Here is a 56,209-nt window from a genome sequence, read left to right as displayed (position 1 = left end):
TTGCCGGGGTATCACCGTCCGGAATATTGGGCGATGATGGCCGCGTGCATCCTCACCGGAAAGCGCCGCGCCGTGTTCTGCGATTCAACTGCACGTGACAATCCGCGCCGCATGTTGACCTCCATTCCGAAGCGCGTGTTCTTCGCGCTGTGCGATGGTTACTTCGCTTTCGGTACGCGCAGCCGTGAGTATCTGATGTCCCTCGGTGCGAAGCAGGAGAACATTTTCATCCCTTGTCAGGCTGCCGCGCTGCCGCGTTCGTTTTCACCGAAGACGGTGGGTGATGACCGGCTTCTACATCGGCAAGGCAACAAGCCGGTGTTCCTCTATGTCGGACGTCTGTCCGCCGAGAAGGGCATCGATACGCTGGTCGAAGCGTTCAGTACGCTCAAGAAGAGCGTGCCGGATGCCCAACTGCGTATCGTGGGTACGGGCCCGCTCGGCGACGCGTTGAAGCAGCAAGTGAAAGAGGCTGGTCTCGAGGAATCCGTGCAGTTTCTCGGCAGCCTGCAAGACGCGCCTCTGTCGCGCGAGTATTTCAGCGCGACGTGCATGGTGTTGCCGAGCCGGCGTGAACCGTGGGGTCTCGTCACGAACGAAGCATTGAGTCATGGTTGTCCGGTCATCGTCAGCGAAAGCTGCGGCTGCGTGCCGGAACTCGTGGTGGAAGGGGTATCGGGTTACTCCTTCCCTGCGGGCGATGTGGCGGCCTTGCATCGCACGATGCTCAAGTCGCTGGAAGCGTTCGCCGATACGGCGGGCACGGCGAGCCGTTGCACCGACGTGATTCAGCGCTTCGATCCGCCCACGGCGGCTGCCAATATCGCGCGAGGCTGCGCGCTCTTGCTGACCAACTAAGCGGGTGGCAAAAGCGGGACGGTAGATGGAGGAAGACGCACACAGGTAGTGAAGAGACGCTGCCAGACGCGCGGTCCTGCGCGCCTGGTAGCTGGCGCCTTGCCGGACGCGAAAGCCGTTCGGAGCGAAAGGCGCGTTAGTCGGGCGAGGGACCAAATGAGAATACTGATCTACGGGCTGAATTACGCGCCCGAGCTGACGGGAACCGGCAAGTACACGGCAGAGATGGCAGAAGCACTGGCCGCGGGCGGCCACGAAGTGCGCGTCGTCTGCGCGCCGCCATACTACCCGGAGTGGAAGGTCGGCGAGGGGTATCGAAGCTGGCTTCATCGTATCGAGTCGCGCAAGGGCGTGCGTGTATGGCGCGCGCCGCTATGGGTGCCCAAGAAGCCTAGCGGCGCAAAGCGCATGTTGCATCTTGCGTCGTTCGCGCTGGCGTCCATGCCCGCGCTCGCGGCGCATGTGGCGTGGCGTCCGCATATCGTGATGAGCATTGCACCGAGCCTCGCCAACGCGCCTGGCGCACTTGCGTTGGCACGTCTGACCGGCGCGCGTTCATGGCTGCATATTCAGGATTTCGAGGTTGATGCCGCCTTCGATCTCGGCCTGCTCAAGAACGCGCGCGCCAGCCGCATGGCGCTCGGCTTCGAACGCTGGCTGATGAAGCACTTCGACGTGGTCTCGTCGATTTCCGACAAGATGGTCGATCGCGCGGTGAAGAAGGGCGTGGAGCTGACGCGCGTGTTCCATCTGCCCAACTGGGTCGATACCGGCGCGATCTTTCCGCTCGATCGTCCGAGCGAGTTTCGTCGTGAACTCGGGATCGGAGAACATACGGGCGTGGTGCTCTATTCGGGCAACATGGGCGCGAAGCAAGGCCTCGAAGTATTGGCCGATGCCGCCGCCGCACTCGCATTGCGCGATGACATCGTCTTCGTGTTTTGCGGTAACGGCGCGACCAAGGCGGAATTGCAGAAGCGTTGCGCAGGTCTCAAGAACACGCGCTTCATGTGCCTTCAGCCGGTTGAGCGTCTGAACGAACTGCTCAATCTCGCCGATGTCCACGTGCTTCCGCAACGCGGCGATGTCGCCGATCTCGTGATGCCTTCGAAGCTCACCGGCATGTTCGCCAGTTCACGCGCCGTGATTGCCATGGCGCATGGCGGCACGGAACTCTACGAAGCCGTCAATGGACGTGGCGTCGTGATCAAGCCGGAGAGCGCGAAGGACCTGACCGATGCGATAGAAATGCTGATCGGCGACCCGGAGTTGCGGGCTTCGCATGGCGAGCAAGGACGGCTCTTCGCACAAGAACGTCTGTCGCCGGCTTCCGTGTTTGCACGCCTCGAAGACCGCTTGATATCGCTCATCGGCAAGCCGGTTCCGCATGCGGCGCCGGTGCGGATCAAGGAAGCGGCTGCGCGGCCGGCGGATACGGATATGTTTATCGAGCGTGCGCCTGTCGTCGAGAAGATCGAATAGCAGAGCATCGCGCCGGCTGTTTCACGTGACTTGCAAGGGTTCGTCTTTCATCGAAGACGAACCCTTGTGTTTTTAGTAGGGCGACTTGTAGATGTCTCTGGCGCGCGCGGCATTGGCCGGAGGCTTGAGTCCCGCCGGCGTGGGATAGAGCGTGGCCGCCGCGCCTTGCGGCATCAACATGGCCTTGGCGGTGGCTGCATCGTTTCTTCGACCCGTTGCCCGCAACTGCGCACCCGCACCGGGATTGCCGACATAGCCGTTCTGCTGGGCCAGCAACTTGTCGGTGGGCGAGATGCCCTCAGTGGTCTGCCCGTTCGTGATGGGTCCGCGCTTACCACCTTTGCCGTTGGTCGGCGCGCCATACGGGTCCGAATACGTCGATGGACTTCCGAGCAAGTCCATCTCACCCGCGCCGCCCGCGGCCTGACCGTTGCTCATGGCGGCATCGGCGAAATTGCCTGCATGTGCAAAGGGCGCCGCGGCGAACGCGGTCGCGGCGATGAGCGGGTATAGCACTACACGTAGCGCGTTTTTCATCGAAATCTCCAAAACGGTAGTGCGAAGTTTCCGCAAGTCGGCAGGTGATTGTCTGGTCGCAAGACCTCATTCGGTGCGCTTCGTGCATCGATTCGGTGAACCCGGATACAACGCATGCAACGAATAAATCGGACATGAAAACAGGATATGGCGCGGAACCGATCACTACCGCCAAAAGCCCTGCAGATGCGGCCATTCGTGTATTAGCGCACGCGGGCTCGTGCACCCTTCGCCGATAATCAACCTACCGTATGCGCCTGAGCCGCGCTGCATAGGCATGCTTTCCCTGGCAACGGGCGGGCGGCATGCAAGGCATCTCAAGCGATCATGCGTATCAGAAAAGGTAAGACGAGTACGCCTTGAAGCGTACCTAAGGACAAGGCCAAACACGAGTCGCCAGAAAACAAAAGCGCGCTCGATGACAGGCACCGTGCGACAAGCGCTGCATAGCAATGAATCGGCAGTATGCGGGCAGCTGGGCGAGTAGTGAAGCGGAGTGACTGGGGCGGGGGTTCCTAATGGACAGAGCGATCGAAGAGCGTGGCATCGGCGCGGCCAGAAATGGCAACGCTGGCGAGACTGCCACACGGCGCGCGGCGGCGTCGGGCAAGGTCATCGACCTGTCGCTCGCGGGTCCCGGCAACTTCGTTGCGAAGCGCGGCTTTCTGACCGAGCTCGTGTGGTTCTTCATCGAAGCATGCTTCATCAATAACAAGCTCATTCCGGTCTCGTTTGTGCGCGTGGCGCTTCTACGCGCATTCGGCGCGCGTATCGGCAGCAACTGCCGCATGCCGCATCCCATTCGCGTGAAGGCGCCGTGGAATCTCGAGGTCGGCGACAACTGCTGGTTCGGCGTCGATGCCTGGATCTACAACCAGACCACGATTCGCATCGGCTCCAACGTCTGCATCTCGCAGGGCGCGTTTCTCACTACCGGCTCGCACGACGTGGGCGGCAACATGGACTTGCAGGTCGCACCGATCGTGATCGAAGACGGCGTCTGGATCACTTCGAAATGCGTGGTGCAGATGGGCGTGACCATCGGGCGCTCGGCAGTCGTCACACCGCTTTCCGTCGTACATCGTTCGCTCGATGCGGAAGGCGTGTATGGCGGCAACCCAGTGCGCTTCATCAAAAAACGCTTCCCTGCATGAGTTTTATCGCGGTCGCGCGCTTCGTGATCGACGCGGCCCGGTCGTTTTTGAAAGCACAAGACATCTGAGGCACGGAGACAAAGCGCGCGCGGCGTGATGCGGGCATGTGATGCCGCGTATCACGGCGGGCTTTCGTGAACCGACAGCGAAGGAGACTTGCAAGCTCATGCGGAGCCCTGCGGCAGCACACGCGAACAAGCGCGAATAGCGCGTATATGGCGTACAGGGCGCCGTCGGGATCGTTCGAATCCGGCAAGAAGATGCGTCGCCAAGACGAGCGACGCCTCGCAACCGGATGCGGCGTTTGGACAACGGGTCAGGGGCGCGGTGCATTGCCGGCAACATGGCACACCGCTTAAGCACGAGTAAGAAGGAGCACGGGGCATGTTCATTGACAGCCGAAGCGTAGAGCAAGGCGCGGTAATCGATACCACGGTCTGCATCGTCGGGGCGGGGGTGGCCGGCATCACGCTGGCGCTCGAACTCGAAAGGCAGGGCATCGACGCGTGCCTCCTGGAAAGCGGCGGGTACAAAGCGGACGACGAAACGCGCGATCTGTATCGCGGCGAGAACGTCGGCGTGCCGTACGAGTTCGCCGATGGTTGCCGCAGCCGCTTTCTCGGCGGCAGCAGCAATTGCTGGGGCGGCTGGTGCCGTCCGCTCGATCCGTGGGATTTCGAAAAGCGCGACTGGGTGAAAGACAGCGGCTGGCCTTTCAGCCTGGACGAGTTGCGCCCTTACTATGCGCGCACGCATCAACTGCTGCAGCTCGGCGAGAATAATTTCGATCCGGCCTACTGGGAAGCGGCGATTCATCGTTCGGATGTCAAGCGTCATCCATTCCCGACGGGCAAGGTGCGCGACACGATCTCGCAGTTCAGCCCGCCGGTGCGCTTCGGCAAGGTGTATCGCAAGCATCTGCTCGATGCGAAGAACGTGCGCGTGATGCTGTACGCGAACGCGATGAACATCGACACCGACACCGACGCACGCACCGTCACGAAGATCGATATCGGCACCATCAGCGGCCGGCGCTTTGCGATTCGCGCGAAGGTCTTCGTGCTCGCGACAGGCGGTATCGAGAACGCGCGTCTGTTGTTGTCGTCGAACAAGGTGCAAAAGGCGGGTCTCGGCAACGGCAACGATCTGGTGGGCCGTTACTTCATGGACCATCCGCGCATCATGTCGGCGAAGGTGAACTTCAAGAAGGAATGGGCGCGCAACAAGCTCTACGACATCAAGTATCACTATCAGAACAAGGCGGTCTCGGCACACGGTACGTTCATCTCTTCGCAATTCGCGCTCACGCAGTCCGTGCTGGAACGCGAGAAGCTCCTGAACGCGCGCTCGTGGTTCTATTCGGTGTTCCGTGGTGAGAACACCGAGGGTTCCGAAGCGTTGATCCGCGCGAAACAGGCCATGCTCAAGAAGGATCAGCCGGGCTACAGCATGGCGGGCGACCTCATGACCATGATGGCGCATCCCGTCGATACCGCGTGCTTCGGTCTTGCGCGTCTGTTGCAACCGCGTTCGCTCATCACCGAAGTGAAGATTCAGACGATCGTGGAAGCGGAGCCGAATCGCGACAGCCGCGTGACGCTCTCGGCGCAGAAAGACGCGCTCGGAATGAATCGCGTGTCGGTGGACTGGCAAGTGACCGAGCTCGTGAAGCGCACCTTCGATCGCACGGTGACGCTTCTTGCCGAGGAACTGAAGCGCGGCGGCGTGGCCGACGTGGAGCTCGACGAGCCGCTCGAAGGCAAGCCGTGGCCCGCGCAGCTCGAAGGCACGTGGCATCACATGGGCACGACGCGCATGCACGATTCGGAGAAGGAAGGCGTGGTCGATCGCAATCTGAAGATTCACGGCATGAGCAACCTGTATGTGGCGGGCAGCTCGGTGTTCCCGACGGTCGGCGCAAACTTCCCGACGATCACGATCGCCGCGATGACCCTGCGTCTCGGTAGCCATCTTGGCCGCATGCTGAAGAACGATGAAAGCACGCCGGCAGCGACGCTCGTCTCTTCGTCCGGCACGCCGCTCAAGGGTATCGTCACCGAGGAAATGCCGATGGCCGCATCGGCCATGCATATGCCGGGTGATCTTAGCAAGGCGTGAGGCAGGGCAGCAGCACCTGAAGCGCAAAACGCCGCCGGTCGTCGAGGACCGGCGGCGTTTCGTTTTGATGCGTGCGAGCGGGCATCGCTATAATCGCCGTCCACACCCGGCTTTTTTAGGTATATCGCTCGTGAAACTGCTTATCGCCCTGACACTTGCCCAGCTCTTGCTCGTAGCCTGCTCGTTCTCCGAAACCGAGGCGCAGAAGGCTGGCCGCTTCACACGCACCGAGCAATCGCTCGAAGAGGCGCAGCGCAACGCGACCGTCGAATGCAACGACGCCGCGCAATGCGACGCGGCCTGGAAGCTGACGAAGACGTATGTGGAAAAAAGTTCGAAGGAACGTCTGTTGCGCGCGGACGATGTCGCGATCGACACCGACATGCCTTCAGGCTCAGGCAAGCCGGTCTATTCGGCGACGCGCACGGCGAAGGGCAGTGGCGCAACCATCGTGCTATATGCGCAATGCCGCGACATGTACGGCGAAGAGCGCACCGTGGGCTCGGACTACAACGGCTGCGCGGAAAAGATCATCGCCACGCAGAACGGCTTCGTCGATTACCTGAAGGCCAATCTGGTCGCGAAATAAGCACGCATCAACCGGCTTGCCGCTTCAAACGCAAGGCATCGGTCCTGCCGCCGCGCGGTCCCGCCGTTTCGCGCAGCACGCGGACGAGATCCTTCGACATGGCGTCGACATGAAAGCGTTGCATGAAGGTCTTGAGCGCTTGCTCGCGCATGGCTTCGACCTTGGCGGTATCCATGCGCAGCCAGGTCGATAACGCATCGGCGGCGCCCTCGACGGTATCGGTCGTCACGATTCCCGCGCCGTCTTCTTTCACTTCGCGCCAGATGTTGACCTTGTCGGAGATCAGCACCGGCAAGCGCGAACCCAGCGCTTCCGCAACCGCAATGCCGAAGTTCTCCTGATGCGAAGGCAGCGCGAAGACATCGCTCGTGCGAAACGCGCCCCACTTCAAGTCACCACTTAGCATGCCGGTCCACGTCATGCGAGTCTCGATGCCGAGTTCCTTGGCGAGCGTACGCAGATTCGCGGCGAACTCGCCGTCGTCGGGACCGGCCATCACGAGATGCGCGTTCGTGTCGATATCGCGCACGTTGGCGAACGCCTTCAGCAGCAAGTCGCAGCCTTTTTTCTCGTGAATACGGCCGAGAAACAGAATGGTGCGCTTGCCCGCGAGTTGCGGAAACTTCGCCAGGAACGCTTCGCGCAACGCGGTGGAATCGGCGGGCGGCGGACGCGTGCCGAACGCGACCACTTCCTCATTCGCGCGATACAGTTTGAACGACTCGCGTGCAAGCAGTCGCTCTTCCTGCGTCGTGAACAGCACGCGGCGCGCATCGCGCAGGACGCGATATTCGGCCCACGGCCAATAGAGGCTTTTCTTCAGATGCTTGAGCGGATACGTGCGCTTGAACCACGGATCGAGCATGCCGTGCGGAAACACGTAATAGGGCACGCTGCTGTCGCGCAGAGCCTTCCACGTGCCGTAGCCGTGATACTGCCAGAGACCGTTGACGATCACGGCATCGAAGCGCGTTGCGTGTTCCTTGAGCCACGGCACGAGCTTCGGCGTGAGTCCGTAGAAGCCGCGCGCCGGCCCCAACGCATGAAGACGCAGGGGAAAACTCGCGAGCCACGGTGCATCGGGTGCGTCGAGTGAGACCACTTCGATCTCATGGCCCATCGTCTGCATGCTGATGCCGCTTTGCAGCACGCCTTCGATGGGACCGCCCGCGCGTGGATCTACAGTGGAAAGCAGATGCAGAATCTTCATGGCGTATGAACTGGCTCGTGTCAGGCGGACGGCGCGAAGGTGCTCGCGCCCGGCGGCGAATCGCGCCGGCCGTCGTCATGATGACCATGCGTGAGGCCCGGTGCGTGCGATGCGTGCGTCGGCAAGGCATCGGGCGTGGGCTCGAAAAACGGCTGCATGTCGGGATGCACGGGACCGAAGGGACTTCTGAACGATGGCCGCGGCGCCGCCGTCTCAGCCGCACGCGTGCGCAATGCATGAGCGATGCGCGCATAGGCGGCGACCAGCAGACCGAGCGCGACGCCGAACACGATGCCCGAGAAACGGTTGCCGAGTGGATTGCCGCCCACCGACGTCGCGGGCAGCGAGGCGACCACGAGCAACGCGCGTCCGAGCACCGGCAGATACATCACATCCGGCGCGCGATGCTTCCATGCGCGATACGCCATGGAGCCGCGATAGAGCGCCCACAGCAACGCGATCGGCAACGCAATACCGAACATGATGCCGCCCGCGAAGAACTGATAGACCCAGAAGTTGTGGCCGGCCGCCCATTCCTTGATCGCGTAGAAATCCTTCTTGGTCATCTGACCGGCGAGGTCCGGCAGATACGTCGGCGAATAGCGATAGTCGTGACCGTAACCGAGACCGACCGCGACGGAGAGTGGCGAGGCCATCGTCTGATCGTATTGATCCTTCATCTCGGCAAGGCGCGTGATGGTGGTCGGATCGCGGCCGGACTCCGTGTCTTTCGAGAACGACATGCGCTGCGCCCAGTGCTCGGCAACACTCGGGAAGAACGCGGCAGACGCGGCCACCATCGCGCCGAGAAGCGCCGCGATCATGACCGCGCGCAAGCCGGCCGTGAAGAGATGGCGGATGGACGGCGCGGCAAGCCAGGTCGCATAAATGAACAGCAGGATGGTGCCGACGAGCAGACTGCGCGTCACGCTGAGCAGTTCGATCACCACGGTGCCGAGAAACAGCAGCGCGGTGAACTTGGTGACGCGCCGCGCGATGACGAACTCATGCAGCAACAGTCCTTGCAAGCAGAGGAACGTCACGGAGACGATGCGAAAGCGCACGCTGTCGAGGCCGCCGCCGGTTGCCATGCCGTAGGCGAAGCTGAAGACGAGCGAGGCGATCATCGACCAGTACATTGCGCGTTCGATCTGTTCGAGACGCTGAGAGTCCCACGGACGGCATGCGACGAAATAGCCGAGCAGCATCAGGAGGAACGGCAGAATCACGCGCATGTAGTTGCCGGAGTCGTTGCCCTGCAACACCTGCGTGGCGATACTGCCGACCATGGTGAGCATGAAGAGCGACGTGATGACCGTGCGCAGCCGCGAGCGATAAGCAAAGCGCGGTCCGATCAGCATAAGCGCGATGGCGGCGCCGATGGAAGGCACGGTGAGAAGAATCTGGATGGCCTTGCTGGCTGTCTCGGCGGCCTTGAAGTCGAAAGCGAGCGGCAGCAGGAAGAGCCAGATCCAGACGACGGCGAACTTGTTGCGCATGGCGTTCTCTTTAGATCGCAAAGCTCTTCGAGCTTCATATCCTCGCGGCGTCTGCCGCTGCATACCCGGAAAGCCTGAGTCGCGTTTCGTTTCGTGATGCTGTTGATGGATGCGACGGTTCCGGGAGCCCCGTATTTGTGGGTCGAATATATCAGCGGGTTTTCGAGCATGCCGTCGCGGCGGCGTTTTGCGACTAGCGTTAGGCGCGAAACGACGGACGCCCATGTGCGCCGCACCACGCTCGCCGTGAGCGCTTAAAGACATTGTTGCCGAGCGCGCATACGAGATTCGCCGATGTCGGCTAACTGCGCGATTCTGGCGGATCGCAACGATAGTCTGGACCGATTATTGGACAGCCGCGATGCTCGTTCTTCGTGCACGAGCGTGCGTGCGCGCGCCGTCGACGGGACAGTCAAATGCGGCGTCAACTACAACAGAAAGACCTTCGCAGAAGGGGGAAGACATGAGCCTGTTCGGCGTGCCGCGCATTCAGGGAGCGAGTCGCTCGATCGAGCTCGACTTCATCCGGGGTCTCGCGATCATCGCGGTGATGGGATATCACTTCCATTCGTATCCCACGGGTAGCGCGTTTATCGCGGCGATCGAGTATCCGCTCAAGAGCTTCGGGCACGAAGGCGTGAATTTGTTCTTCACGCTGAGCGGCTATCTCGTCGGCGGATTGCTGCTCAGGCAATACGCGCAAGAGGAACGTATCGATGCGGGGCGCTTCATCGTGCGTCGGATCTTCAAGATCTGGCCTGCTTATTACGCGCTGATTCTGTTTCATGTGGTGGCGGGACGGCATCCGACCGATACCTTCCTCGTGCAGAATCTCACGCACATGCAGAACTTCTTTGGTTCGTCGATTGCACAGACCTGGAGTCTTGCCGTCGAAGAGCATTTCTATCTGTTCCTGCCGTTGCTTCTGATCGTGCTGGCGCGGTGGCGTGCGGATTTCAAGACGATTCTTGCCGTACTGGGATCGATCTGCGTGGTGGTGTTGGTTGCACGAAGTATCGCGGTTTATAACGGGCATCTCGAGGAGACCTTCTTCTATACGCAGTACCGCATCGACAGCTTGCTGTTCGGCGTGATGCTCGCGACCGTTCGTTGGCTCAAGCCGAATATCTATCGTTCGATTGCGGCGCAAAAGCACTTGCTGATCGCGATGGTCGTCGGCGTCGTGTTGTGGCTCGTCTTCGGAACGCGCAACGTGGCGCTCGATCAGAGTATCGGCTATACGATCCAGGCGATCGGATTCTGCGCGCTCATCGTGCTGACGCTCGAATATTCGAAGTCGACCAGGCAGAGCAAGATTTATCGCGTGATCGGATGGATCGGGGTGTATTCGTACGGCATCTATCTTTGGCATTCGCTGGCGCTGGCTCCGGGCGACATGCTCATTCGCCGGGCCGCGGCGCTGCATGTGCCGGCCATTCCCGCTTGGTTCGCGATCATGGGCGCGCAGTTCGCTATTGCCATCGTCGTGGGATACGTGACCACGCGCGCTGTCGAGTTTCCGTTCCTCAAGATTCGGGACGCGCTTTTTCCGGCGAAGCGGAAGGCGGAGGTGCCGGTTTCGGCGGTTGAGCCGCAGGCTTGATCGGCTCACGGGAGCAGGAAAAAAGAAGCCGCCTTTCGTGAGGAAAGGCGGCTTCTCTCGTTGATGCACCGCAAAACGCCATCAAACCGCCTGCCGCAACGTCTCCTTGAATTGCAGAAGCGTATTGCGCTCCAGCAGATGCCCCGACGCGAACGGCGCCACGCGTCGTGCGAGCACATCGTCGAGCGCCTGATTGATCGCAGCGGGCGAAAGCTCGTCGACCACAGGCCCAAGCTCTCCCGTGCGGCAGAACCATCCGATCAAGCCATCCGCGGTGGCAATCACCGGCTTGCCGAAGCGGAACGCCTGCACGAGCACGCCGCTCATGCCGTAGTGCCCTTTGTATCCGAGCCAGACGGCATCGCAGGCCGAGAAGAGATCAAGCTCCATCTCGGCGGGAATGAAGCGGTCGAACACCACGGGCACGGGCGCCTTCAACTTTGCGATTGCCGTTGCGAGCCGAGCGCGCACGTCTTCGTCCTGAGCGCCGGCAATGACGAGCGTCGGCGACTGCGCACTCGGGCGTTGCGCGAGCGCTTCGATCAGTTCGAAAAGGCCCTTGCGTTCGTTGATCGCACCGTAGACGAGCACATGCAGCCCATCGGACAAGCCGAGGCGCTGGCGAGCCGCTGAAGGCTCGGCGGCGCGTGCGTCGGGAAACGGATCGGCGAGATATTCGATCGAGGTCGTGTCGCGAGCGGCGGATACGTTGCGCTTCCACCAGTCCGGCAAGGTCGGGTCGATGGTCAGCAGCGTCTTCATGCCGCCCACGCGAATGGCGCGCGCAAAGAGTCTTCCCTTCACCGCATTCACGAGCGGCCGGCGCGGCGCGCGCACACCCACGAGATGATGATGAAAATTCGAACGCATCGTGATGCCGACCCACGGCGTCTTTGCGAACGGCGAGCGCAGGAACGGCAAAGCGAGCAGGAAGTAATCGACGTAAGGCACCACGACGAGCGCGATGGAACGCCCACGGCTCGCGGTATCGAAGAAATGCTTGAAGTCCTGATGCGCGCGCACGTAGCTGACCGAGTGCAGGCCGCGCCCATGACGCACGGGCGGCGCGACCATCATGACTTCGAGCGCGTCGCCGCCTTGCTCCTGAATCTTCTTCACGAGCGGATGCGCCGCGTTGCCAGGCTCGGTCACGATAATGCAGCGATACCCCGCTTCCATGTAAGCGTTCGCGGCCCATTCGGCATAACGCCAGCGATGCCCGCTGAAATTGGGCTCGATGATGAGGACTTGATCTTTCGCCATTGATTTCACCGTTGCATCCGGCAGATGTGAACGCACATTGAGCGCGAGATGGCTCGCGCCACGCCATAACGCCGACGAAACCGACGTTAGCATCGCCACTGCGTACGCAACGGCCAAATTTCAGCGTTTTTCCGCGTACGCCCTGTGTGCGGGGACACGCTTTGAAATTCGTCAACCCGCATTGACACCCATTTCGGGCCGATTTCGACTACGCGTTGTCGTCCGCCGCAACCGCTGCCACGATACTTTTGGCACAGTCGCCTAAAGAAGAAGCGGCGTCACGCGCGCACCCGTCGTCCGGAATGGGAGCGTTGCGCGACGCGCAAGGTGGTCGAGCGCGCCAGGCCTCAAGCGCGAACGCCACGCCAACGAAATAACAGCAGCGCGGGGAATTCGAGTGAGATCTGTCCGGCTACCTTTCATACCGGCGCGCGGGCGTTTCCAGCAGGACGCCGCATTCTGGGTGCTTCTGCAGCAAGTGGTCGTGCGCGGCTTCGTCGCCGTCAAGTTTCTCGCCATCGGCCGGATTCTCGGACCCGAGGCAATCGGCGCGGTCAGCATCGCGCTGCTCGCGGTGGCTATCGCCGAATCCTTGTCCGATACCGGGCTCGCGCAAGCCGTCGTGCAAGGCCGCGATGCGCCCACGCATAACGAGCTCGGCGCGGTGTGGTCCACGCTAGCGATGCGCGGCGTGCTCATCGGTCTCTTGCTCGCGGTGCTCGCGCCGTTCATGAGCAGCCAGTTCCATATGAGCGGCTCGATCGGGCTGATCCTGCTTGCAGCCGTGTTGCCGATCGTGCGCGGCGTGGCATCGCCCGCGTATTTCATCGTGACGCGGCAGCGCGGCTTCCAGAAGCTCGCGGGCGTCGAGTGTTCCGCGAGTTTCACGGATTGCGCCGTCGGCCTCATTTGCGCGCTCTCGGGCGCGGGCGCCTACTCGGTGCTGATCGGCCTCGTCGCCGGCGAGATACTCAAGACCACGCTCACCTGGAGCAGCATGTCGCCGCGTCCGCCGCTGCGTTTCTCGGTTGCGGGCATCTCGCATTACGTGGGTTTCAGCCGCTGGATCTGGGCGGGCAGCGTGGTCAATCTGCTGCTCAATCAGTTCGACAAGGTGGTCGTCGCCAAGCTGCTCGGGCCGATGCAACTGGGCGCGTATCAGATGTCGTCGAAGCTCGCGCAGATGCTCCTCGCCGATGCCGCCATCGCCATGTCGCAGTATCTGTTTCCGACATTCTCCGAGCATCACCGGCGCGATACGCAAGGCGCGCGCAAGCTCTTCACGCGTTATCTGCTGATCGCGGGCGTCGGGCTCACGGTGCTCGTGATCGTGCTGCGTCTGGCCGCCGAGCCGCTCTTCAATCTCGTGCTCGGACCGGCATGGCTTTCGGCTGTGCCGCTCTTCCGTATCTTCGTGATCAACATGGCGATCGGCGCGATCATCGCGGTGCTGGTGTCGTGGCTGCGCGCGGTCGGCATGCCCAAGGTGGCGACGCACGCGTCGATCGTGCAGGCCATCGTGCTGTGCGTGACCGTGCCCATCGCGACGCACCTATGGGGCGTGACGGGTATCGCCTGGGCCATGACGCTCGGTCTCGGCGCCGCGGCGTCATGGATGCTGTTTCGTATCGTCAGGGAGGCTTGAATGCGCATAGTTCACCTCGTACTTGCACCGCGTCTGTCCGGCGCCGAAGTGCTCGCGAAAGATCTGGCGATTCATCAGCAAAAGGGCGGCGAGTCGGTGGCGGTGGCCTCACTCGTGCCGGCGCACGACGATTTCACGGCGCTCAAGGCGGAACTCGTCGCGAATGGCGTGGAGTGTCTGTTCCCGGAGCGCATGTACGGGCGCTTCGGCAAGCTGTGGCATCTGTATCGCACGATCAAGGACGCGCGCGCCGACGTGCTCTTCGCGCACGCGACCATTCCCGCGTTCTACGCGCGCATGCTGCCGCTCAACGTGCCGATCGTCTATGTGATGCACTCGGCCACCAACGACTTCGAGAGCGAAGCCTTCAGGCGCGTCGAACGTCTGTTGTCGCGGCGGGCGCGCGCGGTGATCGCGGTGTCGCCGACCAATATCGACGATTATGTGGACGCGGTGGGCCGTCATCCTTCGATGACGCTGATTCCGAATGGCGTCGACATGGCGCGCTTCGGCAAGCGTCCGGCCGGCAGCGTGACGAAGGAAGCGCAGATCGTGCAGATCGGCCGCTATACGTCGGTGAAGAACCAGCTTTCCACGGTGCATGCGTTTCAGCGCGTCGTCGAGAAAGTGCCGTCCGCGCGGCTCTTGTTGTGCGGCGTGATCGAAGATCCGGCGTATCACGCGGCGGTCGGCGATCTCATCGCCAAGCTCGGATTGTCGGATCGCGTGAGTCTGCAAGGTCCGCGTTCGGATGTCGCGGAACTGCTGTTCTCGTCGAACGTGTTCGCCATGCCGTCGCGTTCGGAAGGGCATAGCATCGCGTTTCTGGAGGCGCTCGCGTCCGGCGTGCCGGTGGTGGCGAGCACCATTCGGCCGTTCAGCTTCGCGGCGGATTTTCCGGGCGTGCATCTCTGCGATCCCGACGATATCGACGCTTATGCGGACGCGCTCGTGCGCGCGCTGACCGAGCCTCGCTCGCATCGTCCGCTTGGTGGGCTCACGCTCGCCGATACCGCCGCGCGATATCTCGCGGTGGCGCGTCAGGTCACGCAGGCGCTGCCGCGTGGCGCCGCGCCGGCTTGAGGTTTCATCGTTGATGGCTTGACGCGGCGGGCGTTCGTCGAGGCTTTGCGCCGGCGTGATGTTCGACCTGGCGCCGCGCCGAGGTTTTTTCACATCTTCTGCGTGCAAGCGGCCATTGCGCCGCTGTCCTTCCCTCCCGAATCCGGAAGACGCGACCGCTTGCCGTTTCAGCTCGAACCGAACGCCTGCGCCGCGTCTTCGATCACGCGCGGCTTGTGGGCGCGCGCGATCGCGTAAAGCCGGTTCATATCCACTCCCGTCGATTCAACACTGGCGCACTCATAATTTTTCGCGTATCAATTGAGGGCTTGCGCCACGGTCGCTGTCCGGACCGCCATTGCCTCGATCCCTTCCAGGCTTCGGCAAGCACGCGCTTCGGATGCGGCGCTTTGCCGTTCGCATCACGTCCGCCGGTCACACAATCGCTTCACACTTCACTGCAGAAATCGCGCGCGTGCGTGATAGGCATCGCCATTGGCGCAGGCTGCAGCGCGGAAACCGCGCTTCTCCCAATTGTTGGATTTTCGAGGAGTTCCACACGATGAGCACGATCAAGACGAAAGACGGCACCTCCATCTATTACAAGGACTGGGGCAGCGGCAAGCCGGTGGTGTTCTCGCACGGCTGGCCGCTCGACGCCGATGCCTGGGACGCTCAAATGCTTTTCCTCGCGGGCAAGGGATACCGCGTGATCGCGCACGACCGTCGTGGACACGGTCGTTCGGATCAACCGTCGGAAGGCAACGACATGGACACTTATGCCGACGATCTCGCCGCGCTGCTCGACACGCTCGATATCACGGGCGCCACGCTCGTCGGCCACTCGACGGGAGGCGGCGAGGTCGCGCATTACATCGGCCGGCATGGCACGAAGCGCGTGGCCAAGGCCGTGCTGATCGGCGCGGTGCCGCCGCTCATGCTCAAGACCGAGGCAAATCCGGACGGCTTGCCGATCGACGTTTTCGACGGCATACGCCAGGGTGTGGCTGCGGATCGCTCGCAGTTCTATCAGGATCTGACGATGCCGTTCTACGGCTACAACCGCGAAGGCGCGAAGATTTCGCAGGGCGTGCGCGACCTGTTCTGGCTGCAGGGCATGCGCGGCGGCATCAAGGGGCATTACGAGTGCATCAAGCAGTTCTCGGAAGTGGACTACACGGCCGACCTCGAAAAGTTCGACGTGCCCACGCTCTTTCTGCATGGCGACGACGACCAGATCGTGCCCATCGGCGCGGCGGCGGAGAAGGCGTCGAAGATCGTGAAGAATGCGACGTTGAAGGTGTATCCGGGCGGCGCGCACGGCATGTGCACGGTCGAGGCGGATAAGGTGAATGCGGACTTGCTGGCTTTCATCGAGAGTTAAACAGGCTTTGCGTGACTCGTTCTTGCGGGCGAGTCACGCGTTACGCGTTGGCCATTCGGATGAGGTGCGCAGGATAGATGTATCGTGGATGATAGACTCCAGACGACAGGATCGCGAAGGATGACGAAGTAATTGACGCGAGGGTTATTTTGTTGATGGAGGGCAGGAATTATGCCGATAAGAACGGCGGAGTATCTATATTCGAAGTACTGGGATGGTCGGTTGCCGGTCGATCCGGAGGCCATCGCGCGGGCGGCAGGCGTAACGGTCAACTTCGATCCTGATATGGGCGAGGTTTTCGGGCGCTTCGAGAGAGTGGACGGCAAACCGCATATCTACATCAATTCGCGCGAGGGGAAACGGCGGCAGCGATTTTCAATTGCGCATGAACTTGGGCACTTCGCTCTCAGACATGGCAATTCCTTCGTCGATACGGCGAAGCAGTTCGTGGAAGTGCCGCGAAGATTGGTCGAGTTACAAGCCAATACTTTCGCGCTTGAGCTGCTCATCCCGGGTTTTGCGGTCGACATTCTTATCGAAAAAAGGAATATCACGAGCATAAAAAAATTGAGCGAACAGTTTCATGTCGGCCAAGGCGCAATGACGATCAAGTTGGGGCAAATGGGATGGGTTTCATGAACTCAGAAGCTGGGTCGGCGAAAGTGCGAGACGAACGGGTCTATCTGGATACCGACGCTGAGGAGCTATCAGTGACAACGATAGTGCATCCGTATTTACTGAGAGAGCAGGTTGCCGACCGACGGCAATATCGAAGGTTCAGGCATTACACATTCATCGGTATGGCCGGATTGATCGCAGTTCTTCTCGTCATGCTAGCCGCGTGGATTATCACGTTCGGCTGGCGCATTTTCGGTTCTTCAGCCCGAAACTATTCATCGCATGTCGAGTTGTTGCTGGCGCCGCTTGTGGTGCTGGCTTCACTGGTCGCCGTGTCCATGCTGCCCATCGTCCGCCTGGTATTCCGGCAACTCGGAGACAAAGACGACAACAAGAACGGCGTCACCATCTGGCAAACGGTCATCAGCGAAATCGGCGATGCTCTAAAGGAGTATGTGGGTCGCAGCCCCAAATCCCCCGCCTGAAACCAAAACCGCCCGTGCAAGACACGGGCGGTTTAGAAAACATGATTCATTTGCGCACCACGTGCGGCCGTCGAAACACCATCCATCGCGGAACCTTGAATCGCACGATGCTGATGTACAGCCACACGTAAGTCGCCGCAAACACCATCACGAAACAGAACAAATGCAGCGTGTGCCGCCAGAACAACGTCGCGGGAATCACCGCAATCAGGCATAGCAGCCAGAGATAGGGCGAAGTCAGCGAATTGCGTCGCGTGAGTTCACGCGCATTCTGCACGCCGACCGCCCAGCGCATCAGCCGCTTGTAAACCAGCATATGCAGATGCACGCCATCCGGAATTCCCGGCGACATGCCGCGAATGAACTTCTTGCGGTAGATCGAGAAACACGTCTCGAAGATCGGGTACATGAAAAGCAGCACGGGATACCATGCCGAGACATCGCGGTTGCGCATCACGAGCAGGATGGACAGTTCGCCGAGCATGAAACCGACGAAGTACGCGCCGCCATCGCCGAGAAAGATCAGTCCCGCCGGAAAATTCCAGATGAAGAAGCCCATCACCGCGCCCATCATGATGAGCGAGCCCGACAGCACGACCGGATCGTGCACCTGAAACGCCACGTAGGCGAGCGAGGCGAACATCATGAACGTGACCATCGAAGCGAGGCCGTTGAAGCCGTCGATGATATTCACCGCGTTGGCGAGCGCCGCCACCGCGATCACCGTGACCGCGCAGGAAATGACTGCGTAGGAAAGCAGAAAGTCGAGCGGCGGCACGCTGATGCGCGTCACCGCGATATTCAGAACCGCATACGCGAGCCCGGCCGCCGCCATGGTGCAGACAAGCCGGATGAGCGGCGTCACGCGCTTGGTCATGTCTTCGATCAAGCCGGAGAAAAACGCCGGCATGCCGCACGCGATGATGCCGAGTATCCCGCCCGAAACGAGCGGGTAACTCCATCGCAATTGCACGGCCGATACCGTCAGTCCGCACAAAATGCCGACGCCGCCGATGCGCGGCACCGGTCGCGCATGAAACTTCTGCACGCCGGCAAGATCGGTGTCGCCCAGCACGCCTTCATGCAGGTGCGCGAACCGCACGATCAACAACGTCACCAGCAGCGACACCAGAAAAGCAAGCGCGAAACTAAGCATGAAATAGGACCGGTTGATACGAGTGAAGCAAGGCGCCGCGACGCCTCAGGCAAAGCCTCGCGGATTTTGCGACTGCCAGCGCCAGTGATCCGCGCACATGCGCTCGATGCCATGTTCCGCGCGCCAGCCGATCAGCGCGAGCGCCGCGGCCGGGTCGGCGTAGCAAGCGGCGACGTCGCCCGGACGGCGCGGCACGAGTTCGTAAGGCACGGGCTTGCCCGACGCCGTTTCGAATGCCTTGACCACATCCAGCACGCTATAGCCTTGTCCCGTGCCGAGATTGACGACGAAACTTCGGTCGAGCGACTTCAGCGCATCGATTGCGGCAATATGCCCGCGCGCCAGATCGACCACGTGAATGTAATCGCGCACGCCGGTGCCGTCGGGCGTCTCGTAGTCGCTGCCGAACACGCGCAGGCGTTCCAGCTTGCCGACCGCCACTTGCGCCACGTAAGGCATCAGATTGTTCGGCACGCCCGCCGGATCTTCGCCGATGAGCCCGCTTTCATGCGCGCCGACCGGGTTGAAATAGCGCAGCGTCGCGATACGCCACGACGGATCGGACACTTCGAGATCGCGCAAAATTTGCTCGGCGATGAGCTTCGATTGCCCGTACGGATTGGTCGCGGAGAGCGGAAAACTCTCGTCGATCGGCACGCTCTGCGGCACGCCGTACACCGTTGCCGACGAACTGAACACGAAGTTGCGCACGTTGCGCTCGCGCATCACGTTGAGCACGGCAAGCAGGCTGCCGATGTTGTTGCTGTAGTACTCGATCGGCTTCGCGACCGATTCGCCCACCGCCTTCAACGCGGCGAAGTGGATCGCGCCGGTGATCTCGTGCGCATCGAAAATCCGGCGAAGCGCGGCTTCGTCGCGCGCGTCTTCCTGATAAAACGCCACCGGCTTGCCCGCAATGCGCTCCACGCGCTTGAGCGACTCCGCGCGGCTGTTGACGAGATTGTCGATGACCACCACGCCGTAGCCCGCGCCGAGCAGTTCGACGCAGGTATGCGAGCCGATGAAGCCCGCGCCGCCTGTCACCAGAATCGTGCCTCGCGAGGTGGTTTGTGCCGTGTCCTGCGCCGCGTTCTCATGCGCCCCGTTGCCATTCATCGTGTGCTCCCCAGAAATCGAAATTCAGAGTGAAATGCCGGTTATGGCGTGTATTGTGCCCTTGTATCGTTCGACGACATTTTTTTCGTCGAATTCGCGGGTGACTTTCTCGCGGCCGCGTTGCGCCATTGCTTCGCGCGCGCTACGTGGCAGCGTCAGCATGCTTTCGAGTTGCGCGGTGAGGCTGTCCGCGCTCTTGACTTCGCAAAGCAGGCCGTTTTCGCCGTGCGCGACCACTTCGCGGCAGCCGGGCACGTCGGTCGCGACGATCGGACGGCCCATCGCGGAGGCTTCCATCAAGGTGCGCGGCACGCCTTCGCGATACGAAGGCAGCACGACGCAATCCGCCGCCGCGACGAGCGGCCGAACGTCGTTCGCTTCGCCCAGATATTCGACGATATTCTCACGCTCCCACGCTTCTACGTCCGTGCGGCCGATCGCGCTGGGATTATCGACGCCAACGGGCCCCAGCAACTGGAAACGCGCATGCGGATAGCGGTGCTTGAGCCGTCGCGCCGCTTCCACGTATTCGGCCACGCCCTTGTCCCACAAGAGCCGCCCGATCAGGATGAACACGAAGTCTTCGCGTTCGGGCAACGGCTCGAAGGCGAACTCGTCGAGATCGACGCCTTCGCCATGCAGACGGCGCGCGCGATCCGGGTGCACAAGCAGTTTTTCATCGTTGAAGGCGGCGAGATCGTCCTGATTCAGAAACCAGATTTCGCGCGGAAAACGGAACGCAAAGCGATAAAGCCGCTTGGCGATCTGCGCCGTGCGGCTTTTCTGGATGAACACGTAGCCGAGTCCCGTCGTCACCGCAATCGACGGCACGCGCGCCAGCATGGCCGCCAGCGAGCCGTAGATATTCGGCTTGATCGTGTAGTGGAAAACGAGATGTGGACGCGTCGCGCAATATTCGCGATACAGCGCGACGAGCGTCTTCAGGTCCTGACGCGGGTCCGTGCCTTTGGACGCCACCGGCAATTCGACGCAGCGGCAGCCCATTGCCTCCAGCGGCTCGAACGTGCGGTCGCGCGGCGCGATGATCGTCACTTCGGCTCCGTTGTCCGTCAGCATGCGCAGCACGCCGCGCCGGTAGGTATAAATGGCCCATGCCGTGTTGCACACGAGGGCGATGCGAAGGCGCTGCGGTGGTTTCGTCATCCGGAAGTCGTTTTTTTACGGTTCGCCGTGCAAGGCGGAACACGCCGCGCGCTTGCGCTTGTGCACGGCCAACCGTAGCGCAAAATCAATCGAAAGCAATTCGACAATAAGTTCAGGGTGCAACTATTTCGTGGGCGTGGAAGGCCGCAGCAGTTTCGCCTTCAACGCCTTGAGCGCGCGATACGGCAGCAGCAGATGCGCAATGCTCTTGCCGATGCCCGCCCAGTCGAACACGTTGCCCGCCCGCAAGTAACGCCATTGCAGGCGCAGCGTTGACAGCGTCTGCGTGCGGCGTTTCGTGGCGCTGATGCCGTTCTCGTTCAGCTCGTAGTAAAGACCGAACGCTGGCAGATTCGCGCCGTCGTAGCGTGCAAGCAGACGCAGCAGCAGATCCAGGTCTTCCGCCGCGCGATAGTCCGCGCGATAGTTGCCGACCTCGCGCACCGCCTCGACACGCAGCATCAGCGAGGGATGCGCGAAGCACGAGCGCGCGAGCATCATGCGGCGGATCGTGTCCGGTTCGGTCGGCGGCGTGAGATCGAAGAGCGGCGCGCCGCCGGTGGCTACCACGTGCGTCCACATGCCGAGCGCGGCCACACGCGGATGCGCCTCGAGATACGCACGCTGCATCGCGAGCCGCCCGGGCGTCGCGAGATCGCCGCTGTCGATACGCGCCGCGTAGCGCAAACCGCGCGCGGCAAGCGCTTCGATGCCGGCCTGCAACGCGCGCTCGATCCCGCCGTTTTCGGGCAGTCGCAGAATCGCGATCCGCATGCCGTCGATGATCGGCGCGACGATGGGTGGCGTGCTGCCGTCATCGACGATCAGCACTTGCACGGGCGACGTTTCATCGAACGAGGCGAGCGTGCGTTCCAGGTCGGCCTGACCGTTGTACGCGGGAATGAGGACGGCAACATCGGAGAGAGCGTTCATGCTGACAGGCGCAAGCGTATGTAATAGAAATTCACCGACGCCGCCGCCAGATAACCCGCAGCCAGTCCGATCAACGCGCCGTAGCCTTCGAAGCGCGGAATGGCGAACGCATTCACCGCGAACGCGACGCCGAGCGCGAGCAGCCATTTCGCGAGCAGCACGTACTTCGCCTGAAATTTCAGGACCACGAGATTGCCGATTGCCTCGATGCCCGCCGGCACCGAAAGCCACACCGCCCAGCGGAAAATTTCCGTGGCGCCCGCATAGTTCGGCCCGAAGACTCGCGTGATGATGAAGCCCGCGAGGGCGTCGAGCACGGCGGCGCCGGCGACCATCAAAACGGCGGTCAGCGCGAAGAGGCGCCACAGATTGCGCTTCAGTTGCGCGGTGTCCGTCACGCGATAAACGAACGCCGGCGCGATGGTCTGCGCCAGCATCAGCGCAAGCGCGATCCAGTTTTCGTTCAATTGCTGCGCGGCGGAATAAAGCCCGAGTTCCGCGAACGATACGCGATGCGCGAGCATCAGCCGGTCGAGTTTAAGGAACAGATACATGCAGATGAGGCCGATCCAGAACACCATACCCGCGCTCGCGAAGTGCCTGAAGAGCGCGCGGTCGAAGTGCCAGCCGAGCCTGCCGCCGTGCCGCCGCATGTAATACACGAGAAGCACGCCGCCTATCGCCGCCGCTTCCAGCGCCCACAGCCAGCCGAAACTCGCCGCGCTCATCGCCATGCGCACGAAAGCATAGACGAGCGCCGCCTTGACGATGGCCGTGAACATGCTCGCGATCAATTGCGGCTTGCTGTAGGTCATGCTCTGCAGCCACGCGTTGATCACGCCGATGAACGGCTCGCGAAACAACATGGTGAGCGCAAGACCGGCGAGCATGGCGCCGACGAGCGGGTCGGTGAAGCCCGCCGCGATCCATGTCCAGGTCATGACGAGCGCAATCGCCGATACCGCGATGCGCAACACGAAGGCGCTGCCGAGCACGACGCCCGTGCGCGCGGGCGGTTCCTTCACGATGGTCGGCACCAGAATTTCCGCGCCGCAGACCCACGTGATCGGCGCGATGACGAGCAAGAGCGTATTCGCGTACTGCCATTTGCCGAACGCGTCCGGGCCGAGATAGCGCGCGAGCAGCCCCGAAATGACGATGGCCACCGCAATCTGCGTCAGCCTTTCGAGCCCGAGCCAGACGATGTTGGCGAGCGCCCGCGCGACGTCCGGATTGCCCGAGCGCGTCAACGCCTTCATGCCGCGCGTACCGAGGTGTGGTCGGGCATGCCGTGTGCTAGCAAAACCTGACGGTCCGACGCTTTCGCGATTTTCGCCAGCTTCGTGACAAACGTTCGCCGCAACGGAAAATAGTTTTGTGTGGTGGCGCGCGAAGGCGCCTCATTCCCGGGCATCGAGGCGAAAGAGCGATTAGGCATTGGATTAGAATGAGCGCGCGAGGCTTTGCCGCGACGCGCAGCATGAAAACGTGGAAAGCGCTGAAAGACAGCGATTATAAGTGCGAACCGAAGCTCGATCCTCGAAGCCGCGGTCGCGATGCGCAAGCACACTTGCAGGCAGAATTCGAACCGTCATCTGGCATGCGCTTGCATGCCGGCGCGTTTTACATCGATCACGTTTCGACCTGCACGCCCTCATGGCTGCATCGCCGAGAATCCATCAATCAAACGAGAAGAGGTAGCCATCTTATGACCCAGGTATCCCAATCCATTTTCAAGGCCTACGACATCCGCGGCATCGTCGGCAAGACGGTCGACAAGGACGTCGCGAAGAACATCGGCCAGGCGTTCGGCAGCGAGATCCGCAAGCAGGGCGGCGATTCCGTCGTCGTTGCGCGCGATGGTCGTCTGTCCGGCCCGGAACTCGTCGGCGCGCTCGCGGACGGCCTGCGCGCGGCGGGCGTCGATGTCATCGATATCGGCATGGTGCCGACGCCCGTCGGCTACTTCGCCGCGAGCGTGCCGCTGCCCTTGCCCGAGGGCGAGCGGCGCGTGGATTCGTGCATCGTCGTGACGGGCAGCCACAATCCGCCCGACTACAACGGCTTCAAGATGGTGCTGCGCGGCGCGGCCATCTACGGCGAGCAGATTCAGAGCCTGTATCAGCGGATCGTCAACGACGACTTCGAAACGGGCGAAGGCAGCTACACCGAGTTCGACGTCCAGCAGATCTACCTCGACCGAATCCTGTCCGATGTGAAGCCGGTGCGCGGCATGAAGATCGTCATCGATGCAGGCAACGGCGTCGCGGGCGGTCTCGCGCCGCGTCTGTTCAAGGCGCTCGGTTGCGAGCTGGTCGAACTCTTTACGGACATCGACGGCAACTTCCCGAACCATCACCCGGACCCGGCGCATGCCGAGAATCTGCAGGACGTCATGAAGGCGCTAAAGGAAACGGATGCCGAGATCGGCTTCGCATTCGATGGCGACGGCGACCGTCTCGGCGTGGTGACGAAGGACGGCCAGATGATCTATCCGGACCGCCAGCTGATGTTGTTTGCGCAGGAAGTGCTGTCGCGCAACAAGGGCGGCCAGATCATTTATGACGTGAAGTGCACGCGCAATCTCGCGAAGTGGGTGCGCGAGCAGGGCGGCGAGCCGGTCATGTGGAAGACGGGCCACTCGCTCGTGAAGGCGAAGCTGCGCGAAACCGGCGCGCCGCTCGCGGGCGAAATGAGCGGTCACGTGTTCTTCAAGGACCGCTGGTACGGCTTCGACGACGGCCTTTACACGGGCGCGCGACTCCTCGAAATCCTTTCGCGCGTGGACGACCCGAGCAAGCTGCTCAACGACCTGCCGAACTCGCTGTCGACGCCTGAATTGCAGATCAAACTGGAAGAAGGCGAAAACTTCGAACTGATCGGACGCTTGCAGAAGTCGGCGAAGTTCGAAGGCGCGGACGATGTGCTGACCATCGACGGATTGCGTGTCGAATATCCGGATGGTTTCGGTCTCGCGCGTTCGTCGAACACGACGCCGGTCGTGGTGATGCGTTTCGAGGCGGACACCGAAGAGGCGTTGAAGCGCATTCAGGAAGATTTTCGCCGCGTGATTCTGGCTGAAAAGCCGGACGCGAAGCTGCCGTTCTGATTTGGACGGAGTGGGTCTAGATGGTTGGGAAGCGGGGCGGTTGGGCAAACCGCGCCGTTTTTCATTAGGAATAAAACTTTGCCGAAAGAATCTGCTCGGTCGACCAGGACAGTTCTTCCGGGAACGCATCCAGTCCTTGTTCTTCGGCGGCTTTCGAAACGGCATCGGCCCACGTTCCGGTGAGCCGGCCCGAGTCGCGCAACGAAGTGTTCAGACTCGGCGTTTTTTGCAGCGCGACGCCGACGCCGACGGCGCGGCGCTGTTCCCTGATCGTAGGCTGCCAACTCGAGCCACGACGTCCCGGTTGGTATTGCCACTTGAGAAGATGCGCAAGCAGCACGGCCATACGGCTGGAAAGCTCGCGTTGTTCGCTCTTGCCGACGTCCTCGATTTCCTCTGCGATATGTTCCACATCGATGGCCGAGAACTTACCGGCCCGTAGCAGCTCGGCTTGTTCCCGCGCCCACGCCACCACGTCCTGTTCGTAACGCGTTCCCATCGCAACTCCCTTTGTGATCGGATATCCGGTACGGCTTGCCCGGTGATCGTCATGCAATCCGCTTTTTTGCGCCCTTAAATCGCTTCAGGAGACAGCGAGCGCCGCCGCGCGCACAACCCGCGCTAAAATCCCGTTTCCCCATCTCCAATTCACCGCGAGAATCGCCCGAACGCGAATCCGCGCCTGTCCCAATCAGCGTGCAAAAGATCCTGATCGTTCGCGTGTCGTCGCTTGGCGACGTCGTTCACAACATGCCGGTTGTCGCCGACATTCGCCGCCGTTATCCCGATGCGCGGATCGACTGGCTCGTCGAGGAAAGTTTCGCGAGTCTCGTCGAACTCGTCGATGGCGTGCATCGCGCGATTCCGTTTTCGCTGCGGCGCTGGCGTAAGAGCTTCGCGTCGCCCGCGAACTGGCGCGAGATCGGCAGGTTCAAGCGCCAGCTCGCCGCCGAGAAATACGATCTCGTGATCGACTGTCAAGGGCTCATCAAGACCGCGTGGGTCGCGAGCTGGGCGCGCGGGCCGCTCGTCGGCCTGGCGAATCGCACGGAAGGCGCGGGCTTCGAATGGCCCGTGCGCTTTTTCTACGACCGCCGCGTGCCGATCGAGCCGCGCACGCATGTGGTCGAACGCACGCGCCAGCTCGTGGCCGCCGCGCTCGATCTGCCGCGCCCGCAGCCCACCGACGATATCGACTTCGGCATCGATACGCGCCGTGCAACGCTCGCCATTTCAGAGCTCGGGCTGAATCTGCCGGTGCCTTATGTCGTGTTCGTGCACGCGACCTCCCGCGCCGACAAACAATGGCCCGAAGCCGCGTGGATCGAGCTCGGACAGGCGCTCGTCACGCGCGGTGCATCGATCGTGCTGCCGTGGGGCAACGAAGCCGAACGCGCGACGAGCGAGAAACTCGCGAAGGAATTCGGCGCGGCTGCCATCGTGCCGCCGAAACTCTCGCTGCCCGCGGTCGTCGGGCTGATCGATGGCGCGGCCGCGACCGTTGGCGTCGATACCGGGCTGGTTCATATCGCGGCGGCGCTGAAGCGTCCGACCGTCGAGTTGTACAATTTCTCGACCGCCTGGCGGACCGGCGGCTACTGGTCGCCGAAGGTCGTCAATCTTGGCGACGCGAGCCGGCATCCCACGTTGTCCGAAGTCAAGGCAGCGCTCGCGGGCTTCGGTCTCTTGTAGCGTGCCGTGATAGCGTGCCCGTCGCGCATTACGTTTCCAGGCGCCAAGCAACTCAAGGTCGAAGGCACATGACGGAATCTCAAATCATCGAAGTCGCTTCGTGCGATTGGCACGGCAAAAATCTTTCCGTACCGCGCGAAACGCTGCTCGCCGGCGTCGAAAACGGCAAAGTCCTCTATTTTCCCAATCTGCGGTTCGAGATTGCGGGCGGCGAACAGGCGCTGCTCGACCCGCGCATTGCAGACCCGAAGCGCAAGAACATCAGCCTCGCGCCCAACGGCGGCGCGCTCGCGGGCGTGCTCGGCGACAACGTGATGCAGTCGGCGGTGCGCTCGCTCATCGCGCGCTATCAGACGAACGCACGCTCCCTGGTGGATGGCCTCTTCCCCGAATACGACGGCAAGTTGCGCGTCGCGCCAACCAGCTTGCGGCTGCATCAGGTGGAAACGCGCGAGACATCCTGGCGCAAGGACGACAGCCGTCTTCACGTCGATGCCTTTCCGTCGCGGCCGAATTACGGCGAACGCATTCTGCGCGTCTTCACCAACGTGAACCCGCAAGGCGCGCCGCGCGTGTGGCGCGTGGGCGAGCCGTTCGAGGACATGGCGAAGCGCTTCCTGCCGAACATCAAGGCGCAGACGCCGGGCGCGGCGTGGCTCATGAATCTGCTGCACATCACGAAGTCGAAGCGCAGCGAATACGACCACCTGATGCTGCATCTGCACGACGCGATGAAAGCCGATCTCGATTATCAAAAGGTTTCGCCGCAAGTGACGATGCCGTTTCCGCCCGGCTCGGTATGGGTCTGTTTCTCCGACCAGACGTCGCACGCGGTGATGTCCGGCCAGTTCATGATGGAGCAGACGTTCTTTTTGCCCGTCAAGTCGATGGCGCGGCCTGAGCGCGCGCCGCTCGGCATTCTCGAACGTCTCAAGGGCAGGGCGCTCGTTTGAACGGCGCAGCTATCGGAGCCGGCGCGCCGCCTGCCTCGGCGGTGCTGATGAGGCTCGCGTATCGCGCGGCGTGGTGGCTCGTCGCGCCGCTTGCCGTGCTGCGCCTGTTGATTCGTTCGCGCAAGGAGCGCGGTTATCGCGAGCATATTGCCGAGCGCTTCGGTCGCGGTCCCGCGCGCCGCGCCGACGATCTCGCGCCGCTCGTCTGGGTGCATGCGGTGTCCGTGGGCGAGACGCGCGCGGCGCAACCGCTCATCGAAGCGTTGCTCAAGACGCATCCCGAAGCGCGGCTGCTCATTACGCACATGACGCCAAGCGGCCGCGCGACCGGCGAGCAGCTTTATGGCGATCGCGTCATGCGCGCTTATCTTCCCTACGACTCGCCGCGTTTCGTGCGGCGTTTTCTGCGTGCTTGGCGGCCGTCGCTCGGCATCGTGATGGAGACGGAAGTGTGGCCGACGCTCATCGACGAATGCAAGCACGCGGACGTGCCGCTCGTGCTGACGAACGCGCGCATGTCGGAGCGTTCGTTCAAGCGCGCGGCGCGTTTCGGGCGCGCGGTGCGCGAAGTGTTCGGCGGCTTTTCTCGCGTGCTGGCGCAGACGCCTTCGGATGCCGAGCGGCTCATCGCGCTCGGCGCGCGCAATGTCGCGGTGCTCGGCAACCTGAAGTTCGACATGAGCGCGCCGCCTGAACTCGTCGCACGCGGACAGGCCTGGCGCGCAGCCATCGGCAATCGGCCGGTGTGGGTGGCGGCAAGCACGCGCGAAGGCGAGGAAACTTTGGTGCTGCGCGCGTTCGCCGCGCTGAACGTGCACGATGCGTTGCTGATTCTCGTGCCGCGCCATCCGCAACGGTTCGATGAAGTATCGGCGATGATCGCGGCCGCCGGCATGAAGAGCGCGCGCCGTTCAGTGTGGGCGCCAAAGGCCGTGGCGGCGGGATCGGGCACGGACGTGCCGGAGCCGTTGCCATCGAACGTGCAGGTTTTGCTCGGCGATTCCATGGGCGAACTCGGCGCGTACTACGCGGCGTCGGATCTGGCGTTTATCGGTGGGAGTTTGTTGCCGCTTGGCGGGCAGAATCTGATCGAGGCGTGCGCGGCGGGCGTGCCGGTGCTGATCGGACCGCATACCTTCAACTTCACGCAGGCGACCAACGATGCCATCGCGGCGGGCGCGGCGTTGCGCGTGCAAGACCCGCAGGAACTCGCGCGCGGCCTGCGCGAGTTGTTCACCGACAAGCCGCAGCGTCTCGCGATGAGCGCGGCGGCCGCGGCGTTCGCGGCGCGGCATCGCGGGGCGACGGAGCGCACGGTGTCTATTCTGGGTGCGTTGCTGGACGAGGAGAGCGACGCGGAGCGTTGAGCCAACGGCGATGACTCAGCGTGCCAGCAAGGCCGCAACGCATCGCGCGAAGCGTTCGTTGCTCGCCGCGATGCCGTATTCCTCCGCGCGTTCCAGCGCGCGCGCCTGCATGTCGGCGCATAACGTGTCGTCGGTCAAGACGCGGCGCAGCGCATTGGCCATTTCATCCACGGATTCCACCGGAACCAGCAGACCGAAGCGCCCATCGCCGAGAATCTCGCGCGGGCCGGTCGGGCAATCGCTCGCGACCACCGGTTTGCCGAGCGCGAGCGCTTCGAGCAGCACCATCGGCATGCCTTCGTAGCGCGAACTCAGCACCTGCAGGCGCGCGCGGGCGACGAGCGCATGCGGATTGTTTCGATACCCCATGAAATGCACGCGCGCCGCGATCCCCAGTTCGTTGGCGAGACCTTCGAGTTCGCGGCGAAACGCGCCGTCGCCGACGATCACGAGATGTTCGATGATCTGCTCGTCGCGCACGAGTTCGGCATAAGCGCGCAACAGCGTGCGATGGTCCTTTTGAATTTCGTCGAGCCGCGCGACGGAGACCATATACGGCGCGTCGCACGGCGCTGCTTCGCTGATCTGTCCGTTCTGCCGGATGCGCTCGATATCGATGGCGTTCGGCAACACGAAGATCCGCTTCAGCCCGCTGCCGAACATGGCGCGCGCTTCCGCCGCCATGTGATCGTTGAGCGCCGCGACGCCGTCGTAGCGCGCGAACTGCTCGGCAAGCCGGCGTTGTCGGCGCGGACGGCTGGCAAGCCTCGCGTCGAAGCTGAAATGATTCACGCCGAGCCACGCTATGTCGAACTGACCCGCAAGCCGGCGCAGCGACATGTCGTAATCGACGATCAGCGCATGCTGGCGCGCGAGCGTTTCTACACGACGCTTCACATAGGGCCGCACGACGAGCGTATTGAAGACATCGCGGCCGATGCGCCCGAGCTTGCCCAGGCGCTTCGCGTAGCGCCGCGCCTGAAAGGTGTTGAGCCACGGCTTTTCCGCGAGGATTTCGATCTTCACGTCCGGCGGCACCAGCGCGCGAAAGCGGTTTTCGAACGCGGGCGACGGGTGCATGACGGACAACGTGACGGCGAAGCGCGTGCGGTCGAAGACGCGCAGCCATTGAATCAGCGAGGACTCGATACCGCCATCGCCGAAGTCCACGATGTGGAAGAGGACGGGAACGGGCGTGGAATCGATTCCGGTTTGGCCTGGAAAAGGGTTCGTGGACGGTTGTTCGGACAAAGCAGCAGTGGGCATCATGTATCACGCTCGCAATTTCGGCGCAGGCGAACGTGAGGATCGAGGAAGCCGGTATGCTACCGCACGGGGTGTGGCGATGCAGAAAGCCGCCGGAAAATGCGGCAGAGTTACTGGCCGCGCGTCGTTGAAGATCATCATCGGACGAAGAAGGCACGTCATGGCGAGCGAATGGAAGCGGCGCATCATCGTGTTCGTGAAACGCTTCTGGCAACCGACGAGCGCGTGCATGACCTGCATGCCGGGAAGCTGGATGAACGTCATGAGCCTCGCGCACTGGACGCTGGCTTTCAAGACAGGGCTCGCCACGGGCATTCTCGCTGTGCTGATCACGTTCACGCCGGCGCGCAGGCTGTTTTTGAATCGATATGGCAATGCGCTCGTCGTCGGTGTTCTCACCATGATCGGCGACGCATATTCGCATGCGAATCACTACGGTGTTCCGTTTTTCGAACCTTTGATGACGGGGCTGACTTCCGGTGTGCTGGCGCTCGTCGGGTGGTATTTGTTCGAGGATCGCGGGCGGCGGATACGGGCGGTTTGGAAACATGTAGCCGGACCAAGAAATCGATGACCACTCGCCCGAACGCCGCCTTCACCGCCTTGCTCGCCGCCGCGTTATTCGGCGCGACCACCCCCATAGCCAAGGCGCTCCTAGGCACGCTCGCCCCCTTCATGGTTGCCGGATTGTTCTATCTCGGCAGCGGCATCGGGCTTGCCATCGTGTTGGTCGTGCGGCAGACGCTTTCCGCCACACGCGTCGAGCGTGGCGACATCCGCATCCCGCGAAACGAAACATCGTGGCTCGTCGGCGCCATCGCGGCCGGCGGCGTCGCGGGCCCCGCGCTGCTCATGCTGGGACTCGCCGCCACGCCTGCCGCGACCAGTTCGCTGCTGTTGAATCTCGAAGGCGTGTTCACCGCCGTCATCGCGTGGGTCGTCTTTCGGGAAAACGTCGACCTTCAGGTGTTCCTCGGCATGGTCGCGATCGTCGCCGGAGGCGCGGTGCTTTCGTGGCAGCCGGGCGCGGGCGGCATGACGTCCGGTGCACTGTTGGTCGCGGGCGCGTGCTTTTGCTGGGCCATCGACAACAATCTGACGCGCAAGGTATCGACGAACGATGCCTTCGTCATCGCGTGCGTGAAAGGGCTCGTCGCGGGGACGGTCAATCTCGGCATCGCCTGCATGCTCGGCGCGCGGCTTCCCGATGCGTCGCATATGCTCATGGCCATGCTTACGGGATTTGCCGGATATGGTGTGAGCCTCGTTCTCTTCGTGGTCGCGCTGCGCAATCTGGGCACGGCGCGCACCGGCGCGTATTTTTCGGTTGCGCCGGTTTTCGGCGTCGCGCTCTCGCTGCTTCTATGGCCGGAATCGCCCTCGATGCTCTTCTGGTGCGCCGACGCGCTAATGACGCTCGGCGTATGGCTACATTTGCGGGAACGTCACGAACATGCCCACACGCACGAGCCGCTCGCGCATACGCACCGGCATCGACATGACGAGCATCATCGGCATGAACACGATTTCGAATGGGATGGCGTCGAGCCGCATGTGCATGAGCATCGGCATCTGCCGATCACGCACACGCATGCACATTTTCCGGATATTCATCATCGGCACCGTCATTGACGGCGCTCGAAGCGCCTAAACCAGCAAGCCCTTCTTCTCGATGAAGCCGATCACCGTATCCACGCCATCGAGCGCCTTGAGGTTGCACATCACGAACGGACGTTCACCGCGCATCTTCTTCGCGTCGCTCGCCATCACGTCGAGATTCGCGCCGACATAAGGCGCGAGATCCGTTTTATTGATGACGAGCAGATCCGACTTCGTGATGCCCGGTCCGCCTTTACGCGGGATCTTCTCGCCGCCCGCGACATCGATCACATAGATGGTCAGGTCCGACAACTCGGGGCTGAAGGTCGCCGCGAGATTGTCGCCGCCCGATTCGATGAAGACGATGTCCGCATCCGGGAAGCGCGACACCATGCGATCGACGGCTTCAAGGTTGATCGACGCATCCTCGCGAATGGCCGTGTGTGGGCAACCGCCCGTCTCCACGCCCATGATGCGCTCGGCGGGCAGCGCGCCCGCAACGGTCAGGAGGCGCTGATCTTCCTTCGTGTAGATGTCATTGGTGATGGCGACGAGATCGTATTTCTCGCGCATCGCCTTGCAGAGCATTTCGAGCAGCGTGGTCTTGCCGGAGCCGACCGGCCCGCCCACGCCGACGCGCAACGGCGGCAGCTTCTTGGTTCGACGGGCGGCGGAAGAATAAGCAGGGGCGTTCATGGGCGTTGTTTGAAGTGCTTCGGTTTCTGCGATCAGGAGCGGAAAAGCCGCGAATATTGCGACTCGTGCCGCGCCGACAAAATGCCGAGTTGCGGCGCGAAAGTATTGACCTGGTTCGGCGATGTCGCCAGCGCGCGGCGCACGGCGTCGTCTATCGGCGCGCGTAACGCCACGATGATGCGCTGCCCCGCAAGTTGCCCGAGCGGCACGGCCTTGAGCGCCGCGGCCGCCTGATTCTCGACCCAACCGAACGCGTAGGCGGCGAGCATCGCGTCGGGCGCGGCATCGTGCGCGAAGGCGGCAAAGGCGAACGCCGTCGGTTGCGCAATCGGCTTGATCGCGGCAAGCGTGGCGCGGCGCGCGGCATCGCCCCATTCGAGCGACGCGCACAACTGCGCAAGCGACCAGCCCATTTGCTCGGTCTCGCGGCGCAACTCCGACGACTCGCGGCTCGCGATGTATTCGTCGTTCGCCGCGGTCAAGGCGGCTTCGTCGTGCGCGTGCCAGCGTTGCAGCTGATGCGCGAGAAACGGCAGTTCGCCGCGTGCGAGCACGTTGACGAGCCCGCTTGCAATCCAGTCGCGGGCACTGTCGGCATCGTGGATGAAACCGTGTTCGATGGCCGCTTCGAGTCCTTGCGAATAGCTGAACGCGCCGATAGGCAGCGCAGGCGACGCCAGATGCAGCAGCGCGGTGAGCTCAGCGGTTTGCATCAGTGATCGTGCTTGTGCTTGTGGTCGTGGCCATGATCATGCGAGTGATCGTGGCCGCATTGGGAGTGATCGTGATCATGGGCATCGTGAGCGTGCTTGTGCTCGTGTTCGTGGTCATGGTCATGGTCGTGCGAATGCCCGTGATGCTCGCTATAAACCTTCTGCGCGAGCGCATAGTCCTCGCCGAAGGTTTCATCGTGGCCGTGCTTGTGCCCGCCGCCATAAGCGCCGGTCTCAGGCTGAAACGGCTGCGACTCATGCCCGACGATACAACCGAGACGCCTGAGCATGTCTTCGAGCACCGGATCGGCTTCGAGCTTCAAATACTCCGCGCCGACTTCGACCGGCGTATGCCGGTTGCCAAGGTGATAAGCCGCGCGTGTCAAGAGACGCACGCTCGGCGCCCGCACGATCAGCACGTCCTCCGGCGCGGCCACCACGCGCACGAAACCGCCATCGTCCGCGACGAGCATGTCGCCGTCCGCGAGCACGGTGCCGCGCGGCATCACGAGCGCGACTTCCTCGCCGTGGTCCAGCGTGGCGGCGAGGCGGCTCTTGCAGCGCGCATCGAAGGCGAGCGTGAGCGTGGGCGCGCGTTTGACGAGTACAGGTGCGAGCTTGGCGGTAAGACGTTTATCGATAGTGCGCATGGCGTGCGTCAGAACAGGAAGTAGCGTTGCGCCATCGGCAGAACGGTGGCGGGGTCGCAAGTGAGCAGTTGTCCGTCGGCGATCACCTGATAGGTCTGCGGATCGACGCTGATGGACGGTTGCCATGCATTGTGAATCATGTCGGCCTTCTTCACATTGCGGCAGTTTTTCACGGCGACGACCTGCTTCTTCAAACCGTAGCGATCCGCAATGCGCGCTTCCGCCGCCATCTGCGAGACGAACGTCAGCGACGTCTTGCCGAGCGCGCCGCCGCGCGTGGCGAACATCTCGCGATAATGCACCGGCTGCGGCGTAGGAATCGATGCGTTCGGATCGCCCATCTGCGCCACCGCGATCATCCCGCCCTTGACGATCATCGCGGGCTTCACGCCGAAGAACGCCGGTTCCCAGAAGACGAGGTCGGCCCATTTGCCCGGCTCGATGGAGCCCACTTCATGCGCGATGCCATGTGTGATCGCCGGGTTGATCGTGTACTTCGCGACATAACGCTTCGCGCGGAAGTTGTCATTGCGTCCGGTGTCCTCGGGCAGCGCGCCGCGTTGCACCTTCATCTTGTGCGCCGTCTGCCAGGTGCGAATGATCACTTCGCCGACACGGCCCATCGCTTGTGAATCCGACGAAAGCATGGAAAGCGCGCCCAGATCGTGGAGGATATCCTCGGCGGCAATGGTCTCGCGGCGAATGCGCGATTCGGCGAATGCAATGTCTTCGGCAATCGACGGGTCGAGGTGATGGCACACCATCAGCATGTCGAGATGCTCGTCGAGCGTGTTGATGGTGTATGGGCGCGTGGGATTGGTGGAAGAGGGCAGCACGTTGGACTCGCCGCACACCTTGATGATGTCGGGTGCGTGACCGCCGCCCGCGCCTTCGGTGTGATACGTATGAATCGTGCGGCCCTTGAACGCGGCGACGGTGGTTTCGACGAAGCCGGCTTCGTTCAGCGTATCCGTGTGGATGGCGACTTGCGTGTCGGTGTCGTCGGCGACGGAAAGGCAGTTGTCGATAGCCGCGGGCGTCGTGCCCCAGTCTTCGTGCAGCTTGAGGCCGATCGCGCCCGCCTTGATCTGTTCGACGAGCGGTTCCGCCAAGCTCGTGTTGCCCTTGCCGAGAAAGCCCAGGTTGACCGGCCAGCCATCGGCGGCTTGCAGCATGCGTTCGAGATGCCACGGGCCCGGTGTGCAGGTCGTGGCGTTGGTGCCGGTCGCGGGACCGGTGCCGCCACCGAGCATGGTGGTCACGCCGCTTGCGAGCGCTTCGTCGATCTGCTGCGGGCTAATGAAGTGGATATGCGAGTCGATGCCGCCGGCGGTCACGATCATGCCTTCGCCCGCAATGACTTCGGTGGCCGCGCCGATCGCGATGTTCACGTTCGGCTGAATGTCGGGATTGCCCGCCTTGCCGATAGCGAAGACGCGTCCGCCCTTGATGCCGATGTCGGCTTTCACGATGCCCCAGTGATCGAGGATCAGCGCGTTGGTGACGACGGTATCGACCACTTCGGCGGATGGGCGCTGCGACTGGCCCATGCCGTCGCGAATGACCTTGCCGCCGCCGAACTTCACTTCCTCGCCGTACGTGGTGAAGTCGCGTTCGACTTCGATGATGAGGTCGGTGTCGGCGAGGCGCACACGGTCGCCGGTGGTCGGGCCGAACATTTCCGCGTAAGCGCGGCGGCCGATGCGTAACGTCATATCGTAGGTATCCTGGTCAGAGAGGGCCCATCACGAGGCCATTGAAGCCATAGACATGGCGATCGCCCGCGAGCGCGACGAGTTCGACGGTGCGCTCCTGTCCCGGTTCGAAGCGTACGGCGGTGCCGGCCGCGATGTTGAGACGAAAGCCGCGCGCCTTCTCCCGTTCGAACTTGAGTGCCGTGTTGACTTCGTAGAAGTGATAGTGCGAGCCGACCTGCACGGGGCGGTCGCCGTGATTCGCGACGGTGACCGTAACGGTTTCGCGGCCCACGTTGAGTTCGTGCTCGCCGTCGTCGATAAAGTATTCGCCGGGAATCATGTGCTTAGGGGATCGGATGGTGGACCGTGACCAGCTTCGTGCCATCGGGGAAGGTGGCTTCGATCTGGATGTCGGGGATCATTTCGGGCACGCCTTCCATGACGTCGTCACGGCTTAGCAGCGTGGTGCCGTAATGCATGACCTCGGCGACGGTCTGACCGTCGCGCGCCGCTTCCATGAGCGCCGCCGAAATGAAGGCGATGGCTTCCGGATAGTTCAGCTTGAGGCCGCGAGCGCGGCGGCGTTCGGCTAAGAGCGCCGCGGTGAAAATCAGCAGTTTGTCTTTTTCGCGAGGGGTGAGTTTCATCGGTCAGGGACGTTGACTTCGCTTGGGGGCGGGTGATCTATGCTAGCACTGGTTCAAGGGTGAAATGGGAAATCGAGCCCATGCATCGCGGCAAACGAGCCTCACTGAATGAACCTTTGCAGCTCCACCGTCGAAGGCCGCTCGAAAATCTCTTCGGGCGCGCCCGATTCCCAGACTCGCCCCTGGTGCATGAAGACGACCTTGTCGGAAACCTTGCGCGCGAAGCGCATCTCATGCGTGACCATGATGAGCGTCATCCCGTCGCGAGCCAGGCTTTCGACGACCGCCAGCACTTCGCCGACGAGTTCGGGGTCGAGCGCCGAGGTGATTTCGTCGCACAGCAGCACGGTCGGCTTCATGGCAAGCGCGCGTGCAATGGCCACGCGCTGCTGTTGTCCTCCGGATAGCTGCTCGGGATAGGCGTCGAACTTGTCGCCGAGTCCCACGCGTTCGAGCACGCTATGGGCCGTGGCGCGCGCCTTCGCCTTGTGGATCTTTTTGACGACCGTCTGCGCGAGCATCACGTTTTGTCCCGCTGTCAGATGCGGAAAGAGGTTGTACTGCTGAAACACCATGCCGACTTTCAGACGCAACGCGCGGAGGTCGGCGCGGCGCGCATCGATATGTTCGCCATCGATCTCGATCGAACCTTCGTCGATACTTTCCAGTCCGTTCAAGGTCCGCAAGAGCGTGCTCTTGCCCGAGCCGCTTCGCCCGATGATGGCCACCACTTGCCCTTGCTCGACCGAAAAGTCGATGCCCTTCAGAACCTGATTCGAGCCGAACTGTTTTTGCAGATTGCGGGTTTCAACGAGCGGCATTCCATTTCCTTTCGAGCGTCCGCGCATAGCGCGTGAGCGGATAGCAAAGCACGAAGTAGATGATCGCAACGAGGCCGTACACGAGAAACGGCCGGAACGTCGCGTTCGAGATCATCGTGCCGGCTTTCGTGAGTTCGGTGAAGCCGATGATCGAAACGAGCGCCGTATCCTTCACCGCCTGCACCGCGAAGCCGACCGTCGGTCCAATGGCGATACGCAGCGCCTGCGGCAGGATCACATGACGCAATTGCTCGAAGTAGTTCATCGCCAGGCTGGACGACGCTTCCCACTGACCTTTCGGCACGGCTTCCACCGCGCCGCGCCAGATCTCCGCGAGATAGGCGCTCGTGAAGAACGTGAGACCCACGGTCGCCGCGAGCCACGGCGAGACTTCCACACCAATCAGCGGCAAGCCGAAGAACACGAGAAAAAGCTGCATCAGCAAGGGCGTGCCCTGGAAAATCTGGATGTAGCCCTTCACGATGGTGCGCAAAAACTCCGACTTCGACACGCGCATCACGAGCAGCGCGAAGCCGACGACACCGCCGAGCACGAACGAGACGATCGACAGCACGATAGTCCAGCGCGCGGCCAGCAACAGGTTCTCGACGATCTGAGCGAAAGTGAATTCGATCATCGCGCGGGACTCCGGCTGTTGACGAAAAAGCGCTTGCCTGCCGCGTTCAACGCCGCGCGCAGTATCAGCGCGAGCGCGAGATAAGCCGCCGTGATCAGGAAGCACGTCTCGAACGCGCGGAAGTTGCGCGACTGGATATAGCTCGCCGCGTAGGTCAAATCCGGCACGGAGATTTGCGACACCACCGCCGAGCCGAGCATGGTGATGACGATCTGACTCGTGAGCGCCGGGAACACCTTGGCGATCGCTTGCGGCAGCACGACGTGACGAAAGATCTCGCCGCGCGACATGGCGAGCGAAGCGGCCGCTTCGTGATGACCCTTCGGCACGGCGGCAATCCCCGACCGAATGATCTCGATGCTGTACGCGCCGAGATTGAGGGTCATCGCGAGAATCGCGGCGACGTATTCGCTCAAGTGGATGCCGAGCGCCGGCAAGCCGAAGAACACGAAGAACAGTTGCACGATGAACGGCGTGTTGCGGATGGCTTCGACATAGCCGCCGACGGATGCGCGCAACCACGCACGCGTGCTGTTGCGACCGGCCGCGCCGAGCACGCCGACGGTTACGCCGAGCACCGTCGAGACGGCCGTGAGCGCAAGCGTCGTCGCCGCGCCGCTCGCGAACATGCCCGCATAGTTCGTGAGATCGCCGAATTGGAGTTCATAGGCCATCGCTTGAGCAGTCCTCGATCAGAGGCTTGCCGGCAGCGGCTGGCCGAACCATTTCTTCGACATCGCGCCGAGCGTGCCGTCCTTCTTCGCCTGCGCGATGGCGTCGTTGACCTTCGCGAGCAGCTTCGGCTCGTTCTTGTTCAGGCCGACGAAGCACGGCGAGTCCTTGATGACGAACTTCGGTTCCGGACGGCGCGGCGGATTCTTCGCGATGATCGCGGCAGCCACGATGTTGCCCGCGGCGATCAACTGCACCTGACCCGAGAGGAATGCGGAGATGGTGGCGTTGTTGTCCTCGAAGCGCTTGATGGTGGCGTTGGGCGCCATCTGCGAGAGCGCGATTTCTTCCAGCGCGCCGCGCGTGGCGCCGACGGTCTTGCCGGTGAGATCGGCGGGACCGGTCACCTTGATGTCGGCGGGGCCGAACACGCCCTGGTAGTACGGCGCATAAGGCGCGGAAAAATCGAGGACCTTCTCGCGCTCCGGCGTCTTGCCGAGCGACGAGATCACGAGATCGACCTTGTTGGTGGTGAGGTAAGGGATGCGGTTCGCGCTGTTCACCGGCACGAGTTCGAGCTTCACGTTCAACGCCTTGGCGAGCAGCGCGGCGGTATCGACGTCGTAGCCTTGCGGCTTCATGTCGGCACCCACGAAACCGAAAGGCGGATAGTCCTCGGGCACCGCGACGCGCAGCGTGCCGCTCTTCGCGATGTTGTCGAGTGCATCGGCATGTGCGGCGAGCGGTGTCAGTGCGAGGAGCGGGGCGGCGAGAAGCGCGGCGAGCGCCGTGCGGCGGCGGGCGAGAGCAAGCTTGATGTGCATCGAAGATCCTTCGTTCTTGAATCGACCGCGTTGGAGAGCGCGGCTTCTGAAGGATGTCTCAAGCGAAAGTCATGCCATTACGGCCCGCGGCTTGTGGGCAGGAGGATCCGGCGTGGCGGCTGTATGTGCTTGCACCATCGCGGGGCGCGCGGGTGCCTGTTCTTGGTGCGCAAAGTTCGGGCGGCGGCACTGTCTTATTGAACGACATGCGGATTCGTTTCCGCTGCCATGCCATCCCGGTGAAAGTCGCGCGAAATGACTCGTGCGGCTGGATCGTAAACTCGGACGTGTCCGCTTGCTGAAAATGTGAATTTACGTCGTGCCGACGCCTCGATGCACTAATCGTAAGTACCTGTCTGGCAAAATGAGCCACCCGTCGAACGTGCCGACCCGCGCTTGAAGCTTCGCCTGTCATGGCCGCAAAGCGCCTCGTTCAATGTATCGCCACAGGCCGAATGCCGGCCATGTGTCCGCTCAACGAAGCCTCATGTTTGACCTCTATGTCTGCCGATAAAAAACGCCTGGAGTCGCTGCACGACTCTAGCGTCGTATCCTTCCCGCACACTTCCGCCTCGCTCTTTCCGATACGCCAAACCCGTTGCGCAGATTGATCGTCGGTGGTGTCGTCGCTTCATTGACCCTGGTTCCCGCGGTCACGTTCATGCGTCCCGTCTTTGCCGCGGGCGCAAGCTCGGGTGCGGACGCCGCGACCACTCGTGCATTCGCCGATGTCTCGCGCTATCTGATCGGCGAGCGCTCGCTCGACCCGACGCAGACATCTCGACTCCTGCAAGCGCTGCTCGACGACGATGCCGGCTTCGGCGCCGCGTGCCAGCAACTGGCGGCGTATCTCACGGCAAACAAGCCCGACCCGCTGCATCTGCAAGCGGACCTGGACGCGGCCAAGGCTTCTTATGCCTCCTTGCCGCGTCGTATCGTGACGGCCTGGTATGTCGGCGTGGTCGGCGATGGCGAACGTGCGCGCGCCATCACCTACACGACCAGCCTGATGAACCGCGTCGTCGAAGACCGCCTGCGTCCGCCGAGTTATGCCTACGGCGGTTATGGCGCTTGGCGAGTCGATCCCCGCACGGTGAGCCTGCCGCCGCTCGTGGCTCCCGCTGCCGCGCGCGTGTAGCCAGCAGAACCCGCACTGCCGGTTTTCCGGCGCCAAACACACTCCAAACGTTTCCCATCCATGCCCCGGCCCGCAGCGCACGCGCGCCGGCACTTTTCATTGCCTCGAACATGTCCTCTCAAACCAACGTGCCGAACAGCGCCGATGTCGTCGTGATCGGTTCGGGGATCATCGGGTCGCTTGCCGCGCAAAAAATGGCGCAGCACGGTGCATCCGTCTTGATCCTCGAGTCGGGTCCACGCATCACGCGCGAACAGATCGTGGCGGGCTTTCGCAACTCGCCTCGCAAGAACGACTTCATGTCGCCGTATCCGTTCTCGTCGTGGTCGCCGCATCCGGTCTACAAGCCGACCAAGAACAACTACATCGTGCAGAACGGTCCGTATCCGTACGAGCCGGAATATATCCGCGCCGTGGGCGGCACGACGTGGCACTGGGCGGCGCAGGCTTGGCGCGTCCTGCCCAACGACATGCGTCTGAAGACGCTATATGGCGTGGGCCGCGACTGGCCGATTGCCTACGAAGACCTGGAGCCGTTCTATTTCGAAGCGGAAGTGAAGATGGGCGTCTCCGGCGCACCCGACAACGGTTCGCCGCGCAGCAAGCCGTTCCCGATGCAACCCGTGACCGAATCGTATCTGGAGCAGCGCTTTCGCGAGCGGCTTGCACCGGCGGGCATCGCGGTCATCACGAACACGACTGCACGCAACAGCCGCACATACGATGGCCGGCCAGCCTGCTGCGGCAACAACAACTGCATGCCGATTTGCCCGATCGATGCGCAATACCACGGTGGCCTTGCAGCCGATGCCGCCGAAGCCTCGGGCGTGAAGCTGCTGCCGAACGCGGTGGTCTACAAGATCGAGCACGATGCCAGCGGCAAGATCGTCGCCGTGCATTACTACACGCCCGAGAAGGCATCGGTTCGAGTGACGGCGAAGACCTTCATTCTGGCGGCGAACGGCGTTGAAAGTCCGCGCCTCTTGCTGATGTCGGCAAGCGACAAGTTCAAGAATGGTCTCGCGAACAGTTCGGGCACCTTGGGCCAGAACCTGATGGATCATCCGAGCAACTCGTTGACCTTCGACGCGCAAGACGAGGTCTGGGCCGGTCGCGGGCCGATGAGCCCGTCGTCGATCCAGTTGATGCGCGATGGCGCGTTCCGCAGTGAACACGCGGCGTTTCGCGTCGACATCGGCAATTCGTCGCAGGTGTTGTCCATTACGCAGGACCTGATTGGCAAGGGTGTCTATGGTCCGGAACTCGAGAAGCAATTGCGCGAGCGCGCGGCGCATCAGGTCAGCCTGAAGAACGTGCTTGAAATCTTGCCCGACCGGCGCAACAGGATCTATCTCAGTGATCAGAAAGACGCGCTCGGGCTGCCGCGTCCGGCGGTCGAATATCGCATGAGCGATTACGTCGAGAAGGGCATGCAGGCGTCGAAAGCCTTCTACCTGAAGGTCGCCGACCTCATGAGCGGCACCAACCTGCGTCACAGTCCCGATGGCGTCTACAGCAACAATCAGCACATCACCGGCACGCTCTCGATGGGCGCGGACCCGGCCGATTCCGTGTGCGACGCCTGGGGCCGCACGCACGATCACGAAAACCTCTTCCTCGCGAGTACCGGCGTCATGCCGACTGCCGCCACCGTCAACTCGACGCTCACGGGTGCCGCGCTCGCGCTGCGCACTGTCGATCACATCGTGAAGGAAGCGCGATGAAGCACGAACACATCATGTCGCGAACAAGCGCAGTCGAACGCCATGCGTTCGTCATCGGAAGTTTCATCAAGCGTGCAATGGCGGCTGGCGTGGCTGTCGCCTCGCTTGCCATCGGGTGGATGCCGGCGAGCGCTCACGCGGAAGCCGCCGTCGATGAATCCGCGTTGATTCAGCGTGGCGAGTATCTCGCGCGCGCGGGCGATTGCGTGGCCTGTCACACGGCGACCGGCGGCAAGCCGTTCGCGGGCGGACTGGCAATTGCCTCTCCCATGGGCACCATCTGGTCGACCAACATCACGGCATCGAAGACGCACGGTATCGGTTCCTACACCGAGGCGCAGTTCGCCGATGCCCTGCGCGCCGGCAAGCGTGCCGACGGCGCGCAGCTTTATCCGGCGATGCCGTACACCTCGTTCGCGAAGCTCACCGATCCCGACGTACACGCGCTTTACACGTACTTCATGAAGGCCGTGCCCGCTGTGGATAGCGCCGTGCCGCACACCGATCTGCCGTTCCCGTTCAGCATTCGGGCATCGCTCATTCCGTGGAATCTGCTCTTCGTCGACAAGGATCGCTTCAAGCCCGACCCGCAAAAGAGCGTGGAGTGGAATCGCGGCGCTTATCTCGTCGAAGGCCTTGCGCATTGCAGCGTCTGTCACACGCCACGCAATCTGCTGATGGCGGAGCAGACCTCGCGTGGCTTGGCGGGCGGTGCGGTCGGCGCGTGGTACGCGCCCAATATCACGTCCGACACGACGAGCGGTATCGGCGGATGGAGCGAGCAGGATATCGTCGCGTACCTGAAAACGGGCGTCGTGCGGGGCAAGGCGCAGGCAGTCGGCCCGATGGCGGAGGCCGTGAATCACAGCCTGCAGTATCTGACCGATGCGGACCTCGGAGCGATCGCCACGTACCTGAAGACGGTTCCCGCCGTCCACGACGACGCCGATACGCTCGCGCTCGACGTGGCGTCCGGCCTTATCGAAGATCCGGATGCTGTGCGTCAGACGCCGTGGCCCGCCGACCCCGAACGGCTGAACGGCCCGCAACTCTACGATTCGAATTGCGCGAGTTGCCATCAGGCGAGCGGTCAAGGTACGGCCGATGGCCAGCTGCCGCCGTTGTCGCATAACTCTGTGTTTCGCAACGGCCAGCCGAACAATGTCGTGATGTCGATTCTGCAGGGCGTGTCGCATCCGGAGTCCGCAAACCGCGCGTCTGATAGCGTCGACATGCCCGCCTTTGCAGACCGGCTGTCCGATACGCAGATCGCCACGTTATCGAGCTATCTGATGCAGCAGTTCGGGCGCCAGAATGTGCAGGTGACGGCGCAGGATGTGGCGACGTTGCGTGCCGGTGGTCCGGTCTCGCCCATGGCGAGCGCTGCGCGTATCGGGCTTGGCGTATTGATTCTCGCCGCGCTGTTTGCCGTCGTGCTGTTCGTAAGAGCCCGGCGTCGAGTGCGCTAAGCCAGTGTTTCAACGAAGCGGCCGCTTGCGTCCTCACGTCGTCCAGAGCCGCAACGGCTGCGCCTTCACGCCATGCACGAGAGGCCGCAGCCGCAACCAGCATTCGGTCATCGCGCGTTGCAGCGGCTCCATCGAGTGGCTGATGGCGCGCACGATCAACACGCCAGGCGTAATGCACGATGCAGCCGCGCGCAACGTATCGGCGAAAGGCAGTTCGGCGGTGAGGGCTTCGGCGAGCGCATCGTCGCAAGCCGGGCCTATCGCCCATAGCGTGCCGTAAGCGGGAAAGCGTGCGAGTCCTTGCGCCGCATCGCAAAGAGAATCGGTCGCATCGAGCAGGCTGCGTTCGAACCAGAGCGGCTTGCCATCGGCATGCGCAATGCGCGATACCGCTTCGATATGTCCATGCGTCCAGCGCTCGCCCGCCGCCGCGCGGCCAAGCAGCATTGCGTCCCAGCCGATGGCGCTCGCGCCTTCGCCGAGCGTCAGACTGAAGTCGAGCTTCACGTTCGACGATTCGAACACGATGTTGTTCTGCGGCAGCCAGTCGAGCTTCGCATGCGCGGCGAGCGCGATATCTATACGCTGCGTCGCGAGCTTGCCGTTGGCCTTGTACCACTTGGTCGAACCGGGCGTCGTGACGACGGCATGCGTGTCTTCGCCGAGCTTCACGTCGATGGAGAGCCGGTCGCCGCCCGCGACGCCGCCCGGCGGATGCACGATCACCGCGTGGCAGATGCCGTCTTCCGGATAGAGCGGACGTTGCAGCCTGAGCGGCCCTTCGTGTTTGCGATGCGAAAAGACCGTGCGCCCATGCTTCTGCTCGAAACCGAGTTCGAGCCGGCCGCGCCAGACGTTTGGATCGGCGTCGATTTGCGCGGCAGCGAGCGCCGCGTGCGATTCATGATGCATGAGCGAGCAGTGACTAGTGAACTGAGCAGACGAGGTGAGCCGCCATGTTAAGCCGAAAAGTCAGACGGCGATCAACTCTCGCACACCCTGTTCATCCATCTCGGAGCCCGCGCCGCCCGCGATGATCTCGCCGCGGCTCATCACCCAGTAGCGGTCGGCGAGTTCGCGCGCGAAGTCGTAGTACTGTTCGACGAGCAAGACCGTCATGCCCATTTCATCGACGAGTTGGCGCAGCGTCCTGCCGATGTCGCGAATGATGGACGGCTGGATGCCTTCGGTCGGTTCGTCGAGAATCAGCAGCTGCGGTTCGCTCATCAGCGCGCGGCCGATAGCCAGTTGCTGTTGCTGACCGCCCGAAAGGTCGCCGCCGCGCCGGTTTTTCATGTCCTTCAGCACCGGAAAGAGCTGATAGATGTGATCGGGAATCTTCGATGGCGACTTGCGGCTCGCCGCGCCGACCAGCAGGTTCTCTTCCACGGTGAGGCGGCCGAAGATGTCCCGGCCTTGCGGAACATAGGCGAGGCCATTCGTCACGCGCGCATGCGTGGGCATCGACGAAATCTTCTTGTCGCGCCAGGTGATGGTGCCGCTGCGCGTCGGCACGACGCCCATCAAACATCGAAGGAGCGTCGTCTTGCCGACGCCGTTGCGGCCGAGCAGCACCGTCAGCTTGCCATCGGGGACGGTCATCTTCACATCGCGAAGAATGTGGCTGCCGCCGTAGTACTGATTCAGGGATTCGACTTCTAGCATGGGTGCCTTGGGCTTCGCTCTGGTGATCTGTGCGGGCGGTGAGATCAGCGTCCGAGGTAGGACTCGATCACCGCTTCATCGCGCTGAACGTCTTCCAGCGTGCCCTCGGCGAGCACGCTGCCTTCGGCCATGACCGTGACCTTGCCATCGGCGCCCGCGAGCGCGGCGACGAACTCCATGTCGTGTTCGACGACCATCATCGAACAGGAGCCGCGCAGTTTGTTGAGCAGCTCGGCGAGTTCCATGGTCTCGTGATCGGTCATGCCGGCAGCGGGTTCGTCGAGCAGCAAGAGGGCAGGCTGCTGCATCAGCAACATGCCGATCTCGAGCCGCTGCTTTTGCCCGTGCGACAACTCGCCCGCGAGCCGCGTGGCCTGATGATGAAGGCGAATCAGCTCCAGTGTCTCTTCGATACGTGCCTGCGCCGCGCGGTCGAGCCGCGAACGCAGCGACGCGAACCAGCGCTTGTCCGTTTTCATCGCGAGTTCGAGGTTCTCCCACACGGGATGATTCTCGAACACCGTGGGCTTCTGAAACTTCCGGCCGATTCCAGTACGCGCGATCACCGGCTCCGACATGCGCGTGAGGTCGAGTGTCTGTCCGAGAAAGACCTTGCCCGTATCGGGACGCGTCTTGCCGGTGACGACATCCATCATCGTGGTCTTGCCCGCGCCGTTCGGGCCGATGACGCAGCGCAGTTCGCCCACGTCGATCGACAAGGTCAGTTTGTTGAGCGCTCGAAAGCCGTCGAAGCTCTTGGTCACGTCTTCGAGGTAGAGAATGGTGCCGTGCGATACGTCGATCTCGCCGGGCGCGAGCACATGGCCGAGCCCGGTGATGCCGTTCATGTTGCGTTCGTTCGATTCCTCCGATTGCGGCAACGGCGGCAGATCGACGATCAGTGCGTTATGTGCGGTCATTCTGCGGCGTCTCCTGCGTGAGCCTTCTTGCGGCGCGCCATGTCGATGAGTCCCATGATGCCGTTCGGCAGAAGCAGCGGCACGAGCGTGAAGATGAGGCCGAGGAAGAACAGCCAGTATTCCGCGAAATAAGCGGTGAAGAAGCTCTTCGCGCCATTCACGGCGAACGCGCCGATGATCGGGCCGATGAGCGTTCCGCGTCCGCCTACCGCAACCCAGATCGCCATTTCAATGGAGTTGGCGGGCGACATCTCGCTCGGATTGATGATGCCGACTTGCGGCACATAGAGCGCGCCGGCAATGCCGCACAGCACCGCCGACACGGTCCAGATGAAGAGCTTGTATGCGAGCGGGCTGTAGCCCAGGAACATGAGACGCGTCTCTCCGTCGCGCACGCCGGTCACCACACGTCCGAGCTTCGAGGTGACGATCCAGCGCGCCGCGAGAAACGCGAGCACCAGCACCGCGAACGTGATGAGAAAGAGGCCGGTGCGTGTGCCCGGATGCGTGATCGGAAAGCCCGCGATGCGCTTGAAGTCGGTGAAGCCGTTATTGCCGCCGAAGCCCGTTTCATTGCGATAGAAAAGCAGCATCGCGGCGAAGGTCATGGCTTGCGTGATGATCGACAGATACACGCCCTTCACGCGCGAACGGAACGTGAAGAAGCCGAACACCCACGCGAGCACGCCCGGCACGAGCACGACGAGCAAAAGCGCATACCAGAGATGCTCCGTGCCTTCCCAAAACCACGGCAGCTTGTGCCAGTCGAGAAACACCATGAAGTCGGGCAGGTCGCTCTGATACGTGCCTTCGCGACCGATCGAGCGCATCAGGTACATGCCCATTGCGTAGCCGCCGAGCGCGAAGAACAGCGCGTGACCCAGGCTCAGAATGCCGCAGTAGCCCCACACGAGATCGAGCGCAAGCGCGCCGATGGCATAGCACATCAGCTTGCCGATGAGCGTCATCGCATACGCGGACAGATGGAACGTGCTCGTTTCCGGCAGCACGAGCGCGGAGACCGGCACGACGATGCCCATCGCGATGATGAGCGCGATTAGCGCGATCCAGCCGTTGCGCGGCAAGAGCGCGGCGCGCGGCGGCAGGCCGAGCGCGAAGCCCGCGCGGGCGGCGTTCTCGTCGGGTTGCGGCGCGACGTCGAGATTGGCTGAGAGATTGGTCGAGGCAGTCATGGAATCAGGCCTCCGCGCTGCGGCCCTTCAGGGCGAACATGCCTTGAGGACGCTTCTGAATGAACAGCACGATCAGCACGAGCACCGCGATCTTCGCGAGCACCGCGCCCCAGAACGGCTCGATCGCCTTGTTGACGAGACCCAGTCCGAAGCCGCCGATCACCGTGCCTGCAAGTTGACCGACGCCGCCGAGCACCACGGCCATGAAGGAATCGATGATGTAGCTCTGCCCGAGATCCGGTCCGACGTTGCCGATCTGCGAAAGCGCGCAGCCGCCGAGTCCCGCGATGCCCGCGCCGAACGCGAATGCATACGAATCGACACGCGAAGTCTTCACGCCGACGCACGCGGCCATGCGGCGGTTCTGCGTGACCGCGCGCACGAAAAGCCCGAGCCGCGTGCGCGTGAGCACGCCCCATGCAATCGCCACGACGGCGAGCGAGAAGGCGAGAATGGTGAGCCGGTTATACGGCAGGATCAGATTCGGCATGACGGCAATCCCGCCGCTCATCCACGAAGGATTGGTCACCTGCACGTTCTGTGCACCGAAGAGCGTGCGCGTCGCCTGAATGAGGATGAGGCTGATACCGAAGGTCGTCAGCAGCGTTTCGAGCGGACGTCCATAGAGATGCTTCAATACGAGGCGCTCCAGCACGATGCCGACGAGCGCCGCCGCGGCAAACGACGCGGGTACGGCAAAGAGCGGATACCAGTTGAACGCGGCAGGCGCGTAATGCTGCACGAGGTTCTGCACGACATATGTCGCGTAGGCGCCGATCATCAAAAACTCGCCGTGCGCCATGTTGATGACGCCGATCAGACCGTACGTGATGGCAAGACCGAGCGCCGCGAGCAACAGCACGCTGCCGAGCGAAAGGCCCGCGAACAGCGTGCCGAAGATTTCGCCGCGATGCTGAATCGAATCGAGGTCTTCGATGCCCGCTTGCGCCGCGGCCCGCACGCGGTCGTCGGGTTCGTTGAAGGTGCCGTCCGCTTTCTTCGCGACGAGCGGACGCAGCAATTCGTACATGTCGAGATCGTGCCGCGCGGCGACGAGCTTGACCGCGTCCAGTCGCTTGGCGACGTCGGCGTCGTGCAGGGCGGTCATCGCCCAGAGCGTGTCGAGACGCTTCTTGAGCTCGGGATCGGTTTCGCCGGCGCGTGCGCGGTCGATCAGCGGCTTCATCGAAGGATCGGGATTCTTCAGGAGCGCGGCCACTGCATCGCGACGCTTGGCGATATCCGGCGAAGCGAGCTGCAAGCCCGACAATGCGCCGTTCACTTTCGTGCGCAGGATGTTGTTGAGCGTGATCGCCTGCGCGTCGGGCGCTTCGACGACCTTGCCGGTAAGCGGGTCCTTGTTGCCGTCGTCGGTCTGCAGATAAACGTGGCCATTGTCGGTGGCGACGAGCGAGCCGTCCGCGAGCGCGGAGAGCACGGCGACCGAAGGCGCATCCGCGTTGGCGATCAGCTTGTCGATGGCCGCGGACTTCGCCTCGAAGTCGTCGGCGGCGAGCGGCGCGAGATCGTCGCTGGTGAGCGCATGCGCGGAGAACGGCGCGAGCGCGATGAAAAGCGCAAGCAGCATACGCGGGAAGAGGCGGGCGAACGAACCGGTCATGGTGGCCTTTCTGATGGTGACTGGCCGCGCGCGATGACACGCGCGGCCCTTTCCTCGACTCGATACGTCAGGCCGTGCGCGTGCGCGCGCGGCGCAGGAACGAGGGAATCGAGCTGACCACGTCCGGCTTGCCCTGATTGCCGGCGATATACGGGCTCCACGGCTGCGCGCGGATGGCGGTCTTCGTCTTCCACACGACGTTGAACTGACCGTCGCCGCGAATTTCGCCGATCATCACGGGCTTGTGCAGATGGTGGTTGCCATCCATCGTCAAGGTGAAGCCCGAGGGCGCGGCGAAGCTCTGGCCGATCATCGCGACGCGCACCTTGTCCACATCGGCGCTCTTTGCTTTCTCGACCGCCTGCTTCCACATGTGGATGCCGACGAAGGTCGCTTCCATCGGATCGTTGGTCACGCGCTTGTCGCCGCCCGGCAGATTCTGCGCCTTGGCGTACGCGAAGAACTCCTTCTCGAACTTCGTGTTGTTCGGGTTCTTCACCGACATGAAGTAGTTCCATGCGGCGAGGTGGCCGACGAGCGGCTTCGTATCGATACCGCGCAGTTCTTCTTCACCGACCGAGAACGCGACCACGGGCACGTCCGTCGCCTTCAGGCCTTGATTGCCGAGTTCCTTGTAGAACGGTACGTTCGAGTCGCCGTTGATCGTAGAGACGACAGTTGTCTTTCCCCCTTGGGAAAAGGTCTTGATGTTCGCGACGATGGTTTGATAGTCGCTATGTCCGAACGGTGTGTAGACCTCTTGAATGTCCTCATCCTTGACTCCTTTCGAATGAAGGAAGGCGCGCAGGATCTTGTTGGTCGTGCGCGGATACACATAGTCCGTGCCGAGCAGGAAGAAGCGCTTGGCACTGCCGCCTTCCGCGCCCATCAGATATTCGACGGCGGGAATCGCTTGCTGGTTCGGCGCCGCGCCCGTGTAGAACACGTTGCGCGACATCTCTTCGCCTTCATACTGCACGGGGTAGAAGAGCAGGCCGTTGAGTTCCTCGAAGACCGGCAGCACCGACTTGCGCGACACGGACGTCCAGCAGCCGAACACGACGGCGACCTTGTCCTGCGTCAGAAGCTGACGGGCTTTTTCGGCGAAGAGCGGCCAGTTGGACGCCGGGTCCACGACCACCGGTTCGAGCTGGCGACCGTTCACGCCGCCGCTCTTGTTGATATCGGCAATGGTCATGAGCGCCGTGTCTTTGAGCGACGTCTCGGAGATGGCCATGGTGCCCGACAGCGAATGCAGGATGCCGACTTTGATCGGACCCGTATCGGCGGCTTGCGCCTTGGTGATCGGAAGCTGACCCGCGAGGGCGAGCGCGCCCGACATGGAGCCGAACTTCAGCAGACTGCGTCGTTTCATTTGTGTGTTCCCCTTGCCGATGTGTATTTGCTTGACGTGGTGTGAGCGTCGACGCCCGCTACCAGCAAGGGGGTTCTGCAAGTGCTATGCCAATCGGGGGCTTTTGACCGATGGCTATGGGTTTGCGGAGTTTTCGGGAAGGAATTACAGCGTGACGGAGGCGTCTAGCGCGATTGCTTTTGGTGCATGGTGGCGACGCGTGCGTCGTCGTGGTGCGCGGGTGCTTTATACAAGGAGCGACTCTGTCCTAAGCAGTTTGAGGATTATCTGAAATGTCCGCGGAAAAGCGATTCCGCCCTGCGTTTCGTTCCGGTTTTCCGCAACAATCCGGCACTACCGTAATCAGCAGGTAGCCTTGCCGAGTCCACCAATGATCATTAGCCCCCCTTTACTTCCCGTCGAAGGCCTGATCACGCCCATAGAAAAATGGAAGACCGATCCAATGATGGATAAGGTCGATGACTTCGAGTTATCGCATAGTGGTGTTTTCCCAATCGCATTCGATCGACGCTGGCATTGCGGCATGCATCTGGTGCCTTTCGCGGGCGATGGTCAACTCGAACCGGTGCGGGCGATCGCAGATGGAGAAGTCGTTGCTTATCGCGTCGCTTTGAAGGCCGTCTCGGATGGCCAAACAAATTCCGACGGCAGCCTTGCGCTCAACAGCAACATCGGCTTCGTGCTGCTCAAACACGTGACCGAAACAGGCGAAGGCCGCACCATCACCTTCTATTCGCTTTACATGCACTTGCTTGACGTCATCAGCACCAATGCGCTTGCGTCGCAGCCAAATAATCCGATGCCTGAGAGTTCCCCCGGTGCGCTCGCCGCTTGGCTGCTCAGGGAGACAGAAGGCGTGCAAGCGGGCGGTGGAAAGAAGGTTTATCGGAAGGATCGCCTGGGTTTTGTCGGCCAAAGTCAGGGTGAGAAGCATCTGCACTTTGAGATCTTCATGACCGAGGCGGATTTCACCGCGTGGTTCGATCAGGTGGGGCATAAGGTTGCGTTGGGTGATGCACAGCCAAACACGCCAGCGTCGAAGGACTATTGGGGGCACACATACTTTGTTATTCCAAAGGGCTCCACGTTCATGAGCACGCCGCCGGGCCAAGGAAACCTGAAGACGAAAGGTCGCACACCCAAGCTGCTTTTCCCCGCACTGAACGCAGGCGCTTTGGATGCCAACAGCACGCTTTACGTCGAGACGTACTTTAGCCGGGGCGAGCGTTTCATGCGTGCGTGGATTGACAAGGGCGATCGAAAGCTTGTTTCGCTGACTCCGGAACCTGTGCAGGATGAATTCGCGGAGTATGAATATGACCTTTACGAGCGCGCAACCACGCTATACGAAGCGTGCCCAAGCGAAGGCTATGAGTTGCTCCGTTTCGGCCGCATCCTGAGCACGGATACACCGACCTTGCCCGCCGGCAATCGAGCTACTTGGGTCGAGGTACCGTTTGCTCAAGGTACGACGGGCTATATCGACGTGAATTTGGCCAGCATTCAAAAGCTGTCGGATGCAGACTTCCCTTTCTTCATGGGCTGGCAGAAAATCGAGGAGGGCAATACGCCGTTCAATCAAGAGGGGTTTTGTGGCTATGACGAGCTTTGCACGATTGCGGGTGTGACCGATACACGCCTAGCGTTACATGCCCAAACGCCAACGGAGTTCGACCATGACCAGCGACTGGCGGCTTATGTGCGTGGCGAGGCGGAAGTGCGAGTCAAGCTCAAGGGCTTTATTTGTCACGCCAAAAGCGAATGGGATACGAGCAACAATGAGGAACGCTTCCGTGCGCTGAATGAACCGAATGGATTCTTTGGTAAGCGCAAGGAGACCGATCCGCGTGGCTACGAAAACTTCCTCAGCTTCGTCAAGCAGTTTCAGTTTATAAAGCAGACGCCGCTAGGCGAGGCGAATAAGCTTTGGTTTTTTCATCCGACGGCGTTTATTCGACACTTTAGGAAGTGTGCGTGGTTGAGTGAAAAAGAGTTCAAGCAGCTAGTACCATCTTTTACGGTCCGTAAGCACGGCGGGCAAACATTGTGGGAGCTAGTCCCAGGCACTTTCACTAGCGGAAATATCTTCAAGAACCAGCGAGTCGTTTTAAATCGCATGATGTGCACCTACGGCATCAACACGCCGTTACGTATGGCAAGTTTTTTTGGCAACGCTATTCAAGAATCTCAATGGTTGCAACTACTGGAAGAGGGCTCTCCTACAACTCAAAGATATTACCCTTGGTTTGGGCGCGGCTTCCTACAGCTGACATGGGCAAGCAACTACCTCGACTATTGGGATTTTCACGGGCGAGCATCACAAATCCCGTCAGCTGTACGTGTACAACTTCTCACTGCGCAGCAAGCGGCAGATCGTCCACGGAGCAACGATGTTTGGCAAGCCACTGAGACTGCTCTTACACCTGACATGCATAAGTGGCGGGCAAACGTCTCGCTTCCGGATCAGTCGGATGCCGCGTTGAGCGCAGGCTTTTACTGGGTGAAGCTGCGGATGGCCAGGTATGCCGATGAGCCGCATGTACTGGAGCGAGTAGGGCTTACCGCAAATCGACGTGCGCATAGTTACTACCGCAGCGCTAGTTTTTGGAAAGCATCGGCATCGGTGAACTTGCCAGGGGCAATCGATAGTCTCTATTCGATACGGCTTAACGGATTTGAGGCGCGCTGTATGGCTTACAACGTGGCTCTCGCAGTCTTATCCGAAGTGAAATTCCCGATCGCGCCGGGTCAGGCGGCAGACGCGCCAGATTACGATATTCTGCGAAGAGGCCAAAGATGAACAAAAAATTATGTCTGCTATGTGGCTCTAAAGCTTGCCAGTTAATCGCAAAAGGCTTGGCCGTCTGTTTCATTGCTCTCGGGCTGCACAGCGCTTCATCCGCAAAGTCTGAACCAAACGAGCGAAAGGAATTACTTGTTAGCAGCGGTAACCATCATTGTTCCATTGGATTCAAAGATCCTTACGGAGGATGGATATCCGGCAACAGCTATGCGGTAGACGACTTGCCGTACAAAAAAACCGGCATCGGGAGTCTTGCAATTACCTTCGTTTGTCTAAGTTCGTCCGATGCGGGCTCAATTCGCGACTACACCTTGGCTCGATATGACGCACAGAAAGGACGTTGGTTCAGGGATTTATCGGGGGTGTCTGCACGCGACAAGAAGGTGTTGGTTCCGGCTGTGCAGTGGCTTTCGGTAAAGGCTGTTGGAAGTTCCGGTTTAGTAGTGCTTCAGCGCATGATCGTCGGTGATCCGCAAAATCGAAGTGTCTCATTAGGGTTCTGTTTGCTTCGCGCAGCCGTGGCCCTGTGCGGCAGCGCACCCGTCGTGGCGGTACCCCGCTTTAGCAAGACCGGAGTAATACCGGAGGCGTTGAAGATTATCGAGTCGATCGAGTTCCTCGACACGCCCGGCAAGACTCCTACATAGGAGCTTATAAAGCGCGGGAGTGCGATGCATCATCGCGGCGATGTACCGCCTGCGCCATAATAGGAGAGCCGCCTCGTTTCCACGGCGGCTCTCCTTCGATTCACCGATTGACCATTCGCGCAGGCACGCTCAGCACGAGCAGCGCGCCCACGATCAGACAGCCGGCCAGCATATACATGCCGCTTGCGTTCGATGCCGTGGCTTGCTTGAGCCATCCCACGAGATACGGGCTCAGAAAGCCCGCGAGATTGCCGAGCGAATTGATCATCGCGATGCCGGCGGCCGCGCCCGTGCCTGCAAGGAACGCAGTCGGCAGACTCCAGAACAACGGCAAGGTCGTGAGAATGCCCATGGTCGCAAGCGTGAGTCCGAGCATGGCAAGCGGCGTGTTCGCCGACCACACGACCGAGAGCACCAGCCCCAATGCGCCGATGAACGCCGGAATGGCGATATGCCAGCGCCGCTCGCCGCGCTTGTCCGCGCTGCGCGCGACCAGCAGCATGCCGATCACCGCCGCGCCGTAGGGAATCGCGGAGAGGAGGCCGACCGTGAGCGCATCGGAGACGCCGGTGGCCTTGATGATCGTCGGCAGCCAGAAGCTCACGCCATAAAGACCCATCACGAAGGAAAAGTAGATCAGGCTCATCAGCCAGACCTTCGGGCTCGACAGAATCTTGCCGATGGGCATGTCCTCTTTCTCGACGTTATCGGCGGCGATATTGCGTTCGAGCAACGCTCGCTCGTCGGCCGTGAGCCACTTCGCTTTCGAGATGCGGTCGTCGAGTTTGAAGAACACGACGAGTCCGACGACGATCGACGGAATGCCTTCCAGCAATAGCAGCCACTGCCAGCCATGCCAGTCGTTCGTGCCATCGAAACGCTTCATGATCCAGCCCGACACCGGCCCGCCGATCAACCCCGACAACGCGATCGCCGTCATGAACAGCGTCGTCATGCGCCCGCGCCGTTGCGCCGGAAACCAGTACGTCAAATAAAGAATGATGCCGGGAAAGAAGCCCGCTTCGGCCACGCCCAGCAGAAAGCGCATGACGTAGAACATGGTCGGCGTGGTGATGAACATGGTGAGCGCGGAAATGACGCCCCACGAGATCATGATCCGCGCGATCCACACGCGCGCGCCGACGCGATGAAGAATCACGTTGCTCGGTATCTCGAAGATGAAATAGCCGAAAAAGAAAATGCCCGCGCCGAAGCCATAGACGGCATCGGAGAGGTTCAAATCGGCGGCCATCTGCAACTTGGCGAAGCCGACGTTCACGCGGTCCAGATACGCGACCACATAACAAATGAGCAGAAGCGGCGAGAGCCGCCATGCGACCTTCTTGTAGGTTGCCTCCTCGAATGCGGAAGGCGTGCCCGTGGCGGGGCTTTGCACTGAATCGGCGGTGCGGGCCATGTCGTCTCCTCTTTCTCTTGCGCGTTCGGGTTCGTTCGATGATTACAGACGCGTAAGGATTCTAGCTGCCAGGCGGCAAGCCGAGGCGAGGGTTTCGGATCGGGGAAAACACGGATGAACGTGTGGCGTGCAACGTCCGGCGAGCCTCCCGCCAAGGCAAGCGAAAGGGCGCGCAGGCGCGTTTGGCTATAATGCCCGGGTTGCACTTCGCTGCATCCACGCCGCCTCGCGCGACCGCGCGAATGCGCAGAAACGCGGCCACCGCGCCGAAGAGAATGCCTCGCGCGCGCGGCGCTGACAGATTTCCGAACTCAACTTCATCAGAGAGCGCTCATGAGCTTCAACAACGTACCTTCCGGCAAGGATCTTCCGCAGGACTTCAACGTCATCATCGAGATTCCCGCGCAGAGCGATCCGGTGAAATACGAAGCGGACAAGGACATGGGCCTGCTCGTCGTCGACCGCTTCATCGGCACCGGCATGCGCTATCCGGCGAATTACGGCTTCATCCCGCAGACGCTGTCGGGCGACGGCGACCCGGTCGACGTGCTGGTCATCACGCCGTTCCCGCTGCTCGCAGGCTCGGTGGTCCGCTCGCGCGCGCTCGGCATGCTGAAGATGACCGACGAATCCGGCGTCGACGCGAAGCTGATCGCCGTTGCACACGACAAGATCTGCCCGATGACGGCAAATCTCAAGTCGATCGACGACGTGCCCGAGTACCTCAAAGAACAGATCAAGCATTTCTTCGAACAATACAAGGCGCTGGAGAAGGGCAAGTGGGTGAAGGTCGAGGGCTGGGACGGCATCGAAGCCGCGCACAAGGAAATCTCGGAAGGCGCGGCTAACTTCAAGAAGTAAGCCTGGCTTTCGCGCGTCGCGTTGCGTAGACGCGATGCGAGTGTTCCGCACGGCCGCGCTCGATGCGCGGCCGTCTCAATTTGCGGGCGCGTCGTGGGCTTCGTCCAGGTTGTCATCCACGACGGCGACAGCGGGCGGCGGCAGCACGGAATCGAGC

The 56,209-nt window shown here is 61.9% G+C and carries 52 protein-coding genes and 1 pseudogene (2 of these 53 only partly in view); 23 read left to right on the top strand and 30 right to left on the bottom strand.

Going from position 1 to position 56,209, the window contains the following annotated elements; genetic code table 11:
• Together NCR40_RS10365 and NCR40_RS10360 are read left to right on the top strand one after the other, a co-directional pair.
• On the top strand, positions 1–858 hold the 3' portion of the coding sequence (locus NCR40_RS10365; RefSeq protein WP_250465405.1) for a glycosyltransferase family 4 protein. The gene continues 285 nt to the left of window position 1, outside the view; 858 of the gene's 1,143 nt are visible here — the last part of the coding sequence; its start codon lies beyond the left edge, outside the window; its stop codon occupies positions 856–858.
• Positions 859–1,014: 156 nt separating this feature from the next.
• Positions 1,015–2,340, top strand: coding sequence for a glycosyltransferase WbuB (locus tag NCR40_RS10360; protein WP_250509399.1), 1,326 nt, complete (start codon positions 1,015–1,017; stop codon positions 2,338–2,340).
• Positions 2,341–2,412: 72 nt separating this feature from the next.
• Here NCR40_RS10360 and NCR40_RS10355 read toward each other — a convergent pair whose 3' ends face one another.
• Entirely contained in the window at positions 2,413–2,877 is a 465-nt protein-coding gene (locus NCR40_RS10355; protein ID WP_250509398.1) for a hypothetical protein, read from the bottom strand.
• A 518-nt stretch (positions 2,878–3,395) separates the two neighbouring features.
• On the opposite strand from NCR40_RS10355, the gene NCR40_RS10350 reads away from it, so the two are divergent.
• From NCR40_RS10350 to NCR40_RS10340, 3 genes are all read left to right on the top strand, one after another.
• Positions 3,396–4,031: a DapH/DapD/GlmU-related protein gene (locus NCR40_RS10350; RefSeq protein ID WP_250509397.1), complete on the top strand. Its 636-nt coding sequence runs from the start codon at positions 3,396–3,398 to the stop codon at positions 4,029–4,031.
• A 384-nt stretch (positions 4,032–4,415) separates the two neighbouring features.
• Positions 4,416–6,149 carry an FAD-dependent oxidoreductase gene (locus NCR40_RS10345; RefSeq protein WP_244826035.1) on the top strand — a complete coding sequence of 578 codons (1,734 nt, stop codon included), beginning with the start codon at positions 4,416–4,418 and terminating at the stop codon, positions 6,147–6,149.
• Positions 6,150–6,279: 130 nt separating this feature from the next.
• Positions 6,280–6,738: a hypothetical protein gene (locus NCR40_RS10340; RefSeq protein ID WP_244826034.1), complete on the top strand. Its 459-nt coding sequence runs from the start codon at positions 6,280–6,282 to the stop codon at positions 6,736–6,738.
• 7 nt (positions 6,739–6,745) lie between these two features.
• On the opposite strand, the gene NCR40_RS10335 is transcribed toward NCR40_RS10340, so the two are convergent.
• Positions 6,746–7,948, bottom strand: coding sequence for a glycosyltransferase (locus NCR40_RS10335; protein WP_250509396.1), 1,203 nt, complete (start codon positions 7,946–7,948; stop codon positions 6,746–6,748).
• 20 nt (positions 7,949–7,968) lie between these two features.
• Complete coding sequence (locus NCR40_RS10330; protein WP_250465396.1) at positions 7,969–9,447, bottom strand: O-antigen ligase family protein; 1,479 nt, start codon at positions 9,445–9,447, stop codon at positions 7,969–7,971.
• A 463-nt stretch (positions 9,448–9,910) separates the two neighbouring features.
• Between NCR40_RS10330 and NCR40_RS10325 the strand changes: the two genes are divergently transcribed.
• A complete protein-coding gene (locus NCR40_RS10325) occupies positions 9,911–11,050 on the top strand; it encodes an acyltransferase family protein (RefSeq protein ID WP_250509395.1) in 1,140 nt (379 codons plus the stop codon).
• 81 nt (positions 11,051–11,131) lie between these two features.
• On the opposite strand, the gene NCR40_RS10320 is transcribed toward NCR40_RS10325, so the two are convergent.
• Positions 11,132–12,313, bottom strand: coding sequence for a glycosyltransferase (locus NCR40_RS10320; RefSeq protein WP_250509394.1), 1,182 nt, complete (start codon positions 12,311–12,313; stop codon positions 11,132–11,134).
• A 397-nt stretch (positions 12,314–12,710) separates the two neighbouring features.
• Between NCR40_RS10320 and NCR40_RS10315 the strand changes: the two genes are divergently transcribed.
• Both NCR40_RS10315 and NCR40_RS10310 read left to right on the top strand, forming a co-directional pair.
• A complete protein-coding gene (locus NCR40_RS10315; protein WP_244826027.1) occupies positions 12,711–13,958 on the top strand; it encodes an oligosaccharide flippase family protein in 1,248 nt (415 codons plus the stop codon).
• Positions 13,959–15,041 carry a glycosyltransferase family 4 protein gene (locus tag NCR40_RS10310; protein ID WP_250509393.1) on the top strand — a complete coding sequence of 361 codons (1,083 nt, stop codon included), beginning with the start codon at positions 13,959–13,961 and terminating at the stop codon, positions 15,039–15,041.
• 170 nt (positions 15,042–15,211) lie between these two features.
• Here the strand turns inward: NCR40_RS10310 and NCR40_RS10305 are convergent.
• A pseudogene (locus NCR40_RS10305) lies at positions 15,212–15,295 on the bottom strand (DegT/DnrJ/EryC1/StrS family aminotransferase); the annotation flags it as partial.
• A 287-nt stretch (positions 15,296–15,582) separates the two neighbouring features.
• Between NCR40_RS10305 and NCR40_RS10300 the strand changes: the two are divergent.
• The 3 genes from NCR40_RS10300 to NCR40_RS10290 all read left to right on the top strand — a co-directional run bounded on the left by NCR40_RS10300 (position 15,583) and on the right by NCR40_RS10290 (position 17,507).
• On the top strand, positions 15,583–16,404 hold the full coding sequence (locus NCR40_RS10300) for an alpha/beta fold hydrolase (RefSeq protein WP_244826023.1): 822 nt from the start codon (positions 15,583–15,585) through the stop codon (positions 16,402–16,404).
• A 171-nt stretch (positions 16,405–16,575) separates the two neighbouring features.
• Positions 16,576–17,043, top strand: coding sequence for an ImmA/IrrE family metallo-endopeptidase (locus NCR40_RS10295; protein ID WP_244826021.1), 468 nt, complete (start codon positions 16,576–16,578; stop codon positions 17,041–17,043).
• Positions 17,040–17,507, top strand: coding sequence for a hypothetical protein (locus NCR40_RS10290; protein ID WP_250509392.1), 468 nt, complete (start codon positions 17,040–17,042; stop codon positions 17,505–17,507). The genes NCR40_RS10295 and NCR40_RS10290 overlap by 4 nt, the downstream gene beginning before the upstream one ends.
• A gap of 46 nt (positions 17,508–17,553) precedes the next feature.
• Here the strand turns inward: NCR40_RS10290 and NCR40_RS10285 are convergent, their stop codons facing one another.
• The 5 genes from NCR40_RS10285 to NCR40_RS10265 form a co-directional block, all read right to left on the bottom strand.
• A complete protein-coding gene (locus tag NCR40_RS10285; RefSeq protein WP_250509391.1) occupies positions 17,554–18,663 on the bottom strand; it encodes an MraY family glycosyltransferase in 1,110 nt (369 codons plus the stop codon).
• A 45-nt stretch (positions 18,664–18,708) separates the two neighbouring features.
• Positions 18,709–19,779, bottom strand: a complete 1,071-nt coding sequence (galE, locus tag NCR40_RS10280; RefSeq protein WP_244826017.1) for a UDP-glucose 4-epimerase GalE — start codon at positions 19,777–19,779, stop codon at positions 18,709–18,711.
• Between the two features lie 24 nt (positions 19,780–19,803).
• The gene (locus NCR40_RS10275) at positions 19,804–20,943 is read right to left on the bottom strand and encodes a glycosyltransferase family 4 protein (RefSeq protein ID WP_250509390.1); all 1,140 of its coding nucleotides are present in this window, start codon (positions 20,941–20,943) and stop codon (positions 19,804–19,806) included.
• A gap of 123 nt (positions 20,944–21,066) precedes the next feature.
• Complete coding sequence (locus NCR40_RS10270; protein WP_250509389.1) at positions 21,067–21,876, bottom strand: glycosyltransferase; 810 nt, start codon at positions 21,874–21,876, stop codon at positions 21,067–21,069.
• Positions 21,873–23,135, bottom strand: coding sequence for an oligosaccharide flippase family protein (locus tag NCR40_RS10265; RefSeq protein WP_250509388.1), 1,263 nt, complete (start codon positions 23,133–23,135; stop codon positions 21,873–21,875). The genes NCR40_RS10270 and NCR40_RS10265 overlap by 4 nt, the downstream gene beginning before the upstream one ends.
• Positions 23,136–23,584: 449 nt before the next feature.
• Between NCR40_RS10265 and NCR40_RS10260 the strand changes: the two genes are divergently transcribed.
• Positions 23,585–24,985, top strand: a complete 1,401-nt coding sequence (locus NCR40_RS10260; protein WP_244826013.1) for a phosphomannomutase/phosphoglucomutase — start codon at positions 23,585–23,587, stop codon at positions 24,983–24,985.
• A 64-nt stretch (positions 24,986–25,049) separates the two neighbouring features.
• Here NCR40_RS10260 and NCR40_RS10255 read toward each other — a convergent pair whose 3' ends face one another.
• A complete protein-coding gene (locus tag NCR40_RS10255; RefSeq protein ID WP_250509387.1) occupies positions 25,050–25,484 on the bottom strand; it encodes a DUF29 domain-containing protein in 435 nt (144 codons plus the stop codon).
• A 197-nt stretch (positions 25,485–25,681) separates the two neighbouring features.
• On the opposite strand from NCR40_RS10255, the gene waaC reads away from it, so the two are divergent.
• The 3 genes from waaC to waaA all read left to right on the top strand — a co-directional run bounded on the left by waaC (position 25,682) and on the right by waaA (position 28,997).
• The gene (gene waaC / locus NCR40_RS10250; RefSeq protein ID WP_244826011.1) at positions 25,682–26,677 is read left to right on the top strand and encodes a lipopolysaccharide heptosyltransferase I; all 996 of its coding nucleotides are present in this window, start codon (positions 25,682–25,684) and stop codon (positions 26,675–26,677) included.
• A 68-nt stretch (positions 26,678–26,745) separates the two neighbouring features.
• Positions 26,746–27,630: a Kdo hydroxylase KdoO gene (gene kdoO, locus NCR40_RS10245; protein WP_250465374.1), complete on the top strand. Its 885-nt coding sequence runs from the start codon at positions 26,746–26,748 to the stop codon at positions 27,628–27,630.
• Between the two features lie 44 nt (positions 27,631–27,674).
• Entirely contained in the window at positions 27,675–28,997 is a 1,323-nt protein-coding gene (waaA, locus tag NCR40_RS10240) for a lipid IV(A) 3-deoxy-D-manno-octulosonic acid transferase (protein ID WP_250509443.1), read from the top strand.
• A gap of 15 nt (positions 28,998–29,012) precedes the next feature.
• Here the strand turns inward: waaA and NCR40_RS10235 are convergent, their stop codons facing one another.
• On the bottom strand, positions 29,013–30,263 hold the full coding sequence (locus tag NCR40_RS10235; protein ID WP_502800978.1) for a glycosyltransferase: 1,251 nt from the start codon (positions 30,261–30,263) through the stop codon (positions 29,013–29,015).
• Positions 30,264–30,423: 160 nt separating this feature from the next.
• Here NCR40_RS10235 and NCR40_RS10230 point away from each other — a divergent pair, with 160 nt between their 5' ends.
• Entirely contained in the window at positions 30,424–30,837 is a 414-nt protein-coding gene (locus NCR40_RS10230; protein ID WP_250509385.1) for a nucleoside-diphosphate kinase, read from the top strand.
• Positions 30,834–31,895, top strand: a complete 1,062-nt coding sequence (locus NCR40_RS10225) for a DMT family transporter (protein WP_250509384.1) — start codon at positions 30,834–30,836, stop codon at positions 31,893–31,895. Before NCR40_RS10230 ends, NCR40_RS10225 begins: the two co-directional genes overlap by 4 nt.
• Positions 31,896–31,910: 15 nt before the next feature.
• On the opposite strand, the gene ureG is transcribed toward NCR40_RS10225, so the two are convergent.
• The 10 genes from ureG to NCR40_RS10175 all read right to left on the bottom strand — a co-directional run bounded on the left by ureG (position 31,911) and on the right by NCR40_RS10175 (position 39,219).
• Positions 31,911–32,558, bottom strand: coding sequence for an urease accessory protein UreG (gene ureG / locus NCR40_RS10220; RefSeq protein ID WP_244826002.1), 648 nt, complete (start codon positions 32,556–32,558; stop codon positions 31,911–31,913).
• Positions 32,559–32,590: 32 nt separating this feature from the next.
• On the bottom strand, positions 32,591–33,271 hold the full coding sequence (locus tag NCR40_RS10215; RefSeq protein WP_250509383.1) for an urease accessory protein UreF: 681 nt from the start codon (positions 33,269–33,271) through the stop codon (positions 32,591–32,593).
• A complete protein-coding gene (gene ureE / locus NCR40_RS10210; protein ID WP_250509382.1) occupies positions 33,271–33,921 on the bottom strand; it encodes an urease accessory protein UreE in 651 nt (216 codons plus the stop codon). Before ureE ends, NCR40_RS10215 begins: the two co-directional genes overlap by 1 nt.
• A gap of 8 nt (positions 33,922–33,929) precedes the next feature.
• Entirely contained in the window at positions 33,930–35,636 is a 1,707-nt protein-coding gene (gene ureC, locus NCR40_RS10205; RefSeq protein WP_250509381.1) for an urease subunit alpha, read from the bottom strand.
• A 16-nt stretch (positions 35,637–35,652) separates the two neighbouring features.
• A complete protein-coding gene (locus tag NCR40_RS10200) occupies positions 35,653–35,958 on the bottom strand; it encodes an urease subunit beta (RefSeq protein ID WP_250509380.1) in 306 nt (101 codons plus the stop codon).
• Between the two features lie 4 nt (positions 35,959–35,962).
• Positions 35,963–36,265 carry an urease subunit gamma gene (ureA, locus tag NCR40_RS10195; protein ID WP_244825992.1) on the bottom strand — a complete coding sequence of 101 codons (303 nt, stop codon included), beginning with the start codon at positions 36,263–36,265 and terminating at the stop codon, positions 35,963–35,965.
• 101 nt (positions 36,266–36,366) lie between these two features.
• On the bottom strand, positions 36,367–37,086 hold the full coding sequence (locus tag NCR40_RS10190; RefSeq protein WP_244825991.1) for an amino acid ABC transporter ATP-binding protein: 720 nt from the start codon (positions 37,084–37,086) through the stop codon (positions 36,367–36,369).
• Positions 37,073–37,723, bottom strand: a complete 651-nt coding sequence (locus NCR40_RS10185; protein ID WP_244825990.1) for an amino acid ABC transporter permease — start codon at positions 37,721–37,723, stop codon at positions 37,073–37,075. The genes NCR40_RS10190 and NCR40_RS10185 overlap by 14 nt, the downstream gene beginning before the upstream one ends.
• Positions 37,720–38,397, bottom strand: a complete 678-nt coding sequence (locus tag NCR40_RS10180) for an amino acid ABC transporter permease (protein WP_244825988.1) — start codon at positions 38,395–38,397, stop codon at positions 37,720–37,722. Before NCR40_RS10180 ends, NCR40_RS10185 begins: the two co-directional genes overlap by 4 nt.
• A gap of 18 nt (positions 38,398–38,415) precedes the next feature.
• Positions 38,416–39,219, bottom strand: a complete 804-nt coding sequence (locus tag NCR40_RS10175) for a transporter substrate-binding domain-containing protein (RefSeq protein ID WP_250509379.1) — start codon at positions 39,217–39,219, stop codon at positions 38,416–38,418.
• Between the two features lie 598 nt (positions 39,220–39,817).
• Here NCR40_RS10175 and NCR40_RS10170 point away from each other — a divergent pair.
• The 3 genes from NCR40_RS10170 (at position 39,818) to NCR40_RS10160 (ending at position 43,550) form a co-directional block, all read left to right on the top strand.
• On the top strand, positions 39,818–40,357 hold the full coding sequence (locus NCR40_RS10170) for a sugar dehydrogenase complex small subunit (protein ID WP_350029295.1): 540 nt from the start codon (positions 39,818–39,820) through the stop codon (positions 40,355–40,357).
• A gap of 110 nt (positions 40,358–40,467) precedes the next feature.
• On the top strand, positions 40,468–42,081 hold the full coding sequence (locus NCR40_RS10165) for a GMC family oxidoreductase (protein WP_250509378.1): 1,614 nt from the start codon (positions 40,468–40,470) through the stop codon (positions 42,079–42,081).
• Positions 42,078–43,550, top strand: a complete 1,473-nt coding sequence (locus tag NCR40_RS10160; RefSeq protein WP_250509377.1) for a c-type cytochrome — start codon at positions 42,078–42,080, stop codon at positions 43,548–43,550. Before NCR40_RS10165 ends, NCR40_RS10160 begins: the two co-directional genes overlap by 4 nt.
• A 33-nt stretch (positions 43,551–43,583) precedes the next feature.
• On the opposite strand, the gene NCR40_RS10155 is transcribed toward NCR40_RS10160, so the two are convergent.
• The 6 genes from NCR40_RS10155 to urtA form a co-directional block, all read right to left on the bottom strand.
• Positions 43,584–44,462, bottom strand: a complete 879-nt coding sequence (locus NCR40_RS10155; RefSeq protein WP_250509376.1) for an urease accessory protein UreD — start codon at positions 44,460–44,462, stop codon at positions 43,584–43,586.
• A 60-nt stretch (positions 44,463–44,522) separates the two neighbouring features.
• Entirely contained in the window at positions 44,523–45,215 is a 693-nt protein-coding gene (gene urtE / locus NCR40_RS10150; protein WP_250465353.1) for an urea ABC transporter ATP-binding subunit UrtE, read from the bottom strand.
• Positions 45,216–45,259: 44 nt separating this feature from the next.
• A complete protein-coding gene (gene urtD / locus NCR40_RS10145; RefSeq protein WP_244828098.1) occupies positions 45,260–46,063 on the bottom strand; it encodes an urea ABC transporter ATP-binding protein UrtD in 804 nt (267 codons plus the stop codon).
• 68 nt (positions 46,064–46,131) lie between these two features.
• Complete coding sequence (urtC, locus tag NCR40_RS10140; RefSeq protein ID WP_250465351.1) at positions 46,132–47,328, bottom strand: urea ABC transporter permease subunit UrtC; 1,197 nt, start codon at positions 47,326–47,328, stop codon at positions 46,132–46,134.
• Positions 47,329–47,332: 4 nt separating this feature from the next.
• On the bottom strand, positions 47,333–48,949 hold the full coding sequence (urtB, locus tag NCR40_RS10135) for an urea ABC transporter permease subunit UrtB (RefSeq protein ID WP_244825973.1): 1,617 nt from the start codon (positions 48,947–48,949) through the stop codon (positions 47,333–47,335).
• 67 nt (positions 48,950–49,016) lie between these two features.
• The gene (urtA, locus tag NCR40_RS10130; protein ID WP_244825971.1) at positions 49,017–50,324 is read right to left on the bottom strand and encodes an urea ABC transporter substrate-binding protein; all 1,308 of its coding nucleotides are present in this window, start codon (positions 50,322–50,324) and stop codon (positions 49,017–49,019) included.
• Between the two features lie 370 nt (positions 50,325–50,694).
• On the opposite strand from urtA, the gene NCR40_RS10125 reads away from it, so the two are divergent.
• Both NCR40_RS10125 and NCR40_RS10120 read left to right on the top strand, forming a co-directional pair.
• A complete protein-coding gene (locus NCR40_RS10125) occupies positions 50,695–53,124 on the top strand; it encodes a hypothetical protein (RefSeq protein ID WP_250509375.1) in 2,430 nt (809 codons plus the stop codon).
• Positions 53,121–53,774: a hypothetical protein gene (locus tag NCR40_RS10120; RefSeq protein WP_250509374.1), complete on the top strand. Its 654-nt coding sequence runs from the start codon at positions 53,121–53,123 to the stop codon at positions 53,772–53,774. Before NCR40_RS10125 ends, NCR40_RS10120 begins: the two co-directional genes overlap by 4 nt.
• 100 nt (positions 53,775–53,874) lie before the next feature.
• Here the strand turns inward: NCR40_RS10120 and NCR40_RS10115 are convergent, their stop codons facing one another.
• On the bottom strand, positions 53,875–55,191 hold the full coding sequence (locus tag NCR40_RS10115; RefSeq protein WP_244825964.1) for an MFS transporter: 1,317 nt from the start codon (positions 55,189–55,191) through the stop codon (positions 53,875–53,877).
• A gap of 333 nt (positions 55,192–55,524) precedes the next feature.
• Between NCR40_RS10115 and ppa the strand changes: the two genes are divergently transcribed.
• Positions 55,525–56,052: an inorganic diphosphatase gene (ppa, locus tag NCR40_RS10110; RefSeq protein ID WP_250509373.1), complete on the top strand. Its 528-nt coding sequence runs from the start codon at positions 55,525–55,527 to the stop codon at positions 56,050–56,052.
• Positions 56,053–56,127: 75 nt separating this feature from the next.
• On the opposite strand, the gene NCR40_RS10105 is transcribed toward ppa, so the two are convergent.
• Positions 56,128–56,209, bottom strand: partial view of a GIY-YIG nuclease family protein gene (locus tag NCR40_RS10105; protein ID WP_244825961.1) — the end only. 248 nt of this gene lie beyond the right edge of the window; only the last 82 of its 330 coding nucleotides appear in the window; the start codon falls outside the window, past its right edge; its stop codon occupies positions 56,128–56,130.

This window comes from Caballeronia sp. GACF4, from assembly GCF_023631025.1.
Classification (GTDB): domain Bacteria; phylum Pseudomonadota; class Gammaproteobacteria; order Burkholderiales; family Burkholderiaceae; genus Caballeronia.
The sequence above is the reverse complement of the archived record's forward strand: the minus strand, read 5'-3'. Positions and strand labels throughout refer to the sequence as shown.

What these genes read in the sequence shown, in the direction of transcription:
- NCR40_RS10360 (WP_250509399.1), top strand. Translation starts at nt 1,015, where the DNA reads ATGAGAATACTGATCTACGGGCTGAATTACGCGCCCGAGCTGACGGGA.
- NCR40_RS10355 (WP_250509398.1), bottom strand. Translation starts at nt 2,877, where the DNA reads ATGAAAAACGCGCTACGTGTAGTGCTATACCCGCTCATCGCCGCGACC.
- NCR40_RS10350 (WP_250509397.1), top strand. Translation starts at nt 3,396, where the DNA reads ATGGACAGAGCGATCGAAGAGCGTGGCATCGGCGCGGCCAGAAATGGC.
- NCR40_RS10345 (WP_244826035.1), top strand. Translation starts at nt 4,416, where the DNA reads ATGTTCATTGACAGCCGAAGCGTAGAGCAAGGCGCGGTAATCGATACC.
- NCR40_RS10335 (WP_250509396.1), bottom strand. Translation starts at nt 7,948, where the DNA reads ATGAAGATTCTGCATCTGCTTTCCACTGTAGATCCACGCGCGGGCGGT.
- NCR40_RS10330 (WP_250465396.1), bottom strand. Translation starts at nt 9,447, where the DNA reads ATGCGCAACAAGTTCGCCGTCGTCTGGATCTGGCTCTTCCTGCTGCCG.
- NCR40_RS10325 (WP_250509395.1), top strand. Translation starts at nt 9,911, where the DNA reads ATGAGCCTGTTCGGCGTGCCGCGCATTCAGGGAGCGAGTCGCTCGATC.
- NCR40_RS10320 (WP_250509394.1), bottom strand. Translation starts at nt 12,313, where the DNA reads ATGGCGAAAGATCAAGTCCTCATCATCGAGCCCAATTTCAGCGGGCAT.
- NCR40_RS10310 (WP_250509393.1), top strand. Translation starts at nt 13,959, where the DNA reads ATGCGCATAGTTCACCTCGTACTTGCACCGCGTCTGTCCGGCGCCGAA.
- NCR40_RS10300 (WP_244826023.1), top strand. Translation starts at nt 15,583, where the DNA reads ATGAGCACGATCAAGACGAAAGACGGCACCTCCATCTATTACAAGGAC.
- NCR40_RS10295 (WP_244826021.1), top strand. Translation starts at nt 16,576, where the DNA reads ATGCCGATAAGAACGGCGGAGTATCTATATTCGAAGTACTGGGATGGT.
- NCR40_RS10290 (WP_250509392.1), top strand. Translation starts at nt 17,040, where the DNA reads ATGAACTCAGAAGCTGGGTCGGCGAAAGTGCGAGACGAACGGGTCTAT.
- NCR40_RS10285 (WP_250509391.1), bottom strand. Translation starts at nt 18,663, where the DNA reads ATGCTTAGTTTCGCGCTTGCTTTTCTGGTGTCGCTGCTGGTGACGTTG.
- galE (WP_244826017.1), bottom strand. Translation starts at nt 19,779, where the DNA reads ATGAATGGCAACGGGGCGCATGAGAACGCGGCGCAGGACACGGCACAA.
- NCR40_RS10275 (WP_250509390.1), bottom strand. Translation starts at nt 20,943, where the DNA reads ATGACGAAACCACCGCAGCGCCTTCGCATCGCCCTCGTGTGCAACACG.
- NCR40_RS10270 (WP_250509389.1), bottom strand. Translation starts at nt 21,876, where the DNA reads ATGAACGCTCTCTCCGATGTTGCCGTCCTCATTCCCGCGTACAACGGT.
- NCR40_RS10265 (WP_250509388.1), bottom strand. Translation starts at nt 23,135, where the DNA reads ATGAAGGCGTTGACGCGCTCGGGCAATCCGGACGTCGCGCGGGCGCTC.
- NCR40_RS10260 (WP_244826013.1), top strand. Translation starts at nt 23,585, where the DNA reads ATGACCCAGGTATCCCAATCCATTTTCAAGGCCTACGACATCCGCGGC.
- NCR40_RS10255 (WP_250509387.1), bottom strand. Translation starts at nt 25,484, where the DNA reads ATGGGAACGCGTTACGAACAGGACGTGGTGGCGTGGGCGCGGGAACAA.
- kdoO (WP_250465374.1), top strand. Translation starts at nt 26,746, where the DNA reads ATGACGGAATCTCAAATCATCGAAGTCGCTTCGTGCGATTGGCACGGC.
- NCR40_RS10235 (WP_502800978.1), bottom strand. Translation starts at nt 30,263, where the DNA reads ATGCCCACTGCTGCTTTGTCCGAACAACCGTCCACGAACCCTTTTCCA.
- NCR40_RS10230 (WP_250509385.1), top strand. Translation starts at nt 30,424, where the DNA reads ATGGCGAGCGAATGGAAGCGGCGCATCATCGTGTTCGTGAAACGCTTC.
- NCR40_RS10225 (WP_250509384.1), top strand. Translation starts at nt 30,834, where the DNA reads ATGACCACTCGCCCGAACGCCGCCTTCACCGCCTTGCTCGCCGCCGCG.
- ureG (WP_244826002.1), bottom strand. Translation starts at nt 32,558, where the DNA reads ATGAACGCCCCTGCTTATTCTTCCGCCGCCCGTCGAACCAAGAAGCTG.
- NCR40_RS10215 (WP_250509383.1), bottom strand. Translation starts at nt 33,271, where the DNA reads ATGCAAACCGCTGAGCTCACCGCGCTGCTGCATCTGGCGTCGCCTGCG.
- ureE (WP_250509382.1), bottom strand. Translation starts at nt 33,921, where the DNA reads ATGCGCACTATCGATAAACGTCTTACCGCCAAGCTCGCACCTGTACTC.
- ureC (WP_250509381.1), bottom strand. Translation starts at nt 35,636, where the DNA reads ATGACGTTACGCATCGGCCGCCGCGCTTACGCGGAAATGTTCGGCCCG.
- NCR40_RS10200 (WP_250509380.1), bottom strand. Translation starts at nt 35,958, where the DNA reads ATGATTCCCGGCGAATACTTTATCGACGACGGCGAGCACGAACTCAAC.
- ureA (WP_244825992.1), bottom strand. Translation starts at nt 36,265, where the DNA reads ATGAAACTCACCCCTCGCGAAAAAGACAAACTGCTGATTTTCACCGCG.
- NCR40_RS10190 (WP_244825991.1), bottom strand. Translation starts at nt 37,086, where the DNA reads ATGCCGCTCGTTGAAACCCGCAATCTGCAAAAACAGTTCGGCTCGAAT.
- NCR40_RS10185 (WP_244825990.1), bottom strand. Translation starts at nt 37,723, where the DNA reads ATGATCGAATTCACTTTCGCTCAGATCGTCGAGAACCTGTTGCTGGCC.
- NCR40_RS10180 (WP_244825988.1), bottom strand. Translation starts at nt 38,397, where the DNA reads ATGGCCTATGAACTCCAATTCGGCGATCTCACGAACTATGCGGGCATG.
- NCR40_RS10175 (WP_250509379.1), bottom strand. Translation starts at nt 39,219, where the DNA reads ATGCACATCAAGCTTGCTCTCGCCCGCCGCCGCACGGCGCTCGCCGCG.
- NCR40_RS10165 (WP_250509378.1), top strand. Translation starts at nt 40,468, where the DNA reads ATGTCCTCTCAAACCAACGTGCCGAACAGCGCCGATGTCGTCGTGATC.
- NCR40_RS10160 (WP_250509377.1), top strand. Translation starts at nt 42,078, where the DNA reads ATGAAGCACGAACACATCATGTCGCGAACAAGCGCAGTCGAACGCCAT.
- NCR40_RS10155 (WP_250509376.1), bottom strand. Translation starts at nt 44,462, where the DNA reads ATGCATCATGAATCGCACGCGGCGCTCGCTGCCGCGCAAATCGACGCC.
- urtE (WP_250465353.1), bottom strand. Translation starts at nt 45,215, where the DNA reads ATGCTAGAAGTCGAATCCCTGAATCAGTACTACGGCGGCAGCCACATT.
- urtD (WP_244828098.1), bottom strand. Translation starts at nt 46,063, where the DNA reads ATGAACGGCATCACCGGGCTCGGCCATGTGCTCGCGCCCGGCGAGATC.
- urtC (WP_250465351.1), bottom strand. Translation starts at nt 47,328, where the DNA reads ATGACTGCCTCGACCAATCTCTCAGCCAATCTCGACGTCGCGCCGCAA.
- urtB (WP_244825973.1), bottom strand. Translation starts at nt 48,949, where the DNA reads ATGACCGGTTCGTTCGCCCGCCTCTTCCCGCGTATGCTGCTTGCGCTT.
- urtA (WP_244825971.1), bottom strand. Translation starts at nt 50,324, where the DNA reads ATGAAACGACGCAGTCTGCTGAAGTTCGGCTCCATGTCGGGCGCGCTC.
- NCR40_RS10125 (WP_250509375.1), top strand. Translation starts at nt 50,695, where the DNA reads ATGATCATTAGCCCCCCTTTACTTCCCGTCGAAGGCCTGATCACGCCC.
- NCR40_RS10120 (WP_250509374.1), top strand. Translation starts at nt 53,121, where the DNA reads ATGAACAAAAAATTATGTCTGCTATGTGGCTCTAAAGCTTGCCAGTTA.
- NCR40_RS10115 (WP_244825964.1), bottom strand. Translation starts at nt 55,191, where the DNA reads ATGGCCCGCACCGCCGATTCAGTGCAAAGCCCCGCCACGGGCACGCCT.
- ppa (WP_250509373.1), top strand. Translation starts at nt 55,525, where the DNA reads ATGAGCTTCAACAACGTACCTTCCGGCAAGGATCTTCCGCAGGACTTC.